This is a genomic window from Rhizobium sp. WSM409, from assembly GCF_057653825.1.
This window is the reverse complement of record NZ_CM172794.1, coordinates 3,975,110-4,031,327: the sequence shown is the minus strand read 5'-3', so window position 1 is coordinate 4,031,327 and position 56,218 is coordinate 3,975,110. Positions and strand designations below refer to the sequence as shown.

The 56,218-nt window shown below is 61.6% G+C and carries 54 protein-coding genes, 1 tRNA gene and 1 pseudogene (2 of these 56 cut by a window edge); 30 read left to right on the top strand and 26 right to left on the bottom strand.

Going from position 1 to position 56,218, the window contains the following annotated elements; translation table 11 throughout:
• The 3 genes from AC25BC_RS19865 to rocF form a co-directional block, all read right to left on the bottom strand.
• Positions 1-284, bottom strand: the 5' portion of a protein-coding gene (locus tag AC25BC_RS19865) for a chemotaxis protein CheW (protein ID WP_003543427.1). It extends 193 nt beyond the left edge of the window; 284 of the gene's 477 nt are visible here — the first part of the coding sequence; the start codon lies at positions 282-284; the stop codon falls past the left edge of the window.
• A 298-nt stretch (positions 285-582) separates the two neighbouring features.
• The gene (gene rocD / locus AC25BC_RS19860) at positions 583-1,782 is read right to left on the bottom strand and encodes an ornithine--oxo-acid transaminase (RefSeq protein ID WP_012759228.1); all 1,200 of its coding nucleotides are present in this window, start codon (positions 1,780-1,782) and stop codon (positions 583-585) included.
• A 76-nt stretch (positions 1,783-1,858) separates the two neighbouring features.
• Positions 1,859-2,794 (bottom strand): arginase, encoded by a 936-nt coding sequence (gene rocF / locus AC25BC_RS19855; RefSeq protein ID WP_012759227.1) that lies wholly within the window; start codon positions 2,792-2,794, stop codon positions 1,859-1,861.
• Positions 2,795-2,918: 124 nt separating this feature from the next.
• On the opposite strand from rocF, the gene AC25BC_RS19850 reads away from it, so the two are divergent.
• The gene (locus AC25BC_RS19850) at positions 2,919-3,356 is read left to right on the top strand and encodes an Lrp/AsnC family transcriptional regulator (RefSeq protein ID WP_012759226.1); all 438 of its coding nucleotides are present in this window, start codon (positions 2,919-2,921) and stop codon (positions 3,354-3,356) included.
• A 63-nt stretch (positions 3,357-3,419) separates the two neighbouring features.
• On the opposite strand, the gene AC25BC_RS19845 is transcribed toward AC25BC_RS19850, so the two are convergent.
• The 3 genes from AC25BC_RS19845 to AC25BC_RS19835 form a co-directional block, all read right to left on the bottom strand.
• A complete protein-coding gene (locus tag AC25BC_RS19845) occupies positions 3,420-9,518 on the bottom strand; it encodes a translocation/assembly module TamB domain-containing protein (RefSeq protein WP_012759225.1) in 6,099 nt (2,032 codons plus the stop codon).
• A gap of 67 nt (positions 9,519-9,585) precedes the next feature.
• Positions 9,586-11,514 carry an autotransporter assembly complex protein TamA gene (locus tag AC25BC_RS19840; protein WP_171815702.1) on the bottom strand — a complete coding sequence of 643 codons (1,929 nt, stop codon included), beginning with the start codon at positions 11,512-11,514 and terminating at the stop codon, positions 9,586-9,588.
• Between the two features lie 169 nt (positions 11,515-11,683).
• Positions 11,684-11,941 carry a YMGG-like glycine zipper-containing protein gene (locus AC25BC_RS19835; RefSeq protein WP_012759223.1) on the bottom strand — a complete coding sequence of 86 codons (258 nt, stop codon included), beginning with the start codon at positions 11,939-11,941 and terminating at the stop codon, positions 11,684-11,686.
• Positions 11,942-12,265: 324 nt separating this feature from the next.
• Between AC25BC_RS19835 and hemA the strand changes: the two genes are divergently transcribed.
• From hemA to AC25BC_RS19800, 7 genes are all read left to right on the top strand, one after another.
• The gene (hemA, locus tag AC25BC_RS19830) at positions 12,266-13,480 is read left to right on the top strand and encodes a 5-aminolevulinate synthase (protein WP_012759222.1); all 1,215 of its coding nucleotides are present in this window, start codon (positions 12,266-12,268) and stop codon (positions 13,478-13,480) included.
• A 360-nt stretch (positions 13,481-13,840) separates the two neighbouring features.
• A complete protein-coding gene (locus AC25BC_RS19825; protein ID WP_012759221.1) occupies positions 13,841-14,818 on the top strand; it encodes a LacI family DNA-binding transcriptional regulator in 978 nt (325 codons plus the stop codon).
• 54 nt (positions 14,819-14,872) lie between these two features.
• Positions 14,873-16,111 (top strand): ABC transporter substrate-binding protein, encoded by a 1,239-nt coding sequence (locus AC25BC_RS19820; protein WP_012759220.1) that lies wholly within the window; start codon positions 14,873-14,875, stop codon positions 16,109-16,111.
• 74 nt (positions 16,112-16,185) lie between these two features.
• Positions 16,186-17,103, top strand: coding sequence for a carbohydrate ABC transporter permease (locus tag AC25BC_RS19815; RefSeq protein ID WP_012759219.1), 918 nt, complete (start codon positions 16,186-16,188; stop codon positions 17,101-17,103).
• Positions 17,100-17,963: a carbohydrate ABC transporter permease gene (locus AC25BC_RS19810; RefSeq protein WP_012759218.1), complete on the top strand. Its 864-nt coding sequence runs from the start codon at positions 17,100-17,102 to the stop codon at positions 17,961-17,963. The genes AC25BC_RS19815 and AC25BC_RS19810 overlap by 4 nt, the downstream gene beginning before the upstream one ends.
• A 20-nt stretch (positions 17,964-17,983) precedes the next feature.
• Positions 17,984-19,906, top strand: coding sequence for a glycoside hydrolase family 127 protein (locus AC25BC_RS19805; RefSeq protein ID WP_041935583.1), 1,923 nt, complete (start codon positions 17,984-17,986; stop codon positions 19,904-19,906).
• A 24-nt stretch (positions 19,907-19,930) separates the two neighbouring features.
• A complete protein-coding gene (locus AC25BC_RS19800) occupies positions 19,931-21,004 on the top strand; it encodes an ABC transporter ATP-binding protein (RefSeq protein WP_171815701.1) in 1,074 nt (357 codons plus the stop codon).
• Between the two features lie 60 nt (positions 21,005-21,064).
• Here the strand turns inward: AC25BC_RS19800 and dxr are convergent, their stop codons facing one another.
• Positions 21,065-22,255 carry a 1-deoxy-D-xylulose-5-phosphate reductoisomerase gene (gene dxr, locus AC25BC_RS19795; protein WP_012759215.1) on the bottom strand — a complete coding sequence of 397 codons (1,191 nt, stop codon included), beginning with the start codon at positions 22,253-22,255 and terminating at the stop codon, positions 21,065-21,067.
• Between the two features lie 383 nt (positions 22,256-22,638).
• On the opposite strand from dxr, the gene AC25BC_RS19790 reads away from it, so the two are divergent.
• The gene (locus tag AC25BC_RS19790) at positions 22,639-23,289 is read left to right on the top strand and encodes a hypothetical protein (RefSeq protein WP_080518578.1); all 651 of its coding nucleotides are present in this window, start codon (positions 22,639-22,641) and stop codon (positions 23,287-23,289) included.
• A 61-nt stretch (positions 23,290-23,350) separates the two neighbouring features.
• A complete protein-coding gene (locus tag AC25BC_RS19785; RefSeq protein ID WP_012759213.1) occupies positions 23,351-23,641 on the top strand; it encodes a BON domain-containing protein in 291 nt (96 codons plus the stop codon).
• A gap of 83 nt (positions 23,642-23,724) precedes the next feature.
• On the opposite strand, the gene AC25BC_RS19780 is transcribed toward AC25BC_RS19785, so the two are convergent.
• Entirely contained in the window at positions 23,725-23,877 is a 153-nt protein-coding gene (locus tag AC25BC_RS19780; RefSeq protein ID WP_012759212.1) for a hypothetical protein, read from the bottom strand.
• Between the two features lie 117 nt (positions 23,878-23,994).
• On the bottom strand, positions 23,995-24,237 hold the full coding sequence (locus tag AC25BC_RS19775; protein WP_012759211.1) for a hypothetical protein: 243 nt from the start codon (positions 24,235-24,237) through the stop codon (positions 23,995-23,997).
• Between the two features lie 146 nt (positions 24,238-24,383).
• Between AC25BC_RS19775 and AC25BC_RS19770 the strand changes: the two genes are divergently transcribed.
• The 3 genes and pseudogenes from AC25BC_RS19770 (at position 24,384) to AC25BC_RS19760 (ending at position 26,266) form a co-directional block, all read left to right on the top strand.
• Positions 24,384-24,917, top strand: a complete 534-nt coding sequence (locus AC25BC_RS19770) for a DUF2937 family protein (protein ID WP_017995333.1) — start codon at positions 24,384-24,386, stop codon at positions 24,915-24,917.
• Positions 24,863-25,039: pseudogene (locus AC25BC_RS19765) on the top strand (DUF1515 domain-containing protein); the annotation flags it as partial. The gene AC25BC_RS19770 and the pseudogene AC25BC_RS19765, both read left to right, overlap by 55 nt.
• 150 nt (positions 25,040-25,189) lie before the next feature.
• Positions 25,190-26,266, top strand: a complete 1,077-nt coding sequence (locus AC25BC_RS19760) for an acyltransferase family protein (RefSeq protein ID WP_012759209.1) — start codon at positions 25,190-25,192, stop codon at positions 26,264-26,266.
• Positions 26,267-26,602: 336 nt separating this feature from the next.
• On the opposite strand, the gene AC25BC_RS19755 is transcribed toward AC25BC_RS19760, so the two are convergent.
• Positions 26,603-26,679, bottom strand: a tRNA-Arg gene (locus tag AC25BC_RS19755).
• Between the two features lie 54 nt (positions 26,680-26,733).
• A complete protein-coding gene (locus AC25BC_RS19750; protein ID WP_012759208.1) occupies positions 26,734-27,897 on the bottom strand; it encodes a M20 aminoacylase family protein in 1,164 nt (387 codons plus the stop codon).
• A gap of 157 nt (positions 27,898-28,054) precedes the next feature.
• Between AC25BC_RS19750 and AC25BC_RS19745 the strand changes: the two genes are divergently transcribed.
• Both AC25BC_RS19745 and AC25BC_RS19740 read left to right on the top strand, forming a co-directional pair.
• A complete protein-coding gene (locus AC25BC_RS19745) occupies positions 28,055-29,188 on the top strand; it encodes a D-alanyl-D-alanine carboxypeptidase family protein (protein ID WP_012759207.1) in 1,134 nt (377 codons plus the stop codon).
• Positions 29,189-29,206: 18 nt separating this feature from the next.
• The gene (locus tag AC25BC_RS19740) at positions 29,207-30,382 is read left to right on the top strand and encodes a CobW family GTP-binding protein (protein ID WP_012759206.1); all 1,176 of its coding nucleotides are present in this window, start codon (positions 29,207-29,209) and stop codon (positions 30,380-30,382) included.
• Here AC25BC_RS19740 and AC25BC_RS19735 read toward each other — a convergent pair.
• From AC25BC_RS19735 to AC25BC_RS19715, 5 genes are all read right to left on the bottom strand, one after another.
• On the bottom strand, positions 30,379-30,603 hold the full coding sequence (locus AC25BC_RS19735) for a sulfurtransferase TusA family protein (protein ID WP_128438289.1): 225 nt from the start codon (positions 30,601-30,603) through the stop codon (positions 30,379-30,381). The genes AC25BC_RS19740 and AC25BC_RS19735 overlap by 4 nt on opposite strands.
• A 5-nt stretch (positions 30,604-30,608) precedes the next feature.
• Positions 30,609-31,835, bottom strand: coding sequence for a L,D-transpeptidase family protein (locus AC25BC_RS19730; protein WP_012759204.1), 1,227 nt, complete (start codon positions 31,833-31,835; stop codon positions 30,609-30,611).
• Positions 31,836-32,032: 197 nt separating this feature from the next.
• Positions 32,033-32,986, bottom strand: coding sequence for an acetyl-CoA carboxylase carboxyltransferase subunit alpha (locus tag AC25BC_RS19725; RefSeq protein ID WP_012759203.1), 954 nt, complete (start codon positions 32,984-32,986; stop codon positions 32,033-32,035).
• A 62-nt stretch (positions 32,987-33,048) separates the two neighbouring features.
• Positions 33,049-34,002, bottom strand: coding sequence for a site-specific tyrosine recombinase XerD (gene xerD / locus AC25BC_RS19720; protein WP_017995332.1), 954 nt, complete (start codon positions 34,000-34,002; stop codon positions 33,049-33,051).
• Positions 34,003-34,007: 5 nt separating this feature from the next.
• Positions 34,008-34,184, bottom strand: coding sequence for a hypothetical protein (locus AC25BC_RS19715; RefSeq protein WP_012759201.1), 177 nt, complete (start codon positions 34,182-34,184; stop codon positions 34,008-34,010).
• 148 nt (positions 34,185-34,332) lie between these two features.
• Between AC25BC_RS19715 and AC25BC_RS19710 the strand changes: the two genes are divergently transcribed.
• Genes AC25BC_RS19710 through AC25BC_RS19700 form a run of 3 tightly spaced genes read left to right on the top strand, consistent with a single transcriptional unit; the run spans position 34,333 to position 37,360 of the window.
• Positions 34,333-34,923 (top strand): shikimate kinase, encoded by a 591-nt coding sequence (locus tag AC25BC_RS19710; protein WP_012759200.1) that lies wholly within the window; start codon positions 34,333-34,335, stop codon positions 34,921-34,923.
• Positions 34,920-36,050 (top strand): 3-dehydroquinate synthase, encoded by a 1,131-nt coding sequence (gene aroB / locus AC25BC_RS19705; RefSeq protein WP_012759199.1) that lies wholly within the window; start codon positions 34,920-34,922, stop codon positions 36,048-36,050. The genes AC25BC_RS19710 and aroB overlap by 4 nt, the downstream gene beginning before the upstream one ends.
• Positions 36,050-37,360: an HlyC/CorC family transporter gene (locus AC25BC_RS19700; protein WP_012759198.1), complete on the top strand. Its 1,311-nt coding sequence runs from the start codon at positions 36,050-36,052 to the stop codon at positions 37,358-37,360. The genes aroB and AC25BC_RS19700 overlap by 1 nt, the downstream gene beginning before the upstream one ends.
• 47 nt (positions 37,361-37,407) lie before the next feature.
• Here AC25BC_RS19700 and AC25BC_RS19695 read toward each other — a convergent pair whose 3' ends face one another.
• Positions 37,408-37,692, bottom strand: coding sequence for a BolA family protein (locus AC25BC_RS19695; protein WP_012759197.1), 285 nt, complete (start codon positions 37,690-37,692; stop codon positions 37,408-37,410).
• Positions 37,693-37,793: 101 nt separating this feature from the next.
• Between AC25BC_RS19695 and AC25BC_RS19690 the strand changes: the two genes are divergently transcribed.
• The 5 genes from AC25BC_RS19690 (at position 37,794) to AC25BC_RS19670 (ending at position 43,323) form a co-directional block, all read left to right on the top strand.
• Complete coding sequence (locus AC25BC_RS19690) at positions 37,794-38,411, top strand: J domain-containing protein (RefSeq protein ID WP_012759196.1); 618 nt, start codon at positions 37,794-37,796, stop codon at positions 38,409-38,411.
• 311 nt (positions 38,412-38,722) lie between these two features.
• The gene (cobS, locus tag AC25BC_RS19685; RefSeq protein WP_012759195.1) at positions 38,723-39,715 is read left to right on the top strand and encodes a cobaltochelatase subunit CobS; all 993 of its coding nucleotides are present in this window, start codon (positions 38,723-38,725) and stop codon (positions 39,713-39,715) included.
• A 12-nt stretch (positions 39,716-39,727) separates the two neighbouring features.
• Entirely contained in the window at positions 39,728-41,629 is a 1,902-nt protein-coding gene (gene cobT / locus AC25BC_RS19680; RefSeq protein WP_012759194.1) for a cobaltochelatase subunit CobT, read from the top strand.
• 13 nt (positions 41,630-41,642) lie between these two features.
• Positions 41,643-42,680, top strand: coding sequence for an esterase-like activity of phytase family protein (locus AC25BC_RS19675; RefSeq protein WP_012759193.1), 1,038 nt, complete (start codon positions 41,643-41,645; stop codon positions 42,678-42,680).
• Positions 42,681-42,756: 76 nt separating this feature from the next.
• The gene (locus AC25BC_RS19670) at positions 42,757-43,323 is read left to right on the top strand and encodes an ATP-binding protein (protein ID WP_012759192.1); all 567 of its coding nucleotides are present in this window, start codon (positions 42,757-42,759) and stop codon (positions 43,321-43,323) included.
• On the opposite strand, the gene AC25BC_RS19665 is transcribed toward AC25BC_RS19670, so the two are convergent.
• Positions 43,324-43,959, bottom strand: a complete 636-nt coding sequence (locus tag AC25BC_RS19665) for a queuosine precursor transporter (RefSeq protein ID WP_012759191.1) — start codon at positions 43,957-43,959, stop codon at positions 43,324-43,326.
• A gap of 116 nt (positions 43,960-44,075) precedes the next feature.
• On the bottom strand, positions 44,076-44,372 hold the full coding sequence (gene rpmB / locus AC25BC_RS19660) for a 50S ribosomal protein L28 (protein WP_003543341.1): 297 nt from the start codon (positions 44,370-44,372) through the stop codon (positions 44,076-44,078).
• A gap of 242 nt (positions 44,373-44,614) precedes the next feature.
• Between rpmB and AC25BC_RS19655 the strand changes: the two genes are divergently transcribed.
• Positions 44,615-45,397, top strand: a complete 783-nt coding sequence (locus AC25BC_RS19655) for a DUF3108 domain-containing protein (protein ID WP_012759190.1) — start codon at positions 44,615-44,617, stop codon at positions 45,395-45,397.
• A gap of 30 nt (positions 45,398-45,427) precedes the next feature.
• On the top strand, positions 45,428-46,318 hold the full coding sequence (yddG, locus tag AC25BC_RS19650; protein ID WP_012759189.1) for an aromatic amino acid exporter YddG: 891 nt from the start codon (positions 45,428-45,430) through the stop codon (positions 46,316-46,318).
• A gap of 61 nt (positions 46,319-46,379) precedes the next feature.
• On the opposite strand, the gene AC25BC_RS19645 is transcribed toward yddG, so the two are convergent.
• Positions 46,380-46,802 carry a cupin domain-containing protein gene (locus AC25BC_RS19645; protein ID WP_012759188.1) on the bottom strand — a complete coding sequence of 141 codons (423 nt, stop codon included), beginning with the start codon at positions 46,800-46,802 and terminating at the stop codon, positions 46,380-46,382.
• On the bottom strand, positions 46,802-47,572 hold the full coding sequence (gene gloB / locus AC25BC_RS19640) for a hydroxyacylglutathione hydrolase (protein WP_017995331.1): 771 nt from the start codon (positions 47,570-47,572) through the stop codon (positions 46,802-46,804). The genes AC25BC_RS19645 and gloB overlap by 1 nt, the downstream gene beginning before the upstream one ends.
• Before the next feature lie 53 nt (positions 47,573-47,625).
• On the opposite strand from gloB, the gene AC25BC_RS19635 reads away from it, so the two are divergent.
• The 4 genes from AC25BC_RS19635 (at position 47,626) to AC25BC_RS19620 (ending at position 50,979) form a co-directional block, all read left to right on the top strand.
• Positions 47,626-48,402, top strand: a complete 777-nt coding sequence (locus AC25BC_RS19635) for a class I SAM-dependent methyltransferase (protein ID WP_017995330.1) — start codon at positions 47,626-47,628, stop codon at positions 48,400-48,402.
• Positions 48,403-48,533: 131 nt separating this feature from the next.
• On the top strand, positions 48,534-49,631 hold the full coding sequence (hisC, locus tag AC25BC_RS19630; RefSeq protein WP_020487039.1) for a histidinol-phosphate transaminase: 1,098 nt from the start codon (positions 48,534-48,536) through the stop codon (positions 49,629-49,631).
• A complete protein-coding gene (locus AC25BC_RS19625) occupies positions 49,628-50,551 on the top strand; it encodes a prephenate/arogenate dehydrogenase family protein (protein ID WP_012759184.1) in 924 nt (307 codons plus the stop codon). The genes hisC and AC25BC_RS19625 overlap by 4 nt, the downstream gene beginning before the upstream one ends.
• Before the next feature lie 8 nt (positions 50,552-50,559).
• Positions 50,560-50,979 carry a GNAT family N-acetyltransferase gene (locus AC25BC_RS19620; RefSeq protein WP_012759183.1) on the top strand — a complete coding sequence of 140 codons (420 nt, stop codon included), beginning with the start codon at positions 50,560-50,562 and terminating at the stop codon, positions 50,977-50,979.
• Positions 50,980-51,074: 95 nt separating this feature from the next.
• Here the strand turns inward: AC25BC_RS19620 and AC25BC_RS19615 are convergent, their stop codons facing one another.
• On the bottom strand, positions 51,075-52,091 hold the full coding sequence (locus tag AC25BC_RS19615; protein WP_012759182.1) for a DUF2125 domain-containing protein: 1,017 nt from the start codon (positions 52,089-52,091) through the stop codon (positions 51,075-51,077).
• A 51-nt stretch (positions 52,092-52,142) separates the two neighbouring features.
• Here AC25BC_RS19615 and AC25BC_RS19610 point away from each other — a divergent pair, with 51 nt between their 5' ends.
• Positions 52,143-52,673, top strand: a complete 531-nt coding sequence (locus AC25BC_RS19610; protein ID WP_128438288.1) for a gamma-glutamylcyclotransferase — start codon at positions 52,143-52,145, stop codon at positions 52,671-52,673.
• Positions 52,674-52,675: 2 nt separating this feature from the next.
• On the opposite strand, the gene AC25BC_RS19605 is transcribed toward AC25BC_RS19610, so the two are convergent.
• The 4 genes from AC25BC_RS19605 to ftsE form a co-directional block, all read right to left on the bottom strand.
• A complete protein-coding gene (locus AC25BC_RS19605) occupies positions 52,676-53,473 on the bottom strand; it encodes a lysophospholipid acyltransferase family protein (RefSeq protein WP_012759180.1) in 798 nt (265 codons plus the stop codon).
• A gap of 300 nt (positions 53,474-53,773) precedes the next feature.
• Positions 53,774-54,484 (bottom strand): YdcF family protein, encoded by a 711-nt coding sequence (locus AC25BC_RS19600; protein ID WP_020487038.1) that lies wholly within the window; start codon positions 54,482-54,484, stop codon positions 53,774-53,776.
• A gap of 73 nt (positions 54,485-54,557) precedes the next feature.
• A complete protein-coding gene (locus AC25BC_RS19595; protein WP_012759178.1) occupies positions 54,558-55,571 on the bottom strand; it encodes a cell division protein FtsX in 1,014 nt (337 codons plus the stop codon).
• Positions 55,564-56,218 carry the 3' portion of a cell division ATP-binding protein FtsE gene (gene ftsE, locus AC25BC_RS19590; RefSeq protein WP_003543317.1) on the bottom strand. The gene runs 5 nt beyond the window's last position, so only the last 655 of its 660 coding nucleotides appear in the window; its start codon lies beyond the right edge, outside the window; the stop codon is at positions 55,564-55,566. The genes AC25BC_RS19595 and ftsE overlap by 8 nt, the downstream gene beginning before the upstream one ends.

The following is a 56,218-nucleotide window of genomic DNA, read 5'->3' as shown; positions in this document are numbered from 1 at the left end:
ATGACCATGCTGTGAACTTCGGCGACGACGATGGCGCTGCGCTCATTGGCGACGGTGCTCTTCATGCCGAGTTTGAAAGCAAGATCGATGATCGGGATCACCGAGCCGCGCAGGTTCATGACACCGATGACATCGGCCGGTGCATGGGGGATCGGCGTCGACGGCGCCCAGCCGCGGATTTCGCGGATGGTCGTGGTCTTGACGCAGAATTCCTGGTCATGCAGGCGGAAGGCAATAATTTCGAGCGTATCGCCGCTGAAGTTAGTTGAATTGATCGTCGCCATTAGAATTCTTCCCAACTATCGTAAGCCAGGGCAGAAGCGGATGCGCCACCATTGGCGCGGACAAGCTTTGCCTTCATCCCACGCGATGGCTTTGCGCTCGGCGAAGCATCGTTACGGTTATCGATGACTTTAGCGAAAGAGTGTTGCCCAAATCTAAATTGGGTGTCGGGATTGCGAAGGTTTTTAAGCTCGGATGAAGGCAAGGCAGTTTTGCTGCCGATCTCCTCCAGCCGAAATTTTCGCAGTCAGGATACTCCAGGCTTATTCGAGATCCTCAAGAAGAAGTTCGCCGATTTACTCAGCTTATCGTCTCTTCGATCTGCGAGACCGCCCAATCGACCTGCTCTCTAGATATGACCAGTGGCGGAGCGAGGCGAATTGTGTGGTCGTGGGTGTCCTTGGCGAGAAGGCCGCGCTCCTTCAGCGCATGGCAATATTGCCGCGCGCCGCCGGCTTCGGGTTCCAGCTCGATGGCCATCATCAGGCCGCGGCCGCGGACGTCCCTGACGATGTTCGAGCGGATCGACCTCAAGCCTTCGAGGAAATAGTCGCCCATAACGGCGGCGTTCTCGATCATGCCCTCTTCCGTCAGCACCTTGAGTGCTGCGCGGGCCACCGCGCAGGCGAGCGGATTGCCGCCGAAGGTCGAGCCGTGCTGGCCGGGCTTCAGCACGCCCAGAACTTCGGAATTCGAAAGCACGGCCGACACCGGATAGAAGCCGCCGGATAGCGCCTTGCCGATCAGCGTCACGTCTGCCTCGATGCCTTCGTGCTCCTCGGCCAGCAGCTTGCCGGTGCGGCCGAGGCCGGTCTGGATCTCATCGAGGATAAGAGTGACGTTGTTTGCCGTGCAAAGCTCGCGGATGCGGGTGAAATAACCCGCCGGCGGAATGATGACGCCGGCTTCCCCCTGGATCGGTTCGATCAAGGCGGCCACGGTATTTCTGTTGATTACGGCGGCGAAAGCCTCGGCATCGCCGAACGGAATGATGCGGAAACCTGACGTGTAGGGGCCGAAACCGCTGCGGGCCTCGGGATCCGTCGAGAAGCTGATGATGCTCAGCGTCCGGCCATGAAAATTATCGGCGCAGACGATGATCTCCGCCTTGCCCTCCGGCACACCCTTGACCTCGTAACCCCATTTGCGCACCGCCTTGATGGCGGTCTCCACCGCTTCGGCGCCGGAATTCATCGGCAGGATCTTATGCGAGCCGGTGAGAGCCGCGAGTTCTTCGTAGAGATAGGCAAGTTGATCGTTGCGGAAGGCGCGGGAGGTGAGCGTCAGCCTGCCTGCCTGTTCGACCATGGCGGCAAGGATTTTCGGATGGCAGTGGCCCTGGTTGACGGCGGAATAGGCCGAGAGGCAATCGAGATAACGGTTGCCGTCGGTATCCCAGACATAAACACCTTCGCCACGCGTCAGCACCACGTCGAGCGGCTTGTAGTTATGGGCGCCGAGCCGTTGTTCAGTGGCGATCAGTTTTTCCGAAGTGTTCATGGTCGTTCTCCCTCTAATCTTATTTCAACGCATGTCGTTATCGCAAAACCGCTGCACACTTTTGCTCGACATGCTCTTACGCGGCGCGTGTCGGACGATCGAAGATGCGGCGGCCGAAGAGGCTTGCCGTCAGTTCCACCAGGATGCGGGCGCTCTTGCCGCGATCGTCGAGAAACGGATTGAGCTCGACGAGATCGAGCGACGAGACGAGGCCGCTGTCCGAAAGCATTTCCATCACCAGATGCGCCTCGCGAAAAGTCGCGCCGCCAGGAACCGTCGTGCCGACGCCCGGCGCAATCTCGGGATCGAGGAAATCGAGATCGAGGCTGACATGCAGCAGGCCGTTCGCTTTGGTGACGACATCGAGGATCTCACGCATGGTGGCGCCGATACCCTGCTCGTCGATCGCGCGCATGTCGAAGACGTTGACGCCGTGTTCGTGGATTTCCTCGCGCTCGCGCGCATCGACCGAACGGATGCCGACCTGGAAGACATTCTTCGGGTCGACGAGCGGACGGCCCTTCGGCAGGATCTCGGCGAACTCCGCTTGGCCACAAAAGAAGGCGACGGGCATGCCATGAATATTGCCGGAAGGCGATGTGGCCGGAGAGTTGAAATCGGCATGGGCATCGAGCCAGAGCACGAAGAGCGGGCGATCTTTGCCGGCGGCATAACGGGCCATGCCGGAGACGCTGCCCATGGAAAGGCTGTGGTCGCCGCCGAGAATCAGCGGGAAACGGCCGGAGGCCGCGACGTCGTGGACGCTGCTTTCGAGCGCGCGGGTGAAGGCACCGACGATCCTCAGATTGTGGGCCTTCGGGTGGTTCGGCAGGTCCATCGCCGGTACGATCCTGAGATCGCCAAGATCGGCAACGTCATGGCCAAGCTCGATCAGCGTCTGGTCGACGCCGGCAATGCGCAGGGCCGCAGGGCCCATGGCAGCGCCTCTGCGGCCGGAGCCTTCTTCCAGCGGCGCGCCGATGAGGGTGACAGATCGCGATTGGGCATTCATTTTGGAGGGCTCCGTGTTGAGGCCTGTTTCGACCGATAGTGGGATAAAGGGCTGGCGGCAAAAAGATGGAAAAGTGTCAGAAATGGACTATGATTGCGCAAATTGATAAACCATTTTTGACAAAGTGATCAGCGTGGACGATCTCGACACCGAACTTCTGAGTGCACTTCGCCATAACGCCCGGATTTCCGTCTCCTCGCTTGCGGCGATGACCGGCGCATCGCGGGCAACGGTTGCCGCCCGTATCGACCGGCTGGTGGCCGGCGGCATCATCGTCGGCTTCACCATCCGCACCGGCCATGAGACGCGCTCCGCCGGCGTTCGCGCCATCGTCATGATCGAGGTGCTCGGCAAGCTCGCCGACAGGGTGGCCGATCAGTTGCGGGGCCTGCCGCAGGTGCGCGCGCTGCACAGCACCAACGGCAAATGGGATTTCATCGCCGAACTCGAGGATCGCGACCTCGCCTCCTTCGACGAGACGCTGCGCCGCATCCGGCTGGTCAACGGCATCAATTCGACCGAGACCAATATCCTTCTCAAGACCAGCAAAACGGGTTTCTAAGCCGGGTTAGAGCTTTTGCATGCCGTCGGTCCAAAACCGCTGCCCAGCTTCGGGCGGGATGGATCAGTATTCCCGTTCGTAGACAATCCCGGCTTCGCCCTCGCCATTGCCGCCGGCCCCTCCGCGCAGCTTGACGCCGCGGCCGACATCGAGGTTGATCACCGCCTTGGCGCCGGCCGAACCGCCCTGCTGCAATTCGAAATAGGTGCGGTCGTTGAGATAGCGGCCGACGCTGACGCTCGTCTGGCCCTTGGAATCGGTGCTGACGTCGAAATCGTCGACGCCGAGCTGGTTGCGCAGACCTTCGAAAAGCGAGGTGGAGCGGTTGCCGGCCAGCTGACTGACGGCGTCGGCGAGCTGGGCGATCTGCACCGGCGAGAGCTTCGACATCGACTGGCCGAAAATCAGCTGCGCCAGCACTTCGTCCTGCGGCAGCTGGGGCGAGGAGGAAAAGGTGATGGCGGGGTCGGTGGCGAGACCTGCGACGTCGACGGTCAGCGTCGTCGTGCCGGAGGCCGAGGTCGCTTCCATATCGAGCGCCGGCGTCATGTCGCCGGCAAAGGTGATCCGGCTCTTGTCGGAGAAATCCAGGCGGCGGTTGAGAATGGTCATGCGGCCGCGGCGCATGGTGAAACCGCCGGTCACGATGGGTGCAGCCGCCGTTCCGCGGATCGTCACCAGGCCGCCAAGCTCGGCGTCGATGCCGCGGCCGCGCACGAAGATATGCGAGGGCGCATCGATTTCGAGATCCAGGGTGATCACGGAGGATTTCTCGCCGGGTTTGCGCTCGCCGTCATCGCGCAGCTGCGCAAGTACCGCGCGCGGTGCATTCTTGTGGCGGATGTCGATTTCTCTCAGCGAGGTCGGCAATTTTTCCGGAACCGTGATCGAGGTCTTGTCCAGCCGAAGCTTGCCGCTCAGCGTCGCATTGGTGATCGGCCCGCGCAGGCCGACTATGCCATTGACGGTCGAGACGACAAGCGTTCCATCGACATAGACTGCCTTGTCGAGCTTGATCGAAATGTCGGCGGGAAAGCCGCCGGCTGGCTGGATGCCGATGGTGCCGCTGGCCGAAATCGTGCCGCCGCCGCCAAGGCTGCCGTTGAGGCGCGATATCACGGCCTGGCTGCCATTGAAGGTCACGGTTGCCGTCAGATTGTTGACAGCAAGATTGCGCCGGACGTCGACGAGCTTGGCGCCATTGGTCGAGACAGTGCCGTTGATGACGGGTGCTACGGCCGTTCCGCCGATCTGGAGATTGACGGTGGCGACGCCGTCGGCGACGAGGCCCTGTTGCGCAAGCGGGGCGCCGAGCACGGCGAAAGGAAGATTGCCTGTGAAGCGCATGTCCATGGCGCGATTGCCTGTGATGACGACGCTGCCGCCGCCCTTCAGCGACATGCCGGCATCACCGGCAAGACTGGTATCGACCGTCAGCCTGTTTCCGGCAAGTTTGCCTGATGCGTCGATGCTGAACGGCGAAAGGCCGGCACCTTTTGTCTGGCTCGTCGCTGCGTTCTTCCAATCAACCTTGAAGTCGACGGAGGGCGCCGATAGCGCGCCGGTGGCCTTTACGGTCGCCGAGACCGCGCCCTCGGCTGCAAGGCCGGGAACGAAGCCGTTGGCAATGCCGGCCGGAAGATTGGTGGTATTCGCCGTGACATCGAGCGACCGGATCGACGTGCCTGCGATGGCAAGATTGCCGGCAGCTTTCAGCGCAATGCCGCCGCCGTTGAGGGCGGCATCGAAATCCAGCCTGTCACCGGCGTATTTCCCGGTCGCCGCCAACGCAAGGCGGGACAGGCCGGCAGCCTTGGTATGGCTGGTCGCGGCATCCTTCCAGTCGAGCTTGAAATCGACGACCGGATTTGCCGGGGTTCCCGACGTTACGGCGTTTGCCGAAAGCGTGCCTTCGGCACCGAGTCCTGGAACGAAGGCGTTTGCGATATTTGCCGGCAGCGCCGGGATATCGGCATTGATCGAAAGGTCCCGGATGGCCGTTCCCGCGATCGTGACGCCGCCCGTCGCCTTGGCCAACACGCCGTCCTTGCCGGTAAGGTTGGCATCGAAGTCGACCCGATCGTTGGCGAACTTGCCGGATGCCGCGGCACTCAGGCCCGAAAGGCCGCTGCTTTTGGTCTGGGCGGTCGTGGCGTTCTTCCAGTCGAGCTTGAAATCGACCGCTGGCTTTGGCAGCGCGCCGGAGGCGGATGCCGTGCCCGACACGGTGCCTTCAGCGGCAAGACCGGGGACGAAGCCGTTGGCGAGGCCTGCAGGAAGGTTGGCGAGATCGGCCTTGACGTCGAGGTTGCGGACTGACGTGCCTGATATCGCGATGTTGCCGGCGGCCCTCAGCGAGAGGCCGTCCCGGCCGCCGAGATTGGCATCGAAATCGAGCCGGTCGTCGGCGAAGCGTCCGGATGCGGCAAGTGCGAGGCCCGAGAGATGAGCGCTTCTGGTCTGGCTGGTCGCAGCATCCGCCCAGTCGAGCTTGAAGTCGGCCTTCGGTGCGGCAGGGGTCCCGGCGGCGGACATAGTGCCGGATATCGTGCCGCCGGCCGCCAGATCGGGAACGAAGGCGTTTGCGAGGCTGGCCGGAAGCTTGGCGATCTCGGCATCGACCTTGATGCTGTCGATCGCCGTACCGGCCAATGCGACATTGCCCATGGCCTTCAGGGAGAGGTCTTTATCGCCGCTGACCGCCGCATTGAAATCAAGCTTGTTTTCGGCAAATTTTCCCGATGCGGTCAAGCCGAGCGCTGCAAGGCCAGCACGTTTCGTGTGGCTCGTCGCAGCGTCTTTCCAATTGAAATCGAAATCGGCACTCGGGGCGGAAAGTGACCCGGTGGCCGAGATCTTTCCAGAGATCGTGCCTTCGGCGGCGAGATCGGCGACGAAGCTGTTTGCGATATTAGCCGGGACATTCGCCAGCACGGCATCGACTTTGACGTTGCCGATCGTCGTGCCTGTGATGGCGACATTGCCGTTTGCCTTCAGCGAGAGGCGGTTGGCGCCGCCGATCACTGTATCGAAATCGAGCTTGCTGTCTGCAAATTTACCGGATGCCTTGAGGCCAAGATCGGCAAGGCCGACGCGCTTCGTCTGGCTCGTCGCAGCACCTTTCCAATCGAGATCGAAATTGGCGGTGGGGGCAGCGAGGGAACCGGAGGCCGCCACTTTTCCTGTAATCGTGCCTTCGGCGGCGAGATCGGGAACGAAACCATTGGCGATGCGCGCAGGCAGGTTGAGGATATCGGCGTTGACATCAAGCACCGGTGCCTTCGGGTCGGCGAGCGCGACATTGCCGGCAGCCTTGAGCGAAAGGCCGTCATTGCTGCCGACCGTCGTGTTGAAATCGAGCTTGTTGTCGGCGAATTTGCCGCCGGCGGTGATGCCGAGCGGTGCCAGGCCGGCGCCTTTGGTCTGGCCCGTCGTCGCATCCTTCCAGTCGAGCTTGAAATCGGCGACCGGTGCCGCCGGTGTTCCGGTCACGGCAATCGTTCCGGAGATCGTGCCGCCGGCTGAAAGGTTGGGCACGAAACCGTTGGCGAGGGCTGCCGGCAGCTCGCGGATGTCTGCATCGAGCTTCAGCGTTTCGCCGGCGGAACCTGTGACGGTCACCGAACCGGTGCCGGTCTTCAGCGTCAGTTCGTTCAGGCTGGCGGCACCGCCGCCGACGGCGACCTGCGTCGGGGCGGCAAGCTCGATCGGGATATTGCGGGGGCTTGCCGAGAACCGGTCAAGGTTCAGGTGCATCGTGCCGTCCGCTGCCTCGATATTGCCGGCGGCCAGCACGGGATTGCCGTCATAGGCAGCATTGAGATCGAAATCGGTATGGTCTTGCTGCTTGGTAAACCTAAGCGAAAGGCCGGCGAGCCTGTTCGTTCCGGCACTTACCTCCTCGGCCTTGACCGTGCCGTTTGCCGCAAGGGCTTTGAGATCGCTGACCGTGACATCGATATCCGGCTTGACGATCGCAAGCGTATCACGGCGGATCGAGCCGCCGGTCGCAAGCAGCTTGAGCGCAATCCTGCCGCCATCGCTGCTGACGCCGAGCGACCCTTTGAGATCGCCGTCGGCCTTCTGCCCGCCGAGTGCGGCGAGCAGGCCGACATTGGGGAAATCGAAGGTCAGTGCGGCTGTTGGCTCCAGGGTAGGCGAGAATTCCACATTGCCGGTCAGCCGGTTGCCGCCGATATCGGCGGTCAGCGCCGGGATGCTCGTCTTGCCGTCCTGCGAACTTATATCACCGTTGATGCCGATCGGCTGGCCGTCGATCGTGCCGGTGGCGGCGATCCTGCCCTGCGGCGCCTTGGGATCAGCAAGACCCGACAAGTCGATATTGAGGTTGCCGAGCGTGCGGTCTGCCATTTCAAGGCTGGCGGCCTTGAGATTGGCCGTCACGGAAATTGCCGGGAGCTCACCTCCCACTCTCAACGCATAACCCGCCCCACCGCTGGCGCCGGGGATGAGCTTGCCGATGTCAGGCAGCCGGCCCGAGAGATCGGCATTCAACATCCCGCCATCGAGTGCGACGTTGCCGGCGGCTTCGAGCGTACCGGACTTCAGGACGAGATTGGACAGCGCGAATTTTGACGGGATGGTGCCGACCACCTGGCTTTCGAGCGAGATCGGTCCGTCGAACCTGCTTGTCACCGCAGCCGGCAGGGCTGCCGGGTTGATGGTGAGCTTGAGGTTGCCGGTCAGCGCTTTGTCCGCCAGCCGGTAGGAGCCATTGAGGCCGCCGTTGATATTGGCGCTTTCGACGGTGGTGCCGTTGAATCCGATGCCGGAGGGCGAGATCTGCAGCGGCGAGGCGATCGTGACCGGGCCTTGGACGGCGCGATTGAGGTTCGGCTCGGTAAAGGTCGTATCGCCAGCAACGAGGCGCAGCTGGACGCTGCCGGAACGGGCGGCGAGATTGAAGGCGTCGCTCTTTGCGGTCAGCTTGATGTTGCCGATAGTGGCCTGCGGCAGGGTTGCGGTGTCGAGCGAGCCGCTGACGTTCAGTCGGGCGGTCTGCGCATCGCCTGTCAGCGCCAGGTTGAGGCCTGATATCAGGAAGCGGGCATCGCCTTCGGCGAGCGGCCAGCGGAAATCGACAGGCCCCGACGTGCCGAGCAGATTGGCGTTCAGGCTGTTGTTGCCGGCAGGATCGAGGGTACCCGATGCGGCGATCACAACGCTGCCGGTGGCGATATTGCCGGTCTGGATATCGATCTTGCCGTGATTGTCGAAGGTGGTGGCAAGATCGATATTGGTCTGGCCGGCAAAAAGCGGCCGGAATGCCGATGGAAGCAGCGAGCTCAGGTCACCGCCGCCCTTGAGGTCGAGGTGGTGCAGCCCGTCTTCCGTAATTTGGTGCCGGGCTTCGATTGCGGCACGTTGCTGCCCGTCGAGGGCGGCCTGCAATTTGCCTTTCCAATCGGATATCGGCCCCTGGCCATCGAGATCGATGTTAACGGCCGGGCTGTCCGGCAGGCCGAGAAAGCCCGCCAGCAGTCCGCCCTTCGGCTCGGACAGCTGCGCCTTCAGCCGCAGCCGGTTTTCGGCTGGCGCAAAAGCGATGTCGGCGGCAAGCCGCGCATCCGGAACCGCGTGACGGCTGACATTGACGACGGCCTCGCCGCCATCGCCGTTCGCCGAAAGGCTGCCTTCGGCAGCGAGCGCAAAGGCGCGGCCGGCAACGGGTGCGGCAAGTTTGATATCGGGCAGCGCGATGCGGTCGACATCGACCTTGATCGGAAGGCTGAATCCGCCGGAATTTTCAGCTTGGGGCCGCGAGGGCAGGGTGCGTACCGGCTTGCGCAGCACGTTGATCGCTTCGATCTCGAAGCGTTTGGCATGGAAGGTTCCGGTCAGTAGCGCAAACGGATTCCAGTCGATCGCGACGCCATGAATTTCCGCAAAGACGCCCCTGGTGTCGGAGATGGAGATCTCGGCGGCGCGAAGCCCGCCGGTCAAAAGGCCTTGCGGTTCGCGAACCTCGATCGTCATGTCGCGGTTGGAAAGCGTGGAGGCTATCTTTTCGGTAACGATGCGAGCGCCAAAACTGGTGAAGCCGAAGATCGCCAGTGCGACGACGGCAAGAATCAACGTGGCGCCGACGGCATAGCCGGTGAGCCGTACGATCCAGTTGACGATTTTTGTCAGCGTTTGCATCGGCGCGAACACTACCCCGTTTTCATGACGGCTCACAGATCGGAAAACACGAGCGGAATCGGCAACCCTAGAAGGATTGGCCGATGCCGGCGTAGATTCCGTAATCTGTGCCATCTTCGTACTTGTTCAGCGGCATGGCAAAATCAAGCCGCAACGGGCCGAAAGGCGTTGCATATCGTATTCCGGCGCCGGCGCCGGCGCGAATATCGGAAAAACCTGGAAAGGTGCTGTCCGATACGGTGCCGACATCGATGAAGGGCACGATGCCGATCGTATCGGTGATCTTGATGCGGGCTTCCAGCGAACCAGTCACATAGGAGCGGCCGCCGGTGGGATCGCCATTGTCGTTGTAGGGCGAGATTTCCTGATAGCTGTATCCGCGCACCGAGCCGCCGCCGCCGGCAAAGAAGCGCTGCGTGGCGGGAATGTCCCCAATGCTATCGCCGCCGATCAGGACGCCGGCGGCGACCTTGCCGGCAAGCACCACGCCGTCTTCCTGGCCGAACGGCAAGTAGCCGGAGATCGAGCCCTCGAATGCCGCATAGGGCGTGGCGTTGAAGATCTCGTAGCCGGGCTTTGCCGAGAGCGTCGCGCGATAACCCTCTGTCGGGTTGAACTTGTCGTCGCGTGCGTCGCGATCATATTGGATCGGCAAGGTGAAGGTCAGATAGTCGTTCGTGCCGAAGGCGTCGTCGTCGCGCTCCCAGCTGACCTCGCCGCTCGCGGAGATCGTGTCCTGGTCGGTCAGCTCGTAGGAAAGGCCGAGCGAGGCGGTGACGAGCGTGGCGTTATAGGCATCCGGATTTTCGGTCTTGGCGATGATGCCGGCCTTCAGCGTGGCGGCGGGGAAGAAGGCGCCGGGCTTGGTGAAGAGGATGCCGGCGGAATAGTCGAGGCTGCCGACATCCGTCGTTTCGCCAAGCCGCGAGACCGCTCCCTCGATCCTCAGCGTTTCGGCTTCGCCGAACAGGTTGCGGTGGCCCCAATAGCCCTGAACGCCGAAGCCGTCGGTGGTGGAATATTGCGCGCCGACGCCGAAGTAGCGTCTCTTGCCTTCCGAAACCTCGATCGTCATCGGCAAGGTGCCATCCGGTGCCAGCGCATCCCCTTGGTGGATGGTGACGCTCGAAAAGACGCCGAGGGCGCGAAGGCGTTCGCCAGCCTTTTTCAGCGCTTCCGGGGAATAGGCTTCGCCCTTGTTCAGCCGGGAATAACGCTGGATGAAAGCTGGCCTGACGGTCTTCTCGCCGGTGACTCCGACATCGCCGATCGGGGCGATGGGACCGCCTTCGGCAGCAAGGACGATATCGACGGTATCGCTGTTGTGATCGGCGACGACCTTGCGTTCGGTCAACTTGGCAAACGGCCGGCCTTCGCTCTTCAATTGTTGGACGATCTTGTCACCGGCCCTGATGATGGCGAGCGAGCCGGCCTGCGCACCGGGGGCGAGATCGTAATCGGCGGGATTATGGTTTGCGGCATCGCCGCCGAACTGGACCTCCCTGACCTTGAAAACGGGGCCGGGAGCAATGTCGACGGTAACGGGGATCGGCCCGGACCGGTCGAATGTCGGATTGGGCGGCAGGTCGTCGATATTCTTGCCGTCGATGGTGATCGTCACCAAGCCGCCATAACGGGCCTTTTCATACAGAGTGGCGATCAGCCGCTCACGGTCGTCGCGCGCCTTGACGACCACGCCGAGATCGCCGGACACCGGCTGCTTCTGGTCGCTGACGAGACGGGAACTGTTTTCCAGCGCTTCTTTCAGGTCGGGATCGGCGGTATCGGCTTTGAGGTCGACCTGGTAGCGCACCGGATCGGGCACCTGTTCGCCTTCGTCTTCTTCCTTACCGAAAATGGTGATGCCGAAAAGCTTGAAGGCGTAAGCGTCGCCGATCAGGACCGGTGAGAACGCAGCTGCCGCTGCGACCACCATCATGGTGCCTGTTCGCCGATACGCAGTACTTGTTTTCGGGCCTGTCCCTCTGATCCGCATCCGCCGCTTTTGGTTATGTCTACATTGAAGCTTCGTTGCCCAGCCGTGAACAGCTTAGCGACAAAATCGCGCGGGGTGTACCATTTTAAATTGCCAACGCGCTAATTTAGCACAAAAAATCCCGGACCTGTGTCCGGGATTTCCTGAATTTACCGATTTCCAAGTGCTCTCAGCGCGGGCAACTATCGATGTAGCGGCGGCCGTAGCGGTCGCGATAGTAGCACTGGCCGGGTTGTTCGGCGACGCTGCCGATGAGGGCGCCGGACACGCCGCCGATAGCGGCGCCGACTGCCGCGCCACGGACGTTGCCGGTGACTACGCCGCCGATGACGGCACCTGATGCAGCGCCGATGCCGGCGCCCTGCTGCGTCGGCGTGCAGCTTGCGATCGACAGGCCGATCAATGCGAGTATGACAACTTTCTTCATCTTTTTTCTCCGAGGTTGTTGCCCAGTGGGCAAAGGCCGTCCCTTTTATTTTTTGTCAGGCTAGACCGAAAACTATGTCGGAAGAAAGGGTTGTCCATCCGGTGTGCTGATTTTTTTGCGATCGGGCTGGGTCGCCTTTTGCTCGGTCCGCAAACTCGGCTGCCTTCTGCGGCATCAATTTCGTTGATCGCGGCTTGCATATTTTTTATCTGGAATCATTCAAAAATCTGGGCCTTTTGCCGCAGTTGATGTTAAAGCAAAGGGTAAGGATTGACGCGCGGACGTCCAGTCATCAAGAACATCCGCGCGATACTGGAGCATATGATGGATTTCGAAGCGTTTTTCAAAAACGAGCTGGACGGGCTTCATACCGAGGGCCGTTACCGCGTTTTTGCTGATCTCGAACGTCACCGCGGCAATTTTCCCCGCGCGACGCGTTACACCGCGGATGGCGAGAAGGAAGTCACGGTCTGGTGCTCCAACGACTATCTCGGCATGGGCCAGCATCCGAAGGTGATCGAGGCGATGAAGAACGCCATCGACCACTGTGGCGCGGGTGCGGGAGGCACCCGGAATATTTCTGGCACCAACCACCATCATGTCATGCTCGAGCGTGAGCTTGCCGACCTGCACGGCAAGGAAGCAGCGCTGATCTTTACGTCTGGCTATGTTTCCAACTGGGCAGCGCTTGGCACGCTCGGCGCCAAGATCCCCGGCCTGATCATCTTCTCCGATGCGATGAACCATGCCTCGATGATCGAGGGCATCCGCTATGCAAAGTGCGAAAAGGTGATCTGGAAGCACAATGACGTGGCCGATCTCGAAGCCAAGCTAAAGGCCGCCGATCCGAAGGCGCCGAAGCTGATCGCCTTCGAGAGCGTCTATTCGATGGACGGCGATATCGCCCCGATCAAGGAGATCTGCGACCTCGCCGACAAATATGGGGCGATGACCTATCTCGACGAAGTGCATGGCGTCGGCATGTACGGCCCGCGCGGCGGCGGCATCGCCGAGCGCGAAGGGCTGATGGACCGGTTGACCGTGATCGAAGGCACGCTCGGCAAGGCATTCGGGGTGATGGGCGGCTATATCGCCGCTTCGACGGCACTTTGCGACTTCATCCGCTCGTTTGCCTCCGGCTTCATCTTCACCACGGCGCTGCCGCCGGCACTTGCCGCCGGCGCCGCCGCCTCGATCCAGCACCTGAAGGTCAGCCAGTTCGAGCGCGCCCGCCATCAGGATCGTGTCCGCAAGCTGAGAGCACTGCTCGACCAGCGTGGCATTCCGCATATGCCCAATCCGAGCCATATCGTGCCGGTGCTGGTCGGCGATGCGGCCAAGTGCAAGTGGATCTCCGATCTGCTGCTCGACAATTGCGGCGTCTACGTCCAGCCGATCAACTATCCGACAGTGCCGAAGAAGACCGAGCGCCTGCGCATCACGCCGACGCCGCTGCATTCCGACGCCGATATTGCCCATCTGGTCGAGGCGCTGCATTCGCTCTGGTCGCGGTGCGCGCTCGCAAGGCACGTCGCCTGATTTTTCGATGATCGCTCGGTTCGAACCGTAGTTCAGGGCCTCCACTGGAGGTTCTGACAGCGATCGGTCTTGCTCCCGCAAGACGCTGCAACAAACCTCCCTTGCCCGTTTAAGGTCATCCGCTCTGCGCTTGGTCTTAAACCGATGACACATCGCAATCGGCCCGACCGATGCGCGTGGATCTTTTCCTGTGCTTGCGTCCTCCCGCAAGCTGCGTTGCCGATCCCAGCTTTAGAGTCGCATGAGAAAACCTTTTCTCACTTGACATGGAGATTGGTAAAAGCTTTTCTCAGGTCACTTCAGAAGGAGGATGTTCTGAACATATCGGGAGGAAAAAGAGGCAGGATCACCATCCACGAGGTGGCGGCGGCTGCCGCGGTGAGCATCTCGACGGCGTCGAAAGCTCTCAATGATACCGGCCGGATGGGGTCGGAAACGCGCGAACGGGTGAAACGGATCGCCGCCGAAATCGGATATCGGCCGAATGCGCTGGCGAGAGGTCTTCTCAGCAAGCGCAGCTTCACCATCGGGCTGCTGACGAACGACACTTACGGCCGTTTCACGCTGCCTGTCATGGCGGGTATCTCGGACGCACTCGTCGATCACGGCGTTTCGGTCTTCCTGTGCGCCATTGAAGACGATCCGGCGCTCGCCCAGATCCATGTCGATGCGATGCTGGACAAACAGGTCGACGGCATCATCGCGACGGGAAAACGCCTGGACCGGCGCCTGCCTGTCGATCTGTCGAATTTGCATGTGCCTGTGGTCTATGCGTTCACCGAGGGGGCGCAAAACAGTGTCACCTTCCGGTCGGACGACGAGCAGGGTGCGAAGCTGGCCGTCGAATGGCTGATGAAGATCGGACGGCGGCGGATTGCGCACATCACCGGGCCGCAGGATTTCTTCTCGGTGCGGGAACGTGCCGGCGCCTATCACGAGGTGGCCGGTCACCGCGAGCCGGTGCTCTACGGCGTCTGGTCGGAAAGCTGGGGGCATGATGCGGTCGAACAGCTTTGGAAGAGACCCGGAGAAAAACCGGATGCGCTCTTCTGCGGCAATGACCAGATCGCCCGCGGCGCTGTGGATGCGTTGCGCGAGCGCGGCGTCAAGGTGCCGCAGGACGTCTCGGTCATCGGCTTCGACAATTGGGAGATTGTCGCGGCCCAGACGCGGCCGCCGCTGACAACGGTGGACATGGAACTGAAGGAGCTCGGGCGGCAAGCCGGATTGACCGTGCTTGCACTTGCGGAAGGCCGGCCTGTCGAGCCGGGAGTGAGGAAATTGCCGTGCCGGCTGATCGTCCGGCAGTCATGCGGGGGAAAGCCCCCAAGGGAATGAGAACAAGAGAATGAGCAAAGGCGCGAGGAGATGCGCCATATCGGGAGGAGTGTCATGATCAAGCGTCTATTGGCTGCGACCAGCATCGCTACCTTATGTCTGGTGTCGGCCGCGTCAGCTGCCGAAAATGTCGAAATGTGGGTTCGCTCGGGGATTGGCGATGCCTTCAAGAAGGTCGTCGAAGCCTATAATTCCGGTCACGAGAACAAGGTCGTGATGACCGAGGTGCCGTTCTCCGAGCTGGTACAGAAATATGCGACGGCAATCGCCGGCGGACAGGCGCCGGATGCCTTGTCGATGGATCTCATTTATAATCCCGCCTTTGCCGCGGCCGGCCAGCTGGAAGACCTGACGGACTGGGCAAAATCCCTGCCCTATTTCAATTCGCTTTCGCCATCGCATGTTCGCCTCGGCACCTATCAGGACCGGATTTACGGCCTGCCGCTTTCGGTCGAAACCTCCGTCTTCGCCTGGAACAAGGATCTCTACAAGAAGGCCGGTCTCGACCCGGAAAAAGCGCCGGCGAATTGGGACGAAATTACCGCCAATGCTGAGAAGATCCGGGCGCTGGGTGACGATACCTACGGCTTCTATTTCTCCGGTGGCGGCTGCGGCGGCTGCATGATCTTCACATTCACGCCGCTTGTCTGGGGTGCCGGCGCTGATATTCTGTCGGCCGACAGCAAGACGGCGACGCTCGATACGCCTGAGATGCGCAAGGCCGTCGATATCTACCGCAACATGGTCAAGAAGGACCTCGTACCGGCGGGTGCCGCCAGCGACAACGGCGCCAACTTCCTGACCTTCACCAACGGCAAGATCGGCCAGCAAAGCCTCGGCGCCTTTGCCATCGGCACGCTGGTAACCGAGCATCCCGATATCAACTTCGGCGTGACCCTCATTCCTGGCGTCGACGGCAAGCCCTCGTCCTTTGCCGGCGGCGACAACTTCGTCATCACCAAGGGCACGAAGAAGATCGACGCGGTGAAGGAGTTCCTCGAATATATCTATTCGATGGACGGCCAGAAGATCATGGCGAAGTATGGCAGCCTGCCGACGCGCGGCGATATCGCCGACAAAGTGCTTGAGGGCCTCGATCCGCGCATGCAGGTCGGCCTGAAGGCGATCGGCGTCGCCAAGACACCCTATACGCTGCAGTTCAACGACCTGATCAACAGCGCCAACGGGCCTTGGGCCAGCTTCACCAACGCCTCGATCTTCGGCGACGATGTCGACGGGGCGTTTTCGAGCGCCCAGTCGGAGATGCAATCGATCATCGATAGCGGCCAATAACTCTCTCCCGGCCGCGGCCGGGGAGCGGTGGCAGCTTCCCGGCCAATTTCACTCGACAGATGCGGAGCGTTTTGATGACCGGTTCCGGTTCAGAGATTCTATTGCCTCGGCGCAAGCGACGGCGCCGATCGAACTGGCGCGGCCTCGTCTACATTGCGCCGGCCATGGCGCTGGTCATCGTCTTCTTCATCATGCCGGTTCTCTTCACCGGATGGATGAGCCTGCATAACTGGCCGCTGATGGGGGCGTCACGCTGGGTCGGTTTCAACAATTATGTCCGCATGGCCAACGACACCCGTTTCATGACGGCGCTGAATTTCACGGCCTATTATACCGTGATCGTCACCATCGCGATCTTTGCCATCGCCTTTCCGCTGGCAATCTTCGTCGAAAAGGAACGGCAGTTCGTCGGCGCCTACCGGACGATCATCTTCCTGCCCGTCGTGGTCGGCCTTGCCACCGCCTCACTGCTCTGGGTCTGGCTCGCCAATGTCGATAGCGGCTTCATCGGCCCGGCCTTGAAGGCGCTCGGCCTCGTCGAAAAGAGCCCCAATCTGCTTGCGACCTTCGACACCGCCTTTCTGACGGTAGTGGTGATGGTCGTCTGGAAAATCGCCGGCTTCACCATGATCATTCTTTTGACCGGGCTTCAGGCCATTCCGTCCGAGCTGACGGAGGCCGCCCGCATCGACGGCGCCGGCCGCTGGCAGCGTTTCCGGCATCTGACGCTGCCGCTGATGCGCAAGACGATCGCATTGGCGCTGATCGTCTCCGTCACCGGTTCGATCCTCGCCTTCGACCAGTTCTACATCATGACGTCGGGGGGACCGCAGAACAAGATGATCTCGGTGGTCTACTACATCTTCAATCAGTCCTTCGTGTCGTTCAATCTCGGTTATGGCGCAGCGCTGTCGATCGTGCTTCTCGCCATCCTGGTGGCGATCAGCATCGTGCAGCTCTGGCTGCTTCGCGTCGGGGAGGAGCGTCCATGACCACGTCAAGGGAACGCCGCGCGCGCAAGGCCATTCGGACGAAGTCGGCCTATCATCTGACCGGCATCGCTATCTCGATCTTCTTTCTCGCCCCCTTCGTGATCACGCTGTTGTCGTCCTTCCGGCATGGCACGGAGGCCAGCCTGCCGCCCTTGCCGCCATGGCCGACCTCAGGCGTCAGCATCGATTCCTACGCGCTGCTCGACACGTTCGGCGCCGGTATCTGGCGGCACATGATCAATTCGCTGTTCGTTTCGGTCGCCACCGTGGTGCTCACCGTCGCTGTCAGCCTGCTCGCCGGTTATGGCTTCTCGCGCTATCGATTCCCGCTGAAGAATGCGCTCTTCGTGCTGATCATCGCGACGCTGATGATCCCGTTCCAGTCGATCCTGACACCGCTCTTCATCATCCTTGCAAAGCTCGGCCTCAACAATTCGCTGCTTGGGCTGACGCTCGTCTATGTGACGCTGCAACTGCCCTTCTCGGTGTTCATGATGCGCAACGCCTTCGACGCCGTGCCGAAGGAGATCGAAGAGGCTGCGCGCATCGACGGCGCGCGCGACCTCCGGCTTCTGGTGCGGGTTCTTCTGCCGCTGGTGCTTCCCGGTGTCGCGACGGTCGCGATCTTTGCCTTCCTCAATGCCTGGAACGAGTTTCTCGCTGCGCTGGTGCTGCTTTCCAGCAATGAGAAATACACCCTGCCGGTGCTGATGACGGCGGTTCGCGCCGGACGGCTCGGCGCCATCAACTGGGGAGCGGTCCAGGCCGGTGTCGTCGTCATGACGATCCCTTGCCTGATCGTCTTCCTGCTCCTGCAACGCTACTACATGCGCGGGCTGATGGCCGGCGCGGTGAAATGATCTTAGAGAAAGTGGAGCCTATGACCAAACCAAGCAATGACCGCCAGTTTCGTCCCGTCGCCGTTCCCGATGTGGAGCTTGGCGGCTTCTGGGGCAAATGGCAGGACGCCGTCTGCAATTCCACTGCCGAGACCCTGCTCGACCGCTGCGTCGAGGCCGGCATGCTCAAGGCGATCGATGTCAGCCAGCCGAGCCCGGGGGTCGTCATTCCCATTCAGCCATGGGGCGGGACGACGCAGATGTTCTGGGATTCCGACCTCGGCAAGTCGATCGAAACGATCGCCTATTCGCTCTATCGCCGGCCGAACCCGAAGCTCGAAGCGCGTGCCGACGAGATCATCGACATGTATGAGAAGCTGCAGGATGAGGACGGCTATCTGAACGCCTGGTTCCAGCGTGTGGAGCCGAGCCGCCGCTGGACCAATCTGCGCGACCATCACGAACTCTATTGCGCCGGCCACCTGATGGAAGCCGCGGTCGCCTATTATCAGGCGACCGGCAAACGCAAGCTGCTCGACATCATGTGCCGTTATGCCGATTACATGATCAAGATTTTCGGCCATCGCGAAGGCCAGATATCAGGCTATTGCGGCCACGAGGAAGTCGAGCTGGCGCTGGTCAAGCTCGCTCGCGTGACGGATGAGAAGAAATATCTCGAGCTGTCGAAATACTTCATCGACGAACGCGGCACCGAACCGCATTTCTTCACCGCCGAGGCAAGCCGCGATGGGCGCGATGTCTCCGAGTACCACCAGAAGACCTATGAATATGCGCAGGCGCACCAGCCGGTGCGCGCGCAAACAAAGGTCGTCGGCCACGCCGTGCGCGCCATGTACCTCTATTCGGGCATGGCCGACATCGCCACCGAATACAAGGACGACAGCCTGACGGCAGCGCTGGAAACGCTCTGGGACGATCTGACGACCAAGCAGATGTACATCACCGGCGGCATCGGGCCGGCGGCCTCCAACGAGGGCTTTACCGATTACTTCGATCTGCCGAACGATACCGCCTATGCGGAGACCTGCGCCTCGGTCGGGCTGGTGTTCTGGGCGAGCCGCATGCTCGGCCGCGGTCCGGATCGGCGCTATGCCGACATCATGGAGCAGGCGCTTTACAACGGCGCTCTGCCGGGGCTTTCGATCGACGGCAAGACCTTCTTCTATGACAATCCGCTCGAAAGTGCCGGCAAGCACCACCGGTGGAAATGGCACCATTGCCCCTGCTGCCCGCCCAACATCGCCCGGCTGGTGACGTCGATCGGCTCCTACATGTACGCCGTTTCGGATAACGAGATCGCCGTGCACCTCTATGGTGAAAGCACCGCGCGGCTGAAGCTTGCCAATGGCGCCGAGGTCGAACTCGAGCAGACCACCAATTATCCGTGGGAAGGTGCGGTCGCCTTTACCACCAGGCTGGAGAAGCCGGCGAAGTTTGCACTGTCGCTGCGCGTTCCGGACTGGGCTGATGGCGCAACCCTCAGCGTCAACGGAGAGATGCTCGATCTCAATGCCAATATGCGGGACGGATATGCCAGGATCGATCGTGAGTGGGCCGCGGGCGATCGTGTCGCCCTCTACCTGCCGCTGGCGCTTCGGCCGCAATATGCCAACCCGAAGGTGCGCCAGGATGCCGGGCGCGTCGCATTGATGCGCGGCCCGCTGGTCTATTGCGTCGAAACGACCGACAACGGCGAAGACCTCAACGCCATCGTCCTGCCGCGTGAGCTCTCCACAGCCGAAACCGTCGTGCTGAAGGATCTCAATGATGCCGTCGCCCTCGATCTCAAGGTCGAGCGCGAGGAAACATCGAACTGGGGAACAGCGCTCTACCGCAAGGCGCCGGCGGAAAGGCAGGTCGCCACCGCGCGTTTCGTGCCCTATCATCTCTGGGACAACCGCGCGCCCGGAGAGATGCTCGTCTGGGTCCAGTCGGACAGATAGGTCTTTTTGGGGATGACCAACGGTATGGGTAACAAGAGCGTCGTGCTCCAGGACGTGCGAAAAAGCTATGGCAATCTGCAGGTGGTCCACGGGATCGACCTGACGATCGCGGAGGGCGAATTCGTCGTCTTCGTCGGCCCTTCCGGCTGCGGAAAATCGACGCTTCTTCGCATGATCGCCGGCCTGGAAGACGTGACCGACGGGGAGGTCGAGATCAAGGGACGTGTTGTCACCGATCTCGATCCGTCCGAGCGCGGCATCGCCATGGTCTTTCAGTCCTACGCACTTTATCCGCATATGAGCGTGCGCGACAATCTGGCCTTCGGGTTGAAGATGGCGCGCACCAATGCCGCGGAGATAGAGACCCGCGTCAAGGCCGCCTCCGCGATCCTGAAGATCGACCATCTCCTCGACCGGCGGCCGGGACAGCTTTCCGGCGGCCAGCGGCAGCGTGTGGCGATTGGCCGGGCGATCGTGCGCAAGCCGGACGTCTTCCTGTTCGACGAGCCGCTGTCCAATCTCGATGCGGAACTGCGCGTTTCGATGCGCATCGAGATCGCCCGCCTCCACCGCGAACTCGGCAATACGATGATCTATGTCACGCACGACCAGACGGAGGCGATGACGCTCGCCGACAAGATCGTCGTGCTGCGCGACGGCCGCGTCGAACAGGCGGGAACGCCGCGGGAAATCTACGAGAATCCCTCCAATACCTTCGTGGCGGGCTTCATAGGCTCGCCGAGGATGAACCTGCTGAATGCCCGCTGGGGTGAGGGAGGCCTGGTCGAAGTCGCCGGCCGGCAGATCGAAAGCGGCCTGCCGCCGGCGAACAGACCGGTCGGTGGCGCGGTGACGCTCGGTCTGCGGCCGGAGCATCTGAAGGTCGCCTCCGACCCATCGGGCAGCCTGACGGCCAGGGTCGATTTTTCGGAATATCTCGGGGGAACGCAATATCTCTATTGCCAGCTTGCCGATGGCCAGTCGCTGACCGTCGAACATCGGTCACCGATCAGTATCGCGGCGGGCGAGCAGGTGAGCCTGCTGTTTGAACCGTCGGATTGCCGGTTGTTCGACGAGGGTGGCAACCGATTGCGCTAGCCAACAGCGGTCGTCAGGATCACAGGCGGGCGACCACTCCGCGATCGGGCGGTCTGAACTTCACTCGGCGATCGCTAGTGTCATGAGCTCTGCCGCCCTTTGCCGGGCCTGCCTGTCGGCGGCGAAGACATCGTCCATGCCGGAAGCCGGCGGCAGGCCGGCGAGGTCGTCCATGACCCTTTCGGTGATCTCGGCCATGGCAAGGAAAGACAACCGCCCTTCGATGAAGGCTTCGAGCGCCACTTCCTTGGCGCCGTTCAGCACTGCGCCCTGAACGCCGCCGCGGGTCATCGCCAGGCGCGCGAGCCGCAGCGCCGGAAACCGCACGTCATCCGGGGCCTCGAAATCCAGCCTGGCGAGCTTGGCGAAATCCAGCCGCTCCACCGGCAGGTTCGGCCGGCGCGGAAAGGACAGGGCATAACCGATGGCGGTGCGCATATCGGGCGCGCCGAGCTGCGCCAGCACCGACCCATCCGTATAGCCGACCATTGAATGGATGATCGACTGCGGATGGAAGATGACCTCGATCTGTTCGGGTCTGAGGCCGAAAAGGTGCCGGGCTTCGATCATCTCCAGCGCCTTGTTGAACATCGAGGCGCTGTCGATCGAGATCTTCAAGCCCATCGACCAGTTCGGGTGGGCGCGTGCGGTTTCCACCGTCACATTAGCCATGTCACGCAGCGAGGCGGCGCGGAAGGGGCCGCCCGACGCCGTCAGGATGACACGCTCGACGGCGTGGCGCTGGTTCTCTTCCAGAACCTGGAAGATGGCGTTGTGCTCGCTGTCGACCGGAAGCAGCTTGCCGCCGCCCGCGCGGATCGCTGCGATGAACAGATCGCCGGCCGATACCAGGCATTCCTTGTTGGCAAGGGCGATATCGGCGCCGCGGCGTGCGGCGGCAAGCGTCGGGGCCAGGCCCGCAGTGCCGACGATTGCCGCCATCACCCAGTCGGCTTCGCGGTCAGCGGCGTCCATCAGGCCGGACTTTCCCGAAGCGACGGCGATGCCGGTGCCGGAAAGTGCGCTCTTCAGTGATTCGTAATGGCGGTCGCTTGCCGTCACCGCCAGCCGCGCGCCGGATGATTTCGCCTGCCGGGCCAGCAATTCGACATTGCCGTTGCCTGTCAGCACGGAGATTTCGAAGTTCTCCCGTCCGCCCAGATGATCGACGACATTGAGTGTATTTTGGCCGATCGAACCCGTCGAACCGAAGATGCTGAGGCGCCGCGGCGCGCTTTTGCCGGTCATCATGTGGAATTTCGCGAAAATTTCTCTCGAGGCTCAGGCTCTACTAGGCTTTGGAGGGGGCGGCAAGTGTGCGGTGCAGCAGATTTCAACCCTTAAGGGGTTTACAGAACGGCGGTTGGATGTGATCCTTCTAACATTGCCTGAGGAATCGCGGTTCCGTTGCGGCCGGTTTCGGTCGCATGGCAAGTTGGGGCGCTGCGCGGCGTCCATCGAAGAACAGGCACTCGGTGCCGCCGGCCTTTCGGCCAAACATTAAGTCGAGGATGAAAACCGGGATGGACGGCTTGGCCGTAATCCCTCATCGCGTTCGCTTCGAGCGCTTTCATGTGCGCTGCTGCATCGACTCCGCGCAGCAGCCCTGTGGCAGGTCAAAACGTTTTACCTTCATGACGACATTCAAATTAGCATGCATTCTTTTCGCCATCTTGCCCTCGCTCACAGCCGCAGCGAAGGCGGACGACCTGGTGATCTGGTCGCCGGCCAAGCTTTCGGAACAGTCCTACAAGGCAACGATCGGGTTTCGCCTGCCGGCGGAATGGGAGACGAGCGCTGGCGCCGACATCGCGCTTGCCTCGACCAAGGGCGGGGCGCTGCTGCCCGATTCCGAACAGGCAATGCTTTGGGGCAGGATCATCAGGGCGAGCGTCACCCCGGCAAGCCGGTCACAGCAGGGTGCCAGCGTCAGCGTCGACACGCTGCGCGGCAGCGGCGCGCTGACCCTCAGCCGCTCGCGCAGCTGGATCCTCTCCGATTCGCTCGACATGCAATCGAGCCGGTCCATCAGCGTGCAATATGACGCGGTCGAGGCCCGGCAGGCTTCGGTGACGGCATCGCAGGCGCTGAAGCTGATCCATCCCTGGACGGGAACCTCGCTTTCAGCAGGGACGGGCATCAGCAATGCCAGCGGTGACTTCTCGAGCACGGTGGGGGTCAGCCAGGCCATTCTGCCGAATCTCAATCTCGATGCCTCGGTGAGCAATCCATTTTCAGGGGGTGAGGCGGGCAGCGTCAATCTCCGCTATCGCGTCAACTGGTAGCCGGTGCTGAACCAAACTCTGCCGACAGCGTTTCCTACGAGGTTTCACGGAGGAACGGATCATGGTTTTCAAGGAGCAGACATTTCACGGGCTCGAGCCCGAGATGGAAATAGAGATCGCCAATCGTGCAGCGGTCGAAGCGGCCGTCGCCAATGCGCTGGCGATTGCCGGCGGCATCGATGCGTCGGATGTCGAGGTGACGATGGAGTACGACCAGATCGTATTGAGCGGCACCGTGGGCACGGTGGGCGAAATCGAACGGGCAACCGCGGTTGCCCAAGCCGTCGAGGGCGTGCATGTGGTGCAGAACCGGATCCTGCTTGGCGGAGCCTCGCTCGACGGCACGCATTAGCCGGATGACGGGTTACCCCCGGGCCAGACCTGCGGGACGAGGAATAGTTCCACGTCGTCGCCTATAAGCTGGCGCTCAGCTGATCAACCGGCGAAGCGTTCGACGAGGAAGGACGAGCCGGCCAGACGATCTGTCTTCTGCGCGGCGACCGACCCTTGCGGCTGATAGGCGATGGCAAGCAGCACGGCGCTGACGGCGACATAGGCGATAGCCAAAAGAATCATCTTGATACGCATGATGAATACTCCTGTTTCACAATAAACGCGGCTGATATTGCGAAGTTCCTCATCGGCGGGGTCAGATAGGAAAAGCCCGGCCGATAGGCTCAGCCGGGCTTCCCTGCATGGATTGCCTTATCGGCAGATTCGGGTTTCCTTGACGACCGTATGGCCGTGACGGCGGATTTTTTCCGTCTTGGTGAAGCAGTCCTGGGAGACGTGGCGCGGCCGCATGTGATGGCGGTAATAGGGCCGTTCCGCGTGACGGTAAGTGGGACGCGCATCATCCGTGGTGATGGTCACACTTGCCGCCTGGGACGGCATTGCGGAAAAAATGGACGCAGCAGCAAGCGTGCAGGCAAGGATAATCTGTTTCATGACAAGCCTCTCTTTCTGAGTTGGTCACGGCATCAACTCGCCGGAAGTGCCGTCGGTTCAATCACATAGAGTTACCGATTGTGACGGAGGCAGAAACCTTTGACGCGCCGGATCGTTAGCGCAGGGGATAGCCGGAGGCATCAATCATGGGACCGATTGCAAGGATCATCACCGTCGTCGCCGGGCTTGCCGGCGGCACGGTGTTTTCGCAGGCGCCGGAATTTGCCCAGCAATACCGCCAGCGGATCGGCGGGGCGATCGACGAATTGCGGGTCATCGTCGAGGATTTCAATGCCCAGGCGGCCGCGCACCATCTCGATCGCCAGCAGGCGCTGAACGCCTATGCGTTATCGTCCGACGATTTCCTGCGCGACCGCGGCGTCTCGATGCAGAGCACGATCTCGCGCTATGAAACGCTGCTCTCGCAGCAGCTCCACCTCGGCACCGCCGCCCCAGTCGCCAAACCTTTCGTTCTGCTGGGGAATGCCGATGACGTCGTTTTCGCCAATACCTGGCGCGACTTCGTGCCCGGCGTCCCCGTCAGCTTTGCGGGTCTTGTCTGGGGCGCGATTGGCTTTGTCGGAGGTTGGGTCGTGGCGGCGTTACTGGGATTGGGGGCGCGGCGGTGGACAAGAACCACGCGGCCGTCACCCCGGCCTTGGAAGAATGGAAGCGGCTGAAGACACTCGGGGTCGGTATATCATGACTAATTGCGCTAGCCGGTCTCACAGTCGGCGGGATGGTCGCCTATGCGAGCGATGGTGCTGTGGCGACCCTTAGGCATTGGCTGAAAATCAACTGATCGCCAGCGCTTTGCGTGCAAGGCTTTGACAGAAGCGCTTTTGGCCGGATCGGAGATTATTTCGGCTTAACCGGTTTTCACAACGGCTCGTGACAACATTCAAAACTCATCTTAAGGATTTGTTAAACTATAAAAGCGCGGGAGGCTCGCATGGACGGGGGCGGAGTCGAGAAGCCGTTTTACCCAAACTTCAACATGATCAGGCTCGTCGCAGCCTCGATGGTCATCTTCTCGCATGCGTTCCTCATCTCGGAAAAGACCGAGGCGAACGAGCCCTTTGTGCGTTTGCTCGGCGAGGGCAAGCTTCTCGGCATATTCGGCGTCTATGTGTTTTTCATCACGAGCGGGTTCCTCGTCACGCAGAGCGCGCAGTTCGGCAGCGTGGGTGGTTTTCTCTGGCGGCGGGCGCTGAGGATATATCCGGCGCTCGTCGTCTGCACGCTGCTCAGCGTCTATGTCTTAGGCCCCTTCTTCAGCCCGTTGGGAATCAGCGGTTACTTGCTCAAGTCGCTTCATGTGAAGACGACAGTGCATTCGTTGCTCGATCCGAGCTTTGGCATGACCCTGCCGCATGTGCAGTTTTATGATCCAGCAATCTCGTCGCTTGCCATCTCCATCAACGGCTCTCTCTGGACGATCGGGCAGGAAATCTTGTGCTACCTGATCGTCGCGGGATTAATGGCAATCGCGTGTCTGCGAGCGCCGTTCATGGCACTTGCGCTCGCCGTGGGCGTGACCTGGGAGCTCTTCTTCGATCATCCGTGGCCAGACAGACGGCTCCTGACTGATTTCACTTTCATCGCTCCCTACTTCTTCTGCGGTTCGTTTCTCTGGTTCGTGATGGACAGGCGGCAGCCAAATATTGTCCTGGCGTTGATCTTCGTGGCGCTCGGCGTGCTCTGCCTCGTCTTCTGGCCCGCCTATCTCCACGGACCTATGTTGTTTGCCTATCCGCTTGCCTACATCGCGACTTCACCGACCATACGCCTGCCGACCCTCGATCGGTTGGGCGACGTCTCCTACGGGACCTATCTCTATGGCTGGCCAGTGGAGCAGGTGATGAACCATGCCCTCGGCCAGTACAGCACGTGGTGGATGGTCTTCGCCCTTTCTTTGCCGACAAGCTTGTTGCTCGGCTGGCTTTCATGGCATCTGCTGGAAAAGCGTGCGCTGCGATTGAAGCGAATTTCATCCTTCCAGCGGCAGCCTTTCAGTCCGTTAAGCTGACTTCGACCCACACACCCGAGCGAGTGCAGTCTGGCGCGCTTGATCAGAAGGTTCTGCCCGTCACATTTGGCCGTGTCGCCATCGACGACGGTCAACGATGCGCAGATGATGCAGCAATCATCGCAATATCTATTCGTTCGTCGTGGCCGACGGCTCTGCCAAAGACGGGCACCGTGTGCATAACCTATACAGCTCCTGATGACTGGCAACATGTTGCATCTCATGTTGCACGGATTCGCCGCGACCTCGTTGAAATGCTTGGAAATCAGGGGAAGCGCTTGCAACACGAATGCAACAAGCGAAATGGATTATCTAGTCGTAAGTTATTGAAATTAATGGTGATCCCGGCGCGATTCGAACGCGCGACCCCCAGATTAGGAATCTGGTGCTCTATCCTGCTGAGCTACGGGACCACTTGAGTGCCATGCATACAAAAGGCTTGGCGCGAAGCCAAGCCTTAATTGTTGCTAAAGGCCAAGGCGTTGTTCGGCGAGGCGGACCCAATAGGAGATGCCGTGGGCGATGGCTTCGTCGTTGAAGTCGTAGGCCGGGTTGTGGAGGCCGGCGCTGTCGCCGTTGCCGATGAAGATGAAGGCGCCGGGACGGGCGTTCAGCATATAGGAGAAATCCTCGCCGCCCATCATCGGATCGATCTCGGCGTTGACGTTGCCTTCGCCGGCGATGGCGCTGGCGGTGGCGACCGCATGCTCGGTCTCATCGGGATGGTTGACGGTGACGGGATAGTTGCGGTGGAAGCTGATGTCGGCCTCGGCGCCGTGGGCCGCGACCAGTCCCTCGATGATCTGCCGGAACCGCGTCTCGGCAAGTGTGCGCACCTCCGGGTCGAGGGTGCGGACCGTACCGGCGAAGGTCGCATCGTTCGGAATGACGTTATGGGCGAAGCCGGCATTGAACTTGGTCACCGAGACGACGACCGAGCGCAGCGGATCGGCGGTGCGCGAGGCGATCATCTGCAAATTGGCGATGATCTGGGCGCCGATGGCGATCGGGTCGATCGTCTTATGCGGCTGGGCGGCGTGGCCACCGCGGCCCTTGACGGTGACGGTGAATTCGTCGGTCGCCGCCATGATCGCGCCCTTGCGGGTGGCGAACTGGCCGACAGGCAGGCCCGGCAGATTGTGCATGCCGTAGACCTCTTCGATAGCGAAGCGCTCCATCATGCCGTCCTTGACCATCAGATTGCCGCCGCCGCCGCCTTCTTCGGCGGGTTGGAAGATAACGGCAACATTGCCGTTGAAGTTGCGGGTCTCGGCCAGGTATTTCGCGGCGCCGAGCAGCATGGCGGTGTGGCCGTCATGGCCGCAGGCATGCATCTTGCCCGGCGTCTTCGAGGCCCAGGGCTTGCCGGTGATCTCAGTCAGCGGCAGGGCGTCCATGTCGGCGCGCAGGCCGACCGTGCGGGAGCCTTCGCCCTTGCCCTTGATCAGGCCGACGACACCGGTGCGGCCGATGCCGGTGACGATCTCGTCGACGCCGAATTCCTTGAGTTTTTCGGCGACGAAGGCGGCCGTGTTTTCCACCGCGAAGAGGAGTTCGGGCCGGGCGTGGATGTGGCGGCGCCATTCGGCGACCTCGTCCTGCAACTCCGCGGCTCTGTTCAAAATCGGCATATCGGCGTTCCTGTTATGAAGTCTCGACAATCTTTCATCGCTTCACGAGGGTGTGAGGCTGTGGAAATTACTTAGTCAATGACCTTTGCCATGTCATAGCCATATAGGCTAAATAGGGGAGGATTTCGAGATTTTCCTGATATCTGAAGGACGAACCGTGTCGACGCGCCACTTCCGTTTGTTTGCTGCCTTGCGGCCGCTTTCTTTCGTATCAGCGGCGACTGCCGTTTTTCTGGGCTCTTTTTCGCTTGCCCAGGCCAATCCGCATATTCTGGTCGATGTGCAGACCGGCCGCGTGCTCGAGCATGAAGAAGCCTTCCGCAAATGGTATCCGGCCTCGCTGACCAAGCTGATGACCGTCTATACCGTGTTCGATGCGATCCGCGCCGGGCAGATCAGCCTCGATACACCCATCGTCATGAGCAAGCGCGCCGCCGCGCAGCCTGCCGCCAAGATGTATTTCAAACCGGGCCAGAAGCTGACGCTCGATAGCGCGCTGAAGATCCTGATGGTGAAATCGGCCAACGACATCGCGGTCGCGGTTGCCGAAGCCATCGGCGGCACGCAGGAGGGCTTCGTGACGCGGATGAACGGCGAGGCGCTGAAGCTCGGCATGACGGATTCGCATTTCGTCAATCCGAACGGCCTGCCCGGCAAGGGCCAGTATACGACGGCGCGCGACCTTGCGGTGCTGACGGTGGCGCTGCGCCGCGATTTTCCGCAATATGCCGGCTATTTTTCGCTGGAAGGTTTCACCAACGGCCAGCAGAACGTGCCGAGCCTCAATATGCTGATCGGCCGTTTCGCGGGCGCCGACGGCATGAAGACCGGTTTCATCTGCGCCTCGGGCTTCAACCAGATCGGCTCGGCGACGCGCAACGGCCGCACGCTGGTCTCCGTTGTGCTCGGCACCGACAGCCTTGCGGCGCGTGCCGATGCGACGGCGAATCTTTTGCAGAAGGGCTTCACCACCCAGCCTGCCAGCAACGACACGCTGGGTTCGCTGAGACCTTACGGGGTGGGACAGGACCAGGTAACCGACATCAGCGCCGATATCTGCAGCGCCAAGGGCGCCAAGGTGCGCAGCGAAACGCGCGACGAGGTCGGCCGCATGAAGGTGCAGTCACCCTATATCCAGCCGATGGACCACGATCCGCAATTCGTCTTTGCCGGGCTCATTCCGGGCCAGGATCCGCAGCCGGCCGCGCAGCCGGAAAAAATGGCGCGCGGTGATACGGCAGGAGCGATCGCCAACGTGCCGGTGCCGATGCCGCGCCCGACATCCTTCTAAGCTTTAAGGTAAGATGATATGAGCGCGCTCAACGACAGGATTCCGGTCACCATCCTGACCGGCTTTCTCGGCGCCGGCAAATCGACGCTCCTCAACCGCATCCTCAAAGATCCTGTCATGAAGGATGCGGCCGTCATCATCAACGAATTCGGCGATGTCGGCATCGATCATCTTCTGGTCGAAAGTTCCGGCGATTCGATCATCGAACTGTCCGATGGATGCCTCTGCTGCACCGTGCGCGGCGAGCTTGTCGATACGCTGGCCAACCTGATGGACGCGGTGCAGACGGGCCGCGTCAAGCCGGTCAAGCGCGTCGTCATCGAGACGACGGGCCTTGCCGATCCTTCGCCGGTCATGCAGGCGATCATGGGCAACCCCGTCATCGCCACGAATTTCGAGCTGGATGGCGTCGTCACTGTCGTCGACGCAGTGAATGGGCTGCAGACGCTCGACAATCATGAGGAAGCGCGCAAGCAGGCGGCGGTTGCCGACCGGCTGATCGTTTCGAAAAAATCGATGGCCGAGGTGACGGGTGGGCTGGAAAAGCGCCTGCGGGCGCTCAATCCGCGTGCCGTGATGATGGATGCCGACAGCGCCGAGGCCGGCAGTGCCGCAGTGCTGGTCAACGGGCTCTACGATCCGGCGACGAAGATTGCCGATGTCGGCCGCTGGCTGCAGGACGAGGATGCACACGAGGCGCATCACAATCACGACCATGATCGTGATGGACATCACGATCATCATCATGATGGCGATCACCATGGTCCCCACCATCATGATCATGCTGCGGATCAGGACCCGCACGACGTCAATCGTCACGATGCCTCGATCCGCTCTTTCTCGATCATCGAGGAGAAGCCGATCGATCCGATGGCGCTCGAGATGTTTATCGATCTTCTGCGTTCGGCTCATGGCGAGAAGCTGCTGCGGATGAAGGCGATCGTGTCCGTTTCCGACCGTCCGGATCGGCCGCTGGTGCTGCATGGGGTGCAGAGCATCTTCCATCCGCCGGTGCGGCTCCCCGCCTGGCCGGGGGAAGACCGGCGCACGCGCATGGTGCTGATCACCCGGGATCTGCCGGAAGCCTTCGTGAAGGATCTCTTCGACGCCTTCCTCGGCAAGCCGCGCATCGATATGCCCGATCGTGTAGCGCTGTCGGACAATCCGCTCGCTATCCCCGGCCTTAGAATTTAGCGCTTGCGAATCAGGAAGCGGTGGCCGTTTTCGGCCTTTTCCGTCTCGATCAGCTCGTGACCGTCCTCATTGCAGAAATGCGGCATATCGATCACGGCCAGCGGATCGGTGGTGTCGACGCGAATGAGCGTGCCGCTCGCCATCGCGGCGAGCTTCTTGCGTGTCTTGATCACGGGAAATGGGCATTTCAGGCCGCGAAGATCGTAGAGAACGGGGTTCAAGCCGTTCAGTTCCTCGCCCAGAATTTCCAGAACGGCTTCTTTGCCGTGGCTTCCGCCGTTTCCTGCGGTTCGGGCGCCGCAAAGGCCAGTGGGTTCTGCATCGGCACCGGCACGACCGCAGGGGTCGCGGCAGCGACGGCCACTGCCTGCGGCTGGGCAGGTGCTAGAGGTGTCGCGCCCGGCGCGCTCTTGGCAGCGAGGCCCTGCGCGGTGCGCTTGGCCATCATGTCTTCGAGTTCGGCGACCTTGACCATGCGGCCGGCTTCCAGCGAGGTGCCGGTCGGAGCGTAAGCAAGTTCGCGGCCCTTGCGCGTCTTGGCGACCACGGCCTTGCGCTCGGCTTCCGTGGGATCGTACCAGGCCATGCCGTCAAATTTGCTCATCGCCTTGGCATAATCGGCATCGTAGGTCTTGCCGTAGGAGGCAAGGGCGGCCGTCAGCGCCGGCGGCGTCGACATAGCCGGGCACTTGCCGGCGGCATTGAAGGCGCTGCCGTCGGTTGCCTGCTGGTTGAAGACGTACTTCTTCTCGCAGACGTTCACCTCAGGCGGGCGCTTCGTCACTTCGAAATTGTCGTAACCGACCTTCAGCATCTTCCAGAAGTCGTAATTGCCGTCGAGACGATGCTTGACCATGTTTTCCGCCGTCATGCGGAAGGGGAAGGCCTGCAGCTGCACGGTCGCCTGGCCGCCCTTGAAGGCGTCGCGGGCAAAAGCGTAGATCTCCAGCACCTGCTGGTCGGTCATCGAATAGCAGCCGGAGGAGGAGCAGGCGCCGTGGATCATCAGATCGGAACCGCTGCGGCCGTTCGCCGCGTCGTAGCGGTTCGGGAAGCCGGTATTGATCGCCAGATAATATTTGGAATTAGGATTCAGGTTGGCGCGCGTCAGGTCGTAGAAACCTTCCGGGGCCTGCCGGTCGCCGGTCTTTACCTTCGGGCCGAGACGGCCGGACCAGGCGCAGATCTTGTAATCGGCGATCTTGTCGAAACGGTTGTCGGTTTTCGCCTTCCAGATCTCCATGGCACCTTCTTCCTTGAAGATGCGGATCATGATCGGCGAATTACGGTCCATGCCCTTGGCGGACATCTGAGCGAGGATATGGCTGGGAAGCGGCTGCTCGACCTTGTTCTTGACCTTGGAAAGATCGACCTGCGCGGTTTCCAACGCGTCATTGCAGCCGGACAGAGCCAGCGCCATGAGGGAAATATAGGCAAAATGACGTATGCGCATCCAAACTAGCCCATAAAGATAGTGCGACCCGGTCCGCCTATGGAGTCCGGGCATCAGAAGGAATCATAGGCGGCTTATACTTTATAAATCCTTACCAGCCTATGACTGTGCCTGGAACATCCCCGCAAGCGCGAATGCTACAGATAACATCAATGTGGCCAAGATTTGGCCCCAATCGGCGAAGAGCCGAATGTCTGCTAGAGATTGCGGCCTATGGCGAGAAATTTCTGGCGGCGGTCGTTGCGCAGCTGTTCGCCGGAGCGGGGTGCCATCTCAGCCAGCGCGCTGGCGATTACGTCGCCGGTTGCGGCTATCACGCTGTCGGGATCGCGATGCGCGCCGCCGAGCGGCTCGGAAATGATGCCGTCGATAACACCGAGCGATTTCAGGTCCTCGGCGGTGATCTTCATGTTGGTCGCCGCTTCCCGGGCGCGGGTGGAATCGCGCCAGAGGATGGAAGCTGCCCCTTCGGGCGAGATGACACTGTAGATCGAATGCTCGAGCATATAGACCTTGTTGCCGGTGGCGATGGCGATCGCGCCGCCCGAGCCGCCTTCGCCGATGACGACGGAAACGAGGGGAACCTTGACGCCGAGACACATTTCCGTCGAGCGGGCGATCGCCTCGGCCTGGCCGCGCTCTTCGGCGCCGACGCCGGGATAGGCGCCTGCCGTATCCACCAGCGAAATCACCGGCAGGCCGAAACGATCGGCCATTTCAAGGATGCGGATCGCCTTTCGGTAGCCTTCCGGGCGGGGGCTGCCGAAATTGTGCTTGATGCGGCTCTTGGTGTCGTTGCCCTTTTCCTGGCCGATGACGGCGACGGGTTGGCCGCGGAAGCGGGCAAGGCCCGCCTGGATCGCGGCATCCTCGGAAAATTTGCGGTCGCCGGCGAGCGGTGTGAATTCCTGGAACAGGGTCTTGGCGTAATCGATGAAATGCGGTCGCTGTGGATGGCGGGCGACCTGAGTCTTCTGCCAGGGATTGAGCTTGGAATAGATTTCGACGATCGCCTCGCGGACGCGAACCTCCAGCCGGCCGATCTCATCGGTGGTGTCGATGCTCTCGTCTTCCGTTGCGAGCTTCTTCAGCTCGATGATCTTGCCTTCGAGGTCGGAGATCGGCTTTTCGAAGTCGAGATAATTGTGCATGAGGTGCGTTTCCGTTCCTTGTGCCCGGGGCGTTTTCCTGGCTCCGCCCCATGTCGCCGGTCCTATTCGTGCTTTTTCGCCTGTTTGGCAAGGGGGTGATGCGTCTGGACAAGCTGCTGCAGCCTCTCTTCGAGGACATGTGTGTAGATCTGCGTGGTCGAAATGTCCGAATGGCCGAGGAGTTCCTGTACGACGCGCAGATCGGCGCCGTTCGCCAGCAGGTGGCTGGCAAAGGCGTGGCGCATGACATGCGGCGAGATCAGCGACGGCGTCAGGCCGGCGCGGATCGCCAGGTTCTTGAGGTCGCGGGCAAAAACCTGGCGCGGCAGGTATCCCTCCTTCGAGGCGGAGGGAAACAGCCACGGGCTTTCCTGCCGTTCCTTCACGGCTGCATTTTCGGCCGCCAGCAGGCGCCCGTAGGATTTCAGGGCTGATATTGCCGAATGCGACAGCGGCACCAGCCGCTCCTTGTTGCCCTTGCCACGGATCATCAGGAAACGGCCTTCCTGATCGAGCACGCGGGCGGGAAGCGAGACGAGTTCGCTGACCCGCATTCCGGTGGCATAGAGCAGCTCCAGCAGCGCCAGCATGCGCAGGCGCTGCAGCTGGCCCGGAGCCGTATCCTCCGCCTCGGCCTCGGCCTGCGAAAGCAGCCTGCCGACCTCTTCGACGCCCATCGTCTTCGGCAGCGGACGGCCCTTCTTCGGCGCGTCGAGAATGCCTGTGGGGTCGTCGGTCCTCAGGCCCTCGGCATAGAGGAACTTGTAGAACTGCCGCATGGCGGCAAGCCGGCGCGCCTGGGACGAGGGTTTGAAGCCCTCTCGGGCGAGCGAGGAGAGATAGGCGGCGAGATCGGCGGAGGCGGCTTCTGTGAGCCGTATGCTGCGCTCGGTCAGGAAGGAGCGGACGTCGTCGAGATCGCGCTCATAGGATTGCAGCGTGTTGGCGGCAGCGCCGCGCTCGGCGCTCATCATCTCCAGGAAGGATTCCACATGGACGCGGCCGAGATCCACCATGCCGGTCACTTCCTGGTCGTGTCGATCGCGCCCGTGGCGGGCGGATTGACCCGCTCGGACGGAATGCGGATCGTCACGTCGCGCTGCTGCGGCTCCACGAAGGTCACAAGCGCCAGCATCGCTCCGTAGACCGTCCCGGCGAGGATCGCGCAGACGAACAGGAAACGGAACAGGGTCGGCATCCAGCAACTCCTTCATGCTCTGCTTCTGTTATAAGAAGCCTATCTGCAAGTGCAAGAAGCGGTATTCAAGCCATGATTCCCTTGTCCGCGACTTGACGCTCCATCTGCATTTGTCGATACCGTTTGCAAACAAAGTGTGAATGGACCGATGAGTGAACAACTGCTGACCGTTGCTGACAGCTTGAAAGACAGAGCTCGCGCCGCGCTCGGTTCACGCAATCTGATCCTTGTCGGCCTGATGGGCGCCGGCAAATCCTCCGTCGGGCGCATCGTCGCCAGCCAGCTCTCCATTCCCTTCATCGACAGCGATCTCGAGATCGAGCGGGTTTCGCGCATGACGATCGCCGAGCTTTTCGCCGCCTATGGCGAGCAAGAGTTTCGGGCGTTGGAAGCGCGGGTGATCAAGCGGCTGCTAAAGAGCGGGCCGCGTGTCGTCTCTACCGGCGGCGGCGCCTTCATCAACGACCGGACGCGCAAACATATCAAGAAGGGCGGCCTCTCCGTCTGGCTGAAGGCCGATCTCGACGTGCTCTGGGACCGGGTCGCCAAGCGCGACACGCGGCCGCTGCTCAAGACCGAAAATCCGAAGCAGACGCTCGAGGGCCTGATGAATGCGCGTTATCCGATCTATGCGCAGGCCGACCTGACCGTGCTTTCGCGCGACGTCCGCAAGGAAATCATGGCCGACGAAGTCTTAAAGGCCTTGATCGAAGCTCAGAAGGAAAGTGCAGCGTCATGAATGCGATAACCTCCGCCTCCGCCATCCGAACGGTGCATGTGCCGCTCGGCGAGCGCGCCTACGACATCCTGATCGGGCCGGGGCTGATTGCGCGGGCCGGCGCCGAGATCGCCTCTCGCCTCAAGGGCCGCAAGGCGGCCGTTATCACCGACGAAAATGTCGCGCCGCTCTATCTCAAAGCTCTCGTCGCAAGTCTGGATGAAGCGGGTATCGCCTCGGCTGAGGTCGTCCTGCCGGCCGGCGAGAAGACCAAGAGCTTCGAACATCTGATCACGGCCTGCGACAAGGTGCTTGAGGCGCGCGTCGAGCGTAACGATTACGTCATCGCGCTCGGCGGCGGCGTCATCGGCGATCTTTCGGGATTTGCGGCCGGCATCGTCCGCCGCGGCGTGCGCTTCGTGCAGGTACCGACCTCGCTGCTGTCGCAGGTCGATTCTTCCGTCGGCGGCAAGACCGGGATCAATTCCCGCCACGGCAAGAATCTGATCGGCGTCTTCCACCAGCCGGACCTGGTTCTGGCCGATACGGATGTGCTGAATTCGCTGAGCGCGCGCGAATTCCGCGCAGGTTACGCCGAGGTCGCAAAATACGGGCTGATCGACAAGCCGGATTTCTTTGCCTGGCTGGAAGCGAACTGGAAGGCAGTTTTTACCGGCGGCTCCGCACGCATCGAGGCGATTGCCGCCAGCTGCCAGGCGAAGGCCGATGTCGTCGTTGCCGACGAGCGTGAGAACGGTCAGCGGGCGCTGCTCAATCTCGGCCATACCTTCGGTCATGCGCTGGAAGCGGCGACTGCCTATGACAGTTCCCGCCTTGTGCATGGCGAGGGCGTTTCGATCGGCATGGTGCTGGCGCATGAATTCTCCGCACGGATGAACCTTGCAAGCCCCGACGATGCGCGCCGCGTCGAGCGGCATCTGAAGGAGGTCGGCCTGCCAACCCGCATGTCCGACATTCCGGGCGAACTGCCGCCGGCCGAAACGTTGATGGACGCGATCGCCCAGGACAAGAAGGTCAAGAGCGGCAAGCTCACCTTCATCCTGACGCGCGGGATCGGCCAGTCCTTCGTCGCCGACGACGTGCCGGCGTCCGAAGTGATCAGCTTTCTTCGGGAAAAACACGCCTGATGTCGGTCGAAGGCGCTCTGGCATTTCTTTCGACATATTGGCCGGAGATCCTTTCGATCACGGCGCTCGTGCTCATGTCCGCCTTCTTTTCCGGCTCCGAGACCGCGCTGACCGCCGTTTCGCGCAGCCGTATCCATACGCTCGAGGTCAACGGCGACGAACGCGCCGGCCTCGTCCGGCAGTTGATCGAACGGCGCGACCGGCTGATCGGTGCGCTGCTCATCGGCAACAATCTCGCCAATATCCTGTCCTCCTCGATCGCCACCAGCCTCTTCCTCGGGCTGTTCGGCAGTTCCGGCGTGGCGCTGGCGACGCTCGCGATGACCGTCATCCTGGTGATCTTCGCGGAAGTGCTTCCGAAGAGCTGGGCGATTTCGGCGCCTGAGCGCTTCGCACTCGCCATCGCGCTGCCGGCCAGGCTGTTCGTTGCCGTCGTCGGCCCGGTTTCCTCCTTCGTCAATGCGATCGTGCGGCAGATTCTTTCGCTGTTCGGCATCAATCTCTCACGAGAGACATCGATGCTGACGGCGCATGAGGAACTGCGCGGTGCCGTCGATCTGCTGCACCGCGAGGGATCGGTGGTGAAGGCCGACCGCGACCGCCTCGGCGGCGTGCTCGATCTTAGCGAGCTCGAACTGTCCGACATCATGGTCCACCGCACCGCGATGCGGGCGATCAACGCCGACGATGCGCCGGAAGCGGTGGTGCGGGTTATCCTCGAAAGCCCCTATACGCGCATGCCGCTGTGGCGTGGCACGATCGACAACATCATCGGCGTCGTCCATGCCAAGGATCTGCTGCGGGCGCTTGCCGAGCCGAACATGGAGCCGCAGAACCTCGATATCGTGAAGATCGCGCAGAAGCCGTGGTTCGTGCCCGACAGCACCAACCTCGAGGACCAGCTCAACGCCTTCCTGCGGCGCAAGCAGCATTTCGCCGTCGTCGTCGACGAATATGGCGAGGTGCAGGGCATCGTCACGCTGGAAGATATTCTCGAGGAAATCGTCGGCGACATTTCCGACGAACACGATATCGAAATACAGGGCGTGCGTCAGGAGGCTGACGGCTCCGTCGTCGTCGACGGCGGCGTTCCGATCCGCGACCTGAACCGCGCGCTCGACTGGAACCTGCCCGATGAGGAGGCGACGACGATCGCCGGCCTCGTTATCCACGAATCGATGACCATCCCGGAAGAGCGCCAAGCCTTCACCTTCTACGGCAAGCGTTTCGTCGTCATGAAGCGGGAGAAGAACCGCATCACCAAGCTGCGCATCCGCCCGGCCGGAGAAGACGGCGCAAAGCCAGCCTGATTCTGCTTGGATCGTAGACGGCTAGTGCCTATATGGGTTGCGTGCCGCTACCAGCGGGTCGGTTCACCAGGTGCAGCCGGTTCGACGGCCAGCGCATGCAGGCCGGCATCGAGCTCCGGTTTCAGCAGGTCGGTGATTGCCCGGTGGCGCGCCAGCCGCGACAGGCCGGCGAATTTTCCGGAAACGATCCTCACCCGCATATGGGTTTCGCCGGTGCCCGTGATATCGGGTTGGTGGCCGGCATGCAGATGGCTTTCGTCGATGACGCTCAGGCGTTCGGGCGCGAAGGCTTCGACAAGTTTTTCTTCGATGCGGGTTCGCAGGGTCATCATCCGGTCTTGCTGTTCGCGAAAAGGGTTCCTACCAAGCCTGCAACATTCCCGTTTGTCAATTCTTGTTGTCGCTTCGCGACAGCCCCATAATTAGCGCCGTCATGAGACTTGATTCCAAATATTTCGATCGCATCCGAACACGCCGCAAACGCGAGCCGGAGACAGAGCAGGCGCCGCCTACCTGTCAATGGGACGGGTGTGACAAGAAGGGCGCGCATCGCGCTCCGGTCGGCCGCAATGCGGAAGGCCAGTTCTTCTTGTTCTGCTTCGAGCACGTCAAGGAATACAACAAGGGCTACAATTATTTCTCCGGTCTTTCGGACGGCGAGATCGCGCGTTACCAGAAAGAGGCGATCACCGGCCATCGGCCGACATGGACGGTCGGCGTCAACAAGGCGGCGAAGGACAGTCCGCTGCATTCGGAGATCCGCTCCGGCGCCTATACCCGCGTTCGCGATCCCTTCGGCTTCGTCAAGGAAGGCGGCAAGGGCAGCGGACCGCGTTTTCCCCAGGCGCGCAAGCTGAAATCGCTTGAGACCAAGGCCTTCGAAACGATGAGCCTCGACGCCAATGCGACATCGGCGGAGATCAAGAGCCGCTACAAGGAACTGGTGAAGAAACACCATCCGGATGCCAATGGCGGCGACCGCGGCTCGGAGGAGCGTTTCCGCGCCGTCATCCAGGCCTATCAATTGTTGAAGCAGAACGGTTTTTGTTAATTCCCGTCCTTGCTCTTAGGCTTCAATCGGGTATGGTCCAAATCGGCTGAGGCCGCAGGCAAACGCGGCTCATATTTGTGCGTTTTCCCGACATCGCCTCCGCCGACCTTCCGGACGCGGCGTTTCTTGTCCGGGACTCTTTCAAGAATGCTCGCACGCGGTCATTATCCCGCCGAGGTTTCGTTTCAGTCCCGGAGAAGCATCGCCGACGTTCCGACCTGAACGGGCGCGGAATAAAAAAACGCGGCGTCTGGGTTGCGACATGGCCTGAGACAGTATGGCCGGGTGGCATCACCCGCCTTGGAGACACGATGAGCAAGATCGACCTGGATATATCAGAACTGCCCGATACCACCGTTTCGGTCCGCGAGGCCTTCGGCATCGATTCCGACATTCGCGTTCCCGCCTACAGCAAGGGCGACGCCTATGTTCCGGACCTCGACACCGACTACCTGTTCGACCGCGACACGACGCTCGCCATTCTCGCAGGCTTCGCCCATAACCGCCGCGTGATGATTTCCGGCTATCACGGCACGGGCAAGTCCTCGCATATCGAGCAGGTGGCGGCGCGGCTCAACTGGCCTTGCGTGCGCATCAACCTCGATAGCCATGTCAGCCGTATCGATCTCGTCGGCAAGGATGCGATCGTCGTCAAGGACGGGCTGCAGGTCACCGAATTCAAAGACGGCATCCTGCCCTGGGCCTATCAGCACAATGTCGCGCTGGTCTTCGACGAATATGATGCCGGCCGCCCCGATGTGATGTTCGTGATTCAGCGCGTACTCGAATCCTCCGGGCGCCTGACGCTGCTCGATCAGAGCCGCGTCATTCGGCCGCACCCGGCCTTCCGTCTGTTTGCGACTGCGAACACGATCGGCCTCGGCGACACGACCGGCCTCTATCACGGCACGCAGCAGATCAACCAGGCGCAGATGGACCGCTGGTCGATCGTCACCACGCTGAACTACCTGCCGCATGATCACGAAGTGAATATCGTCGCCGCCAAGGTGAAGAGCTTCGGCAAGGACAAGAACGGCCGTGAGACGGTTTCGAAGATGGTGCGCGTCGCCGACCTGACGCGTGCCGCCTTCATGAACGGCGATCTCTCGACCGTCATGAGCCCGCGTACGGTTATCACCTGGGCCGAAAACGCCGAAATCTTCGGCGATCTCGCCTTCGCCTTCCGCGTCACCTTCCTCAACAAGTGCGACGAGCTGGAGCGTCCGTTGGTCGCCGAGCATTATCAGCGCGCCTTCGGCGTCGAGCTGAAGGAAAGTGCCGCCAACATCGTTCTCGGGGCTTGAGACCGACCGATCATGGCAGCTCGCGGTGACAATTCGAAAGCAAAGCCCGGCGCGCCTGTCGACGTCGAGCCATTGCGCCGGGCGATAACCGGCTGCGTGCGCTCGATCGCCGGTGACGGCGACGTCGAGGTGACCTTCGCCAATGAGCGGCCGGGGATGACCGGCGAGCGCATTCGGCTGCCGGAACTTTCCAAACGGCCGACGGCGCATGAGCTGGCGGTCACCCGTGGTCTCGGCGATTCGATGGCGCTGCGGCTCGCCTGCCATGACGAGAAGATGCATGCGACGATGGCGCCGCAAGGCTCGGACGCCCGGGCGATCTTCGATGTAGTCGAACAGGCGCGCGTCGAATCGATCGGCGCGCTGCGCATGGAGGGCATGGCATCGAACCTGCGCTCCATGACGGAAGAGAAATATTCCAAGGCGAATTTGACCGGCATCGAGCGCCAGGAAGACGCACCGGTCGGCGAAGCGGTTGCGATGATGGTGCGCGAGAAGCTGACTGGCCAGCGCCCGCCAGCCTCCGCCGGCAAGGTGCTGGACCTCTGGCGCGACTTTATCGAGGACAAGGCAGGGTCCGAACTCGACAATCTGTCGAGCGCGATCAACGACCAGCAGGCCTTCGCCAAGGTCATCCGCAACATGCTGTCGGCGATGGAAATGGCCGAGGAATACGGCGACGATGACAGCGACGCCGACAATGACGACCAGTCGGAGCAGGAAGACCAGCCGAGCGGCGACGAACAGGACCAGGACGAGGTCGACGAGGATGCCGGTACCGATGCCGCCCCCGTCGAGGACAGTGAGGTCGCCGACGAGCAGATGGAGGACGGCGAGACCGAAGGCGCCGAAATCTCCGACGACGACATGATGGAAGAGGGCGAGGACGATTCGGAAACGCCGGGCGAGACCCGCCGGCCGAATACGCCTTTTGCCGATTTCAACGAGAAGGTCGATTATCACGTCTTTACCGAAGAGTTCGACGAGATCATCACCGCCGAGGAACTTTGCGACGCCGCCGAGCTGGAGCGCCTGCGCGCCTTCCTCGACAAGCAGCTGGCGCATCTCCAGGGCGCGGTCGGCCGTCTCGCCAACCGGCTGCAGCGCCGCCTGATGGCGCAGCAGAACCGCTCCTGGGATTTCGACCTGGAAGAGGGTTATCTCGATCCGGCCCGGCTGCAGCGCATCATCATCGATCCGATGCAGGCGCTCTCCTTCAAGATGGAGCGCGACACCCAGTTCCGCGATACTGTCGTTACCCTGCTCATCGACAATTCCGGCTCGATGCGCGGCCGGCCGATCACGGTTGCCGCCACTTGCGCTGATATTCTCGCCCGCACGCTGGAGCGCTGCGGCGTCAAGGTCGAGATCCTGGGCTTTACGACCAAGGCCTGGAAGGGCGGGCAGGCGCGTGAAAGCTGGCTTGCCGGCGGCAAGCCGCAGACGCCTGGCCGCCTCAACGACCTGCGTCATATCATCTACAAGTCGGCCGACGCGCCGTGGCGGCGCGCGCGCGCCAATCTCGGGCTGATGATGCGCGAGGGCCTGCTCAAGGAAAATATCGACGGCGAGGCGCTGATCTGGGCGCATAATCGCCTGCTCGCGCGCCGCGAGCAGCGCCGCATCCTGATGATGATCTCGGACGGAGCGCCAGTGGACGATTCGACGCTGTCGGTCAATCCGGGCAATTATCTGGAGCGGCACCTGCGTGCCGTCATCGAGCAGATCGAGACACGCTCGCCTGTCGAGTTGCTGGCGATCGGCATCGGCCATGACGTGACGCGCTACTATCGCCGCGCCGTGACGATCGTCGATGCGGACGAGCTTGCCGGTGCGATGACCGAGCAGCTTGCCTCGCTTTTCGAAGACCAATCCGTGCAGCCGCGCGGCGGCCGGATACGCCGTGCCGGCTGACGCCGCTGGAAGAATGACGGTCAAGCGCCTCTGCCGTGCGGCGTCGATCGCTCTCGGTATCGCAGCCGGCGCTTCCTCGTCATGGGCCGGCGACGACGTGCCGGTCATTAGCCGGCAAATCTCCGATTTCAGGATCGGCTCTTCGGAGATGCAATTCGGATCGCTGGAATTTCTGGGCGGGCTGGAAATGGTGTCCAGCCGAGCGCTGTTCGGCTCGCTCTCCTCCATCCGTTTCCGGCCGGACCAAAAACATTTCGTCGTCGTGCTCGATACCGGCCAGTGGCTGACCGGCAGCATCGAGCGCGACGTCAAGGGCAGGCTTTCCGGCCTTTCGGATGTCGAGATCACGCCGATGAAGAACAGCGCCGGGCGCAGCTTCGAGGGCAAGGGACATATGGATGCCGAAGGCCTGGCGCTCGACGGCGACCGGATCCTGGTCTCCTTCGAGCAGGCTCATCGCGTCGATGTCTATCCCGATCCCGGCTTTGCCGGCTCGGGAGCGATCGCCACCCTGCCGATCCTCATCCCGCGGAAGATGCTGAGCGACAATCGAGGTATCGAAACCATCACCGTGGCGCCGGCATCGAGCCCACTCAAGGGCGGGGTGGTCATCATCTCCGAGCGCGGTCTCGACAGCGATGGCAACCGGATGGCGGCCATTCTCAGCGGGCCGCTGAAAGGACGTTTCTCGGTCGAGCGGGATGGCAGCTTCGACATCACCGACGGCGCCTTCCTGCCGAACGGCGACCTGTTGCTGCTGGAGCGCCGCTTCAACATGGCCGAAGGCATCGGCATGCGCCTTCGGCGCATCAAGGGCGCCGACATCAGGCCCGGCGCCGTCGTTGACGGCGAATTGCTGCTGGAAGGTAATTTCAACTCGCAGATCGACAATATGGAAGGGCTCGATGCTTTTCAGGCCGCCGACGGCACGACCCATATCATTCTGGTGTCGGACGACAATCATTCGATCCTGCAGCGCAATCTGATGCTGGAATTCCGGCTTTCGGAAGAGGCCGCGTGGGCAGCGCCGAGTTCCCAGAAGCGGAATTAATCCAAGACGTCAGACCGATGTCATATGCCTCGGCTATCCCCCGCGGCATCGGGAAGCAGTCTTCGCAGGGAGATTCATGGTGCATATTCATGTCATGGGCGCGTCCGGTTCCGGTACGACATCGCTCGGCCATGCGCTTGCCGAAAGGCTCGATATCGCCCATCTCGACACTGATGATTTCTTCTGGATGCCGACCGATCCGCCGTTCACGACGCCGAGGAATGCCGACGAGCGCATCCGACTGCTCCTCGAGGAAGCGGCACGGCATGACGGCTGGGTCCTCTCCGGATCCGCGCTGAAATGGGGTGGGCCATTGGAGCCGCTTTACGATCTGATCCTATTCCTCAGGATCGAGCCGGGGCTTCGAATGGCGCGCATCCGCGTGCGGGAGATTGCCCGATATGGAAACAGGATCGGGCCTGGTGGCGACATGGAAGTTAAAAGCGGGGAATTCCAGGAATGGGCGGCCAGCTATGAGACGGCCGGCCCCGAGGGTCGCAGCCTTGCGGCGCATGAACAATGGCTGGATACGCAGACGGCGCCGGTGTTGCGGCTCGATTCGTCAAGAGATATCGACGATCTGGTTGCCGAGGCTCTGCTGCATCCCGCGATCACCGCCGGTGCGGTCCGGCGGCGTCCGTGATTAGCTGGCGCGAGCGGCCTGCATCGGCCGCAGCACGTTCATCAGCGCGCCATAAGGCAGCAGCATGACGAGGCCGACGATCATCTTCACGACGAAATCGCCGATCGCCCAGGAAATCCATCGCGGAGCCTCCGTGGCGAAAACGCCGAGGACGGGGGCTGCTTCCAGCGCAAAGGGGTCGTTCGGGCCGAGGAAGACGAAGAACGCGGCGAAGGAAAGCGAGAAGAACATCACCGTATCGAGCGCCGAGCCGATCAGCGAACCGACCAGCGGCGCGCGCCACCAGGCCTGGCGGCGAAGGCGGTTGAAGACGGCGATATCGAGCAACTGGCCGGCGAGATAGGCCGAGCCGGAGGCGATGGCGATGCGTGGCACCGAGGTGAAGAAGGAGAGCGTCACACCGACGACGAAGCCGGCAAAGACGACCTTGCGGGCTGCCTGCGGGCCGAACTGACGGTTGGTCAGGTCGGTGATCAGGAAAGCGATCGGATAGGAGAAGGCGCCCCAGGTCAGGATGTCGGCAAGGTTGATGCCGGCGACTTCGGCGTTCAGCGGAAACTGGACGAGGAAGTTGGAGGCGACGACGACGAGCGTCATCAGCGCGACATAGGCGATGGTATAGCGGGTCTTCAGCATTTTTTTATCCTGGGTGATGCCACCAGTTGGAGGAGCAAACCGGCAAAGCAAAAGGCTTGTCCGGTATTATCCGTTCAAGCCTTTTGAAGCCGTATGAAAGAAGGGCAGAAGGAAGCTTACGCAGCAGCGGCTTCGGCGGTCTTCTTGGCGATCTGACGGCGCAACAGGCGCGCGCGCATCGACAATTCGTTTTCGCTGGCCTTCAGCAGGAAGGCATCGAGGCCGCCACGATGCTCGACGGTGCGAAGAGCGGCAGCCGAAACGCGAAGACGATAACGCTGGTTGAGAGCGTCGGAAATCAGCGTGACCTGGCACAGGTTCGGCAGGAACCGGCGCTTGGTCTTGTTGTTGGCATGGCTGACATTGTTACCAGTCAGGACGGCCTTGCCGGTCAATTCGCACACGCGGGACATGGAACACCTATTCTTGTTTTTCTCGGGCCATCGAATTGCCATTCCCGGCAAAACCAGGCGCGCAATCCAACGGGCATGATTGGAAAGTTGCGGTTCTATAGTCAGACAGGCTGCTCGCGTCAAGCCAAACCTTGGCCTTTCCCGCAATTCTGTCAAAAAGCTGCTGTTTTCTTCCCTTCGCGGCAGGAGTATAGACCGCTCAGCAAAGGTTGCCAGCGCGCAGCAAGACAAGGCTTTTTTCCATGGCTCATTCGGGCAGACGGATTTTCATTTCGGCCATCGCCGCACTTCTTGCCATACCCGCATCGGCGGCCGAAATCCAGCATCGGACGGAATACCGGGTGGCGCTCGCCGGGCTGCCGATCGCGCGCGCCGCGTTCCTGACGCAGATCGAGGACGATCACAGCTACAAGATCGCCGGGAGCATCAATTCCGCCGGTCTTGCCGATCTCATCACGACGATTTCGGCCAAGACCAGCGTGAGCGGCGTCGTGCGCAATGACAGATTGCAGGCGCAGAAATACTCGCTCTACTACAAGAGCGGCAAGAGGAAGGCCCGCGTCTACGAGGTCAGCTACCGCAACGGCAACATCATCTCGGCGACGACGACACCGATGCCGAAGCGCCCGAAGAACTGGATCGACGTCACGCCGCGCGACATGCGCTCGGTGCTCGATCCGATCTCCGGCCTGGTCTTCACCGGCGATACCAAGGTCTGCTCGCAGACGCTGCCGATCTTCGACGGCGAGACGCGCATGGATCTGGTGCTGTCGCCGAAGGGCGACGAGGATTTTTCCACCAATGGGTTCAAGGGCAAGGCGACCGTCTGCAGCGTCCGCTTCGTGCCGCGCTCGGGCTACAAGAAGGGCCGCAAGGATATCGACTATCTGAGCAAGAGCGATCGCATGGAAATCTGGTTTGCCAAGTCGGACGCGGCAAATGTATACGCTCCTGTTTATGTGCGCATTCCAACCGAATATGGAATGGTGACGATCACTGCCGTCAAATACGGCAGCAACAGCTGACGGGGCTTCTGCCTCCGTGAAGGGGGACAGGTGAAGCTTCGCGCGACGTTGATCGGCTTTACGGCCATTCTGATGTGGTCGTTCCTGGCGTTGTTCACGGCCGCCTCCGGCAAGATGCCACCGTTCCAGCTTTCGGCCGTCTGCTTTGCGATCGGCAGCATTCCCGGCCTCGTCGTGCTTATCCTCAATCCCGCGCGGCTGGCGCTGCTGAAGCAGCCGGCCAAGGTCTGGATAACCGGCATTGCGGGGCTGTTCGGTTATCACTTCCTCTATTTTACCGCGCTCCGGAACGCGCCGGCGGTGGAGGCGGGGCTGGTCGCCTATCTCTGGCCGCTGTTGATCGTCGTCGGTTCGGCGCTGCTGCCGGGCGAACGGTTGCACTGGTATCATGCGGCGGGTGCGCTTGCCGGACTTTGCGGTACCTTCCTGATCGTCGGTCGCAACGGCATCGATTTCGACGGCGCCTATGCCGTCGGTTACGGTGCCGCCTTTCTCTGCGCCTTCACATGGTCCGGCTATTCGCTGCTGACGCGGCGTTTCGACGCCGTCTCCACGGATGTCGTCACCGGCTTCTGCCTTGCGACATCCATGCTGTCGTTGCTCTGCCATCTCGGCCTGGAGACGACCGTCTGGTCGGCAACGAGTTTCGAGTGGGTCGCCGTCGCCGGGCTTGGGCTCTTTCCGGTCGGGGCTGCCTTCTACGCGTGGGATTACGGCGTCAAGAACGGCGATATCCAGATTCTCGGCGCGGCAAGTTACGCCGCACCTCTGCTTTCGACGCTTATTCTGCTGCTGTTTGGATTTGCCGAGCCGAGCTGGCGCATTGCTCTCGCCTGCGTGCTCGTCACCGGCGGGGCGGTGCTCGCCGCCCAGGACATGTTCCGCCGCAAGAGCCAGGCGCAGCCCGCAGCAGCAGAATAGGCCTTAGATAGTTGGAGCATGGTGTCGCCCGAAAACCGCTCACACTTTTCGGCATCATGCTCTAGCCGCCGGGCTTCCAACCGGGCGGCGCCATCTCGAAGCTCGAAAACTCGAAGCCGGGCGAGACGGTGCAGCCGACCAGGGTGAAATCGCCGAGGGTTTCGGCCGATTGCCACCAATTGGCGGGAATGATCGCCTGCGGCCGCTCGCCGGCGGACAGGTTGGTTCCGAGCGTCAGGGTTTGGCTTGCCGTTCCGTCTTCCGAGCGGTGCAGCGAGAGCGGCGCGCCGGCGTAATAATGCCAGGCCTCCGCCGCGTCATGGACGCGATGCCAGTGCGAACGCTGTCCCCTGGTCAGCAGGTAATAGATCGCTGTCGAGTGGCCGCGTTCCCCGCCCGCCGTATCGCGGAATGTCTGCACGTACCAGCCACCTTCGGGATGCGGCTGCATGCCGAGTTCGCGGATGATGTCCTCAGGCGACATCAGAAATGGTCCTTGCGCTTGCGGATCTCTGCAAAGACTTCCTCGTTGGTCTTGCCTTCCATCAGCAGATTGCGGCGGATCGCCGGATCGGCGGCGCGCAGGAACGGGTTGGTTTCCTTTTCCAGCCCCAATGTCGTCGGGATGGTGAATTTGCCATCGGCGCGCAAGGCCTCGATCTCGGCGGCGCGGCTCTTCAGTCGCTCATTGTCGGGATCGACGGTCAGCGCGAAGCGGGCATTGGACAATGTGTATTCATGGCCGAAGTAGATGGCGGTCTCATCGGGCAACACGGCGAGTTTCTGCAGGGAATGCCACATATCGGCGGCCGGGCGTTCGAACAGCCGGCCGCAGCCGAGCGCAAACAGCGTGTCGGCTGCAAACAGCAGCTTGTCATCGACGAAGTGATAGCAGATGTGGCCGGCGGTGTGGCCGGGTGTCTCGATGACGTTGACGGTGTGATCGCCGAAAAGGAAGCTGTCGCCATCGGCCATCGTCCGATCGAGGCCGGGAATGGCGACGGCCTCGTTGATCGGGCCGATGATCTCGCAGCCGAATTGTTCCTTCAGCGCCAGGTTGGCAGTGACATGGTCGGTGTGATGATGAGTGGTGAAGATATGGGTGATTTTCCAGCCGCGACGTGTCGCCGCTTCCAGGATCGGCGCCTCCTCCGGCGCATCGATCGCCGCGGTAAAGCCTGTCTCCGGATCGTGCACGAGAACGCCGAAATTGTCGGTGCGGCAGAGAAAAACGTCTAATTCCAAAGGTTTCATCGTTCAATAATCCCTTATCCCAGGAGTCTCGCGGAAATGTAGAGGTTCCGGCCTTGAAGTCCAACCGCCCGCTGATAACATTTGTCGCAATGCACGCCGATATCGTCGACTTACGCCAGTTCTATCATTCCGAGCTCGGACGTCTTGCCGAGCAGTCGATCGCCATGGCGCTGTCCTCGCTCTGGGTGCGGCTGCCGCAGGAGCGTCTGGTCGGTCTCGGTTATGCCGTGCCCTTCCTCGATCGCTTCCAGGCCGATACCGAGCGTACCTTCGCTTTCATGCCGGCCGGGCAGGGCGCGGTGAATTGGCCGATGGGCTCGCTCTCGACGACGGCGCTTGTCTTCGACGAGGAACTGCCGCTGCCGGATTCGTCGATCGACCGGGTGCTGATGGTGCATTCGCTGGAATTCGCCGAAAGCCCGCGCGAGACGCTGAAGGAGCTCTGGCGGGTGCTGGCGCCGGGTGGACGGCTGGTCATCGTCGTGCCGAACCGGCGCGGCGTCTGGGCACGCATGGAGCATACACCCTTCGGTTCGGGCCGGCCCTATTCCCGCGGTCAGTTGACCAATCTGCTGCGCGAGACGAATTTCACCCCGGGCGCGACGGCTGAAGCGCTGTTCTTCCCGCCCTCGAAGTTGAGGACCATCCTGCGGCTTCGCCGCGCCTTCGAGCGGATCGGTCGAACGCTGTGGCCGGCCTTCTCGGGCGTCATCATCGTCGAAGCGCAGAAGCGGCTCTATCAGGGGCTGCCGGTGGCGGCGCGGGCCTCCCGCCGCGTCTTCGTGCCGGTTCTCGCACCGCATGGCGTGCCGACCACACGCAGCAGGTAGCTCTCGGCGGTCTCCAACTGCTTGTGTCACGCCCATAGGTCTCGACAACAATCTCATTCCGCTTTAATGCCACTTGGTGTTTTTCAGCCCGGATTTCCGGCAATTCCAAGGTCGAACCCATGAGCGTTGAGATGAGCAAGCCCGTTCCGCGTCCCGGTATTCTCGATATCGCAGCCTATGTGCCGGGCAAGGAACATGCGCCGGGTGTTGCCCGCGTCTACAAGCTTTCGTCCAACGAAACGCCGCTCGGCGCCAGCCCGAAGGCAATCGAAGCCTTCAAGACGGTTGCCGACAATCTGGGGCGTTATCCTGACGGGCAGGCGATCGAACTGCGTGAGGCGATTGCCGCCGTGCACGGCCTCAATCCGGCAAACATTCTCTGCGGCAACGGTTCCGACGAACTGCTCGGCTTGCTCTGCCATGTCTATCTCGGTGCCGGCGACGAGGGCATCATCACCGAGCACGGCTTCCTCGTCTACAAGATCCAGATCCTGGGCGCCGGCGCCACGCCTGTTGTCGTCAAGGAGAAAGACTATACCGTCGATGTCGATGCGATCCTTGCCGCGGTGACCGAGAAGACGAAGATCGTCTTCATCGCCAATCCCGGCAATCCAACCGGCACCTATGTTTCCGTCAGCGAGATCCGCCGCCTTCAGGCCGGACTGCCGAAACATGTCGTCCTCGTGCTCGATGCCGCCTATGCCGAATATGTGCGCCGCAACGATTATGAAGCCGGCATCGAGGTCGTCTCCTCCAATGCCAACGTGGTGATGACCCGCACCTTCTCGAAGGCTTATGGCCTTGCGGCGCTGCGCGTCGGCTGGATGTATGCGCCCGCCGAGATCGTCGATGCGCTGAATCGCGTGCGCGCGCCGTTCAACTTGAACGCGCCGGCAATCGCCGCCGCTGCCGCTGCCATCCGCGACCAGGCCTTCATCCAGCAGGCCGTCTCCTTCAATCAGATGTGGGTCGAGACGCTCACCCAGGCACTCGAAGCGATCGGGTTGAAGGTGACGCCGTCCGTCGCCAATTTCGTCCTCATTCATTTCCCCGAGATCGACGGCAAGCGCGCCGCGGATGCCGATGATTTGTTGACGAGCCGCGGCTACATCCTGCGCGCCGTGCGCGGCTATGGTTTCGCCAATGCGCTGCGCATGAGCATCGGCCCCGAAGAGGCCAACCGCGGCGTGATTGCCGCGCTCACCGAATTCATGGGTCATCAGGCATGAGTGTGCAGTTCGATCGGATCGCGCTGATCGGCATCGGCCTGATCGGCTCTTCGCTCGCCTATGACATCAGGCGGCTTGGTCTTGCAAGGGAGATCGTCGTCGCCACGCGCAGCCCCGATACGCTGAAGCGTGCGGAGGAACTCGGCCTCGGCGACCGCTACACGACGTCTTCACAGGATGCCGTCAAGGATGCCGATCTGGTGATCGTCTCGGTGCCGGTCGGCGCTTCGGAAAGTGTGGCGAAGGAGATTTCGGCAAGCCTGAAGCCCGGGGCGATCGTCACCGATGTCGGCTCCACCAAGGCTTCTGTCATTGCGCAGATGCTGCCGCATATGCCTGATAATGTGCATTTCATCCCCGGCCACCCGCTGGCCGGTACGGAGAAATCCGGCCCGGATGCCGGCTTCCCCGGCCTCTTCGAAGGCCGTTGGTGCATCTTCACGCCGGTCGCGGATACCGATGAGACCGCTTTGAAGCGGCTGCGCAGCTTCTGGGAAGCGTTGGGCTCGAAGGTCGACGAAATGGATGCCGAACATCACGACAAGGTGCTCGCCATCGTCTCGCACCTGCCGCATATCATCGCCTACAATATCGTCGGCACCGCCGACGATCTGGAGACGGTGACGGAGTCGGAAGTCATCAAATATTCCGCCTCTGGCTTTCGTGATTTCACTCGCCTCGCCGCCTCCGACCCGACGATGTGGCGCGACGTCTGCCTGCATAACCGCGATGCGATCCTCGAAATGCTGGCGCGCTTCTCGGAGGATCTCGCCTATCTGCAGCGCGCCATCCGCTGGGGCGAGGGCGACAAGATTTTCGAACTCTTCACCCGCACGCGCGCCATCCGCCGTTCGATCGTCCAGGCCGGCCAGGATGTCGACGCGCCGGATTTCGGCCGCCACGCGCTGGACAAGAAGTAGCCGCCGCGATGGTGGAGGTGGCACGTGCCGGCCGGGCGGATATCGACTGGTTGGCTCGCGAGGATGCCAGCGCCGGTGAAGCATGGGTATCGCGTTGCGTCGCGCTCGGCGAATATCTGGTTGCCAGGGAAGACGACGAGATCGTCGGCTTCCTGCGTTTCTCCCGCTTCTGGGGCAGGGTTCCCTATATGGAAATGATCCGCGTCCTGCCCGGCCATCGCCGGTCGGGCGTTGGGACGGCGCTGTTTCTCGCCTGGGAAGAAGCCATGCGCGGCGATGGCGCCCGCCTGCTGATGACGTCGAGCGAATGCGACGAAAGCCGGCCTCAGGACTGGCACCGCCGCAACGGATTTTCCGAAACTGGCGCGATCGAGTTGCCCGGCCTGCAATCGGTGCCGGAAGTCTTCTTCATCAAGCGAATTGCCTGAAGCGCCTCGCGTCGAGCCGGACTCATTCGACGCGCTTCAGGCCTTTCCTATGCATCCCGTTATCCCAAAACCGCTGGACACTTTGGGGGGATGCATCAGATCGGTGGAATGCGGCCGAGCGGGATGAAACCGCTGACGGTGGCATTGCCGCGATTGACGACGAGATCGACGGAGACCTTGTCGCCGCCGCCGGCAAGCGATTTCAGCAGCTTCGTCGCCGTGTTGACGGTCGAGGCGATATCCGGAAAGGCCTGTTTCAGGCTGTCCCCCCAAGGGCCGAGTTGTTCGATCTCCAGTTTGAATTTTCCCGAAAGCAAGCCCTGCTCGTCGAAGGAGAAGGGGCCGGTGAGCGTCATCACCTTGCCGTCACCGATGTCGGCGACGATGCGGCGCAGGTCGCCGGTGGCGCCATTGAGGCCGTTCCGGTCACTGCCGTCGATCAGGCCGGCCTTGCCGGCGACGGTCAGATCGATGCTCGCCGAGAATTTCGGGAAGATCTGCGGCCAGTCCTTGATCGCCGCGTTGGCGTCCTGCACGGAAATCGCACCGTCGAGATCAGCACCATTCTGGCGCAGGTGGATTTCGGTGCGAGCGGCATCGAAGCTCATGGTCTGGCCGGTGTAGGAGGAGAAGGCCATCGCCTTCAGACCCTCGATTACGGTCGAGCTGTGGTCGATGCCCTGCAGCCTCGTCGTAAGGCTCGCCTGCAGGTTCGTCCATTGGGCCGAGATCGAAAGGCCGTTGCTGGTGCGGATCTCTGCCGGAGAATCGAGTTCCCAGACGATATTGCCGGGCGCGTAGACCTGTGCTGCCGAGCGCAGCGCGCCGAAGGTGGCGGAGACGCCGTTGACATTGTCGTCGACGTCGATCTTGGAGCAGAACAGGCCGATACGGAAGGGATAGCCGCGAAATTCGATATCGGAGCATTCGCCGCTGACGCCTGCCTGGTCGCGCGGCGCGATCGCTTTCAGCACTGTGTTCTTCAGCGCCGAGGCCGCATAGAACCAGCCGCCGGTATAAAGCGCAATCACCAGGAGGACGCCTCCACCCAGCAACCAGAATTTCTTACCGCTGCCGGATTGGCTGCTGCCGGATTGGCTTGACGCTGCCATGATGTTCTCCAATGGTGAATCGCAAATGTGATTCCCGGTCTGGCGTGCGATATGGACGAATTTTGGGTATTTGGCTACGGTTCGCTGATGTGGAATCCGGGCTTCGAGTTCATGGAGCGGGCAGAGGCCCTAGTCTACGGCTACAGGCGTTCGCTCTGCGTCCGCTCCTTTGTCCATCGTGGTACCCGCGACAATCCGGGCCTGGTTCTCGGCCTCGACAGGGGTGGCGCCTGCCGCGGCATGGCTTTCCGCATTTCGCCGGAAAAATGGGATGAGGTGATCGATTATCTCCGCGCCCGCGAGTTGGTCACCAATGTCTACCTGGAGCGCCGGGTGCGGCTGCAGCTTGCCGGCCGGCGTCGGGTCGAAGCGGTCGCCTACATCATCGACCGCGAGCATGAACAATATGCCGGCGCGCTCGATGCGCTTGCGGCGGCACGGGTGGTGAACGAAGCAAACGGCCAGTCAGGTCCGAATGATGCCTATATCTTCAACACGCTGACGCATCTGAAGCAGATGGGCATTCGCGACCATTGGCTGGAGCAGGTCGTCAACGAAGTGGAGCGGCTGCGCGCCGCCTGATCTCAGCCAGTTGCCGCGTTCAGCTTGCGCAGCTCGACCAGCCTTTCGACCGCCGTCGGCGGGAGCGGCAGATGCGGATTTCGCGCGACGGTTTCGAGCAGAAGCTCGTCGCTTGCCCGCTCCGATACCTCGATCAGATGGGCGAAAAAGGCGTCCGGATCCATTCCCGGCATGATCGGCGGCAGAATCTTCACCTTGAAATGGCCGGGATAACGTCGAATGCTCCGCCGCGGCCAGAACAGACCGGGATGCATGGCAACCGGCACGACAGGGAGGTTAAGATCGCGGTACATGCGGGCGATGCCGTATTTATAGAGCGGCTCTGCGCCTGGCGGGCGGCGGGTGCCCTCGGGATAGATGATGAGCTGGCGGCCGGTCGACAGTTCCTCCTTCGTGCGTTTCAGCACTTCCACCATCACCTTGCCGCGGGCGCCGCGATCGACCGGGATCATACGCTGTTTCTTCGCATACCAGCCGAAGAGCGGAATCCACATAAGCTCGCGCTTCAGGATGTAGACCGGATCCTTCAGCCAGGGCAGCAGCGCGTAGGTATCCCAGAAGGACTGATGTTTCGGCGCCAGGATGTAGCTGCCATCAGGCAGGTTCTCCAGTCCCTCGATCTCGAAGGTGGTGCCGACGATCACCCGCATCAGCCAGTGGTTGGAGCGCGCCCAGTTCTTCGGGATCGCATAGGCGATCTTGCGCGGCACGACGAAATAGTAGGGCGAGAGCACGATCATCCGGATGATGAGGTTGGCGTAGAAGATCGTGTTGAAGAGAACGGAACGCAGGGCGATCATGAAACTTTCCCGAGGCATGCTCACGCGACCGGCCTACACGATATTGCCCGCCATAAAAAGCGTTTGATGACGCCCTGATGTAAAAGCCTAGAACAGGATGATTTAGGCCTGTTCGGCCTAAAATCTGAATCCTGTTCTACATTATAAAGTTAGAGCATGATGTCGTCCGAAAACCGCTCACACTTTTCGGCATCATGCTCTGAAGAAATTCCGGCAAAAGTGCATAGTGGTTTTGCGTCCGGATTGCGCAAAACAAGAAGACGGAGCGTCCGTAGCGCGTTCTATCAGACGCGCGGTGCTCTATTGTTGGCCGGACGCATTTGCCGAGCGCAAGCCGGTGTGGCGGCCGAAGCCGGTGATGTTGCGGGCCCCGGTCAGCAACACTTTCACATATTCGGCCAGCATCACGCGCATCGCATTCGGATCGGTGAACCAGTTGCGGCTCTTCAAATCCGAATTGACCACGGGATAAGCGATGAATTCGATGTCGGGATCGACATAGGAGAGTTCGGCGAGGCTTCGGGGCATGTGATAGTTGTTGGTGACGATCAGAACGCTGCGGTATCCCTTGGTGTGGATCCAGTTCGAAGCTTCCTCGGCATTGCCGATCGTGTCGATCGCATCGTAGCCGATATCGACACAGCAGGAGAAGAGATCGGCCGAACCCTGCGTCATCTTGCGGATCTGTGCCGGCGTCGTCGTCGGGTGGACGCCGGAAATGAGCAAGCGCTTGCCTGCCCCCTTCTGCAGCAGCTCCACGGCCTGGTCGATGCGCTGGTAACCACCCGTCAGGACCACGATGGCATCCGCCTTCGGCTCGGCCGGGGGCTTCAGCGTCGTCACGGAATCGGCGAAACGCAGAAAACCGCCGAATACCAGGGCGATTGCCAGCAAGCAGGCAAAGCCGCCCCAGCGCAGCAGGCGGCGGATTGGCCCGCGTCGCGGCGGCAGACCCGCCGGGCGATCAAGCTCCGGGTCCTGATGAATCGGGTTGGGTGTCGTGTGTCCCATCGTCATGAATCGTGATTATACGCTGATTGCGGCGCGGAACAGACGCTTTCATGGCAAAACGGCACGGTCACGATCAACTTCCGATGCCGTCGGTGCGTGTCGGGTCTGAGCGTAGTGTATCGATTTCGTAGATCGTCCGCATGACGGTCAGCCGCGCGGTGAAGGTGGTCAGGAGTGCGATGACGATCATCGTCGCGAAGATGCCGGCATAACCGAGCACGCCGACGGAGAAGGTGCCGAAGAGCGCGGTCGCCTGGTCCGTTTCCGGGGTGGCGAGGGTGCGGCTCTGCCAGAAACCGGCGCTAGCGAAGAAGAGAGCGGCAAGCGCGCTGCCGATCGCCGAGCCCTTGAGGCTGATCTTCAGGAAATGCTTCTGAAATTCGGTGGCGACGAAGGAGCTTTCGGCGCCGACGAAATGCAGCACTTCGACGACGTGACGATTGCCCGACAGCGCGCCGCGCGTGGCGAAGACGACCGTGAGCACCATCGCCGTGAAAACCAGCAGCAGGATGCCGGTGCCGATCATGACAGTCGTGTGCGCCATGGACACCAGCCGGTCGACCCAGGTGCGGTGATCGTCGAGGCTCGCCTGCGGGATACTGTCCTTGAGCAGCGCCCGCATCGAATCGAAATCCGGTGGATTGCTCTCATCGATGGTGATGATGACGAGACGGGGAACGGGCAGATCCTTGAGATCGAGACCGGGGCCGAGCCACGGTTCGAGCAGGCGGGCGGTCGCCGCCTCGTCGACGATCTGGCCGCTTTTGGTGCCGACGAAGGTCAGCGCCAGGTCGCGCGCCTGGGTGAGCGCCTTCTCCATGTCGAGATTGTCGTCCGGCTTGATCTGAATGGTGATCTCGCGGGAGATCTGGCTCTCCCAGCTGGCCGCCGTCGAGCGCACCATGCTGACGCCGCCGAGCGTCAGGCAGGCAAGAAAGGCCATGATTGAGATCACCACCATCAACGCGCTGCCCTGGATGTTCGAAGGCGGCAGGATCGGCGCAGTCGGACGCACGCGCAATTCCGGCCGCTTCTGCTGGGTCTTGGCAGACGCCTTCTCGGGGTTTCTGGACGGGGGCTCAGTCATAGATATCGAGATGCCCCTCTGAGAGGATCATGCGGCGGGCTTCCACCTGTTCCATCAGCGCCAGGTCATGGGTGGCGATCACCACCGCCGTGCCGAGTCGGTTCAGCTCGAGGAAAAGATTGAGCAGGCGCTTGGCCATCGGCGGATCGACATTGCCAGTCGGCTCGTCGGCCAGCAGCACTTCCGGCCGGTCCATCAGCGCCCGGGCGATTGCGGCGCGCTGTTTCTCGCCGCCGGAGAGCACGGGCGGCAGCACGTTGATGCGTTCGCCGAGGCCGACCCATTTCAAAAGTTCGAGGACATCGGTCTTGTAGGAGCTCTCATCCTTGCCACGCACCCGTAAGGGCAAAGCGACATTCTCATAGGTGGTGAGATGGTCGAGGAGGCGGAAATCCTGGAAGACGATGCCGACGCGGCGGCGCAGAAGCGGCAGTTCAGGGCGGGGGATTTCGGAAATGTCGCGCCCGAACATGCGGATCAGGCCGCGCGTCGGCTGCAGCGACATGAAAAGCATCCGCAGCAGCGACGTCTTGCCGGCGCCCGATGGGCCTGTCAGGAACTGAAAGGATTTCTTCGGAATGTCGAAGGTCAGGTCCCGGAGGATTTCCGGGCCCATGCCATAGCGCAAACCGACATTCTCGAAGTGG

Excerpts from the sequence above, each read along its gene's own strand:
- rocD (WP_012759228.1), bottom strand. The coding sequence starts at position 1,782 with ATGAACACTTCGGAAAAACTGATCGCCACTGAACAACGGCTCGGCGCC.
- rocF (WP_012759227.1), bottom strand. The coding sequence starts at position 2,794 with ATGAATGCCCAATCGCGATCTGTCACCCTCATCGGCGCGCCGCTGGAA.
- AC25BC_RS19845 (WP_012759225.1), bottom strand. The coding sequence starts at position 9,518 with ATGCAAACGCTGACAAAAATCGTCAACTGGATCGTACGGCTCACCGGC.
- AC25BC_RS19840 (WP_171815702.1), bottom strand. The coding sequence starts at position 11,514 with ATGCGGATCAGAGGGACAGGCCCGAAAACAAGTACTGCGTATCGGCGA.
- AC25BC_RS19835 (WP_012759223.1), bottom strand. The coding sequence starts at position 11,941 with ATGAAGAAAGTTGTCATACTCGCATTGATCGGCCTGTCGATCGCAAGC.
- hemA (WP_012759222.1), top strand. The coding sequence starts at position 12,266 with ATGGATTTCGAAGCGTTTTTCAAAAACGAGCTGGACGGGCTTCATACC.
- AC25BC_RS19820 (WP_012759220.1), top strand. The coding sequence starts at position 14,873 with ATGATCAAGCGTCTATTGGCTGCGACCAGCATCGCTACCTTATGTCTG.
- AC25BC_RS19815 (WP_012759219.1), top strand. The coding sequence starts at position 16,186 with ATGACCGGTTCCGGTTCAGAGATTCTATTGCCTCGGCGCAAGCGACGG.
- AC25BC_RS19810 (WP_012759218.1), top strand. The coding sequence starts at position 17,100 with ATGACCACGTCAAGGGAACGCCGCGCGCGCAAGGCCATTCGGACGAAG.
- AC25BC_RS19805 (WP_041935583.1), top strand. The coding sequence starts at position 17,984 with ATGACCAAACCAAGCAATGACCGCCAGTTTCGTCCCGTCGCCGTTCCC.
- AC25BC_RS19800 (WP_171815701.1), top strand. The coding sequence starts at position 19,931 with ATGGGTAACAAGAGCGTCGTGCTCCAGGACGTGCGAAAAAGCTATGGC.
- dxr (WP_012759215.1), bottom strand. The coding sequence starts at position 22,255 with ATGATGACCGGCAAAAGCGCGCCGCGGCGCCTCAGCATCTTCGGTTCG.
- AC25BC_RS19790 (WP_080518578.1), top strand. The coding sequence starts at position 22,639 with ATGACGACATTCAAATTAGCATGCATTCTTTTCGCCATCTTGCCCTCG.
- AC25BC_RS19785 (WP_012759213.1), top strand. The coding sequence starts at position 23,351 with ATGGTTTTCAAGGAGCAGACATTTCACGGGCTCGAGCCCGAGATGGAA.
- AC25BC_RS19780 (WP_012759212.1), bottom strand. The coding sequence starts at position 23,877 with ATGCGTATCAAGATGATTCTTTTGGCTATCGCCTATGTCGCCGTCAGC.
- AC25BC_RS19775 (WP_012759211.1), bottom strand. The coding sequence starts at position 24,237 with ATGAAACAGATTATCCTTGCCTGCACGCTTGCTGCTGCGTCCATTTTT.
- AC25BC_RS19770 (WP_017995333.1), top strand. The coding sequence starts at position 24,384 with ATGGGACCGATTGCAAGGATCATCACCGTCGTCGCCGGGCTTGCCGGC.
- AC25BC_RS19760 (WP_012759209.1), top strand. The coding sequence starts at position 25,190 with ATGGACGGGGGCGGAGTCGAGAAGCCGTTTTACCCAAACTTCAACATG.
- AC25BC_RS19750 (WP_012759208.1), bottom strand. The coding sequence starts at position 27,897 with ATGCCGATTTTGAACAGAGCCGCGGAGTTGCAGGACGAGGTCGCCGAA.
- AC25BC_RS19740 (WP_012759206.1), top strand. The coding sequence starts at position 29,207 with ATGAGCGCGCTCAACGACAGGATTCCGGTCACCATCCTGACCGGCTTT.
- AC25BC_RS19730 (WP_012759204.1), bottom strand. The coding sequence starts at position 31,835 with ATGCGCATACGTCATTTTGCCTATATTTCCCTCATGGCGCTGGCTCTG.
- AC25BC_RS19725 (WP_012759203.1), bottom strand. The coding sequence starts at position 32,986 with ATGCACAATTATCTCGACTTCGAAAAGCCGATCTCCGACCTCGAAGGC.
- xerD (WP_017995332.1), bottom strand. The coding sequence starts at position 34,002 with ATGGTGGATCTCGGCCGCGTCCATGTGGAATCCTTCCTGGAGATGATG.
- AC25BC_RS19715 (WP_012759201.1), bottom strand. The coding sequence starts at position 34,184 with ATGCCGACCCTGTTCCGTTTCCTGTTCGTCTGCGCGATCCTCGCCGGG.
- AC25BC_RS19710 (WP_012759200.1), top strand. The coding sequence starts at position 34,333 with ATGAGTGAACAACTGCTGACCGTTGCTGACAGCTTGAAAGACAGAGCT.
- aroB (WP_012759199.1), top strand. The coding sequence starts at position 34,920 with ATGAATGCGATAACCTCCGCCTCCGCCATCCGAACGGTGCATGTGCCG.
- AC25BC_RS19700 (WP_012759198.1), top strand. The coding sequence starts at position 36,050 with ATGTCGGTCGAAGGCGCTCTGGCATTTCTTTCGACATATTGGCCGGAG.
- AC25BC_RS19695 (WP_012759197.1), bottom strand. The coding sequence starts at position 37,692 with ATGATGACCCTGCGAACCCGCATCGAAGAAAAACTTGTCGAAGCCTTC.
- AC25BC_RS19690 (WP_012759196.1), top strand. The coding sequence starts at position 37,794 with ATGAGACTTGATTCCAAATATTTCGATCGCATCCGAACACGCCGCAAA.
- cobS (WP_012759195.1), top strand. The coding sequence starts at position 38,723 with ATGAGCAAGATCGACCTGGATATATCAGAACTGCCCGATACCACCGTT.
- cobT (WP_012759194.1), top strand. The coding sequence starts at position 39,728 with ATGGCAGCTCGCGGTGACAATTCGAAAGCAAAGCCCGGCGCGCCTGTC.
- AC25BC_RS19675 (WP_012759193.1), top strand. The coding sequence starts at position 41,643 with ATGACGGTCAAGCGCCTCTGCCGTGCGGCGTCGATCGCTCTCGGTATC.
- AC25BC_RS19670 (WP_012759192.1), top strand. The coding sequence starts at position 42,757 with ATGGTGCATATTCATGTCATGGGCGCGTCCGGTTCCGGTACGACATCG.
- AC25BC_RS19665 (WP_012759191.1), bottom strand. The coding sequence starts at position 43,959 with ATGCTGAAGACCCGCTATACCATCGCCTATGTCGCGCTGATGACGCTC.
- rpmB (WP_003543341.1), bottom strand. The coding sequence starts at position 44,372 with ATGTCCCGCGTGTGCGAATTGACCGGCAAGGCCGTCCTGACTGGTAAC.
- AC25BC_RS19655 (WP_012759190.1), top strand. The coding sequence starts at position 44,615 with ATGGCTCATTCGGGCAGACGGATTTTCATTTCGGCCATCGCCGCACTT.
- AC25BC_RS19645 (WP_012759188.1), bottom strand. The coding sequence starts at position 46,802 with ATGTCGCCTGAGGACATCATCCGCGAACTCGGCATGCAGCCGCATCCC.
- gloB (WP_017995331.1), bottom strand. The coding sequence starts at position 47,572 with ATGAAACCTTTGGAATTAGACGTTTTTCTCTGCCGCACCGACAATTTC.
- hisC (WP_020487039.1), top strand. The coding sequence starts at position 48,534 with ATGAGCAAGCCCGTTCCGCGTCCCGGTATTCTCGATATCGCAGCCTAT.
- AC25BC_RS19625 (WP_012759184.1), top strand. The coding sequence starts at position 49,628 with ATGAGTGTGCAGTTCGATCGGATCGCGCTGATCGGCATCGGCCTGATC.
- AC25BC_RS19620 (WP_012759183.1), top strand. The coding sequence starts at position 50,560 with ATGGTGGAGGTGGCACGTGCCGGCCGGGCGGATATCGACTGGTTGGCT.
- AC25BC_RS19615 (WP_012759182.1), bottom strand. The coding sequence starts at position 52,091 with ATGGCAGCGTCAAGCCAATCCGGCAGCAGCCAATCCGGCAGCGGTAAG.
- AC25BC_RS19610 (WP_128438288.1), top strand. The coding sequence starts at position 52,143 with ATGGACGAATTTTGGGTATTTGGCTACGGTTCGCTGATGTGGAATCCG.
- AC25BC_RS19605 (WP_012759180.1), bottom strand. The coding sequence starts at position 53,473 with ATGATCGCCCTGCGTTCCGTTCTCTTCAACACGATCTTCTACGCCAAC.
- AC25BC_RS19600 (WP_020487038.1), bottom strand. The coding sequence starts at position 54,484 with ATGGGACACACGACACCCAACCCGATTCATCAGGACCCGGAGCTTGAT.
- AC25BC_RS19595 (WP_012759178.1), bottom strand. The coding sequence starts at position 55,571 with ATGACTGAGCCCCCGTCCAGAAACCCCGAGAAGGCGTCTGCCAAGACC.